Here is a 56605-nt window from a genome sequence, read left to right on the forward strand (position 1 = left end):
ATCACCGTCACAGTATATGTCCGGATTTCGCAACAGTGAAAGTTAATTTGCTATCTATTTCATCTAAAACCAATCAAATAAGATGACCTCAACATGAAACGAGCCGCATGAGTTGGTTCTCTAACACGGAATAAGATGATGAATAAGCGTTCAATTACTCTACTGATCACCGCACTAGCGGCATCGAACTATGTGTCGGCTGCGGACTTAACGATTACCCACTACAACCCCGGTGAAAATGCGATCTTTCCTGCAAGCTCTGTGCTTGTTTCTGGTGAAAAAGAGCTGATGTTGTTTGACGCACAATTTAGCGTCAAAGACGGAAAAAAGTTGGTGGAACAGATTAAAAAGAGTGGCAAAGAGCTGTCGATGATTTACATCAGCAGCGGTGACCCCGACTATTATTTTGGCTTAGAGCCTATTGTTGCTGCATTCCCTGATGTCAAAGTGGTAGCGAGTGAAGCGGTTGTTAAACATATCGAACGAACAAAAGACGCGAAACTGGCGTACTGGGGACCTATTTTGGAAGAGGGGGCACCATCAAAAATTGTTGTGCCTACTGTACTCAATGACACCACTCTGACGCTTGAAGGTAAGCGCATTGAAGTAAAAGAAATCAATACTCATGATGCTTACCTTTGGGTGCCTGCGAAGAAAACTGTATTTGGTGGTGTATCGGTTTACAGTGGTGTTCATGTTTGGATGGCGGACACTCAGTCGAAACAAGAGCGTGCTCAATGGTCTCAATCGTTGGAGCGCATGAAAGCACTGAAACCAAAGACCGTGATTCCGGGACACTACCTTGGTGATATGCCGAAAGGTGTGGAAGGTGTTCAATTCACCATGAACTATATCGCAGACATTGAGCAGACGTTAGAAAAATCGGGCACGCCATCATCAAGCGAGATTTCGGCAGCGATGAAGGCTAAGTACCCACAATTTGCTGCAACAGAAGGCGATCTTGAACTGGGTGCGAAAGTGCTAAGTGGTGAAATGGAGTGGCATTAATCTAAGCCTGTTATTCGCCATACTACCCAAAAACAGCCCCTCATTGTGAGGGGCTGTTTTTTATTATTTTGCTGCTTGCGGACGTGGCTTACGACGTTGTCCTGATGGCTTGTTGCCTGACGGTTTACCGTTTGAAGGCTTTGCGCCAGCTGGTTTGCCGCTGTTAGGCTTGCGGTTACCTGATGGTTTGCCACCGTTACCGTTTTTATTTGCGCCCGGCTTGTTCGCTCCAGACTGGTTGCTATTCGGCTTGTTACCGCTTGGCTTGCCGTTTGAACGAGCTTGACCGTCACGATTGCCTTTTGGTTTACCAGCGCCGCCTTTACCTGCTTCACCTTTGCCGTTTTTGTTGTCGCTGTTGAAGCGACGCTTTGGTTTGTTGTTACCGCCGCTGTTTTTCTTCTCAGCGGTTTGACTGTTTTCACCTTCTGCTTTTGGCTTCTTAGGCTTTTTCGGTTTCTTAGGCTTGATTGGGCGAGTATCCAATTTAGATTCTGGAACCACATTGGTTGGTGCAAAGCCCGCTAGCTCTTTACGTGGAAGCAGTTGTTGAATCAAACGTTCGATGGCAAAAAGCTCTGATGCTTCAAGTGCGCACACTAGAGAAATCGCTTTACCAACTTCTCCAGCACGGCCTGTACGACCGATTCGGTGAACGTAATCTTCTGCCACTTTTGGTAGCTCGAAGTTAACCACTTGAGGAAGCTGAGGAATATCGATACCGCGTGCAGCGATGTCTGTTGCTACCAGCACACGAATCTCGCCAGATTTAAAATCAGCCAACGCTTTAGTACGAGCACCTTGGCTCTTGTTACCGTGGATCGCTGCCGCTGGTAGCTTTTCGTCCACTAAGAATTTCGCCAGGCGGTTTGCACCGTGTTTAGTGCGAGTGAAGACCAGTACTTGTTTCCAATCACCATCTTTGATCAGTTTTACCAGCATCGGCGCTTTCTTCTTCACGTCTGATGGGTAAATGCTTTGCTCTACAGTGCGTGCTGTCGAGTTTGCAGGGTTCACTGAAATCTCAATCGGGTTGTTCACAAGGCCTTTCGCAAGGTCACGAATCTCATTAGAGAATGTCGCAGAGAACAGTAGGTTTTGACGTTGCTTAGGCAGCAAATCAAGAATCTTACGAATGTCGCGGATAAAGCCCATATCCAGCATGCGGTCCGCTTCGTCCAATACGAGTACTTCTAGTTGGTCGAACTTCACCGCGTTTTGGCTGTAAAGATCCATCAAGCGGCCTGGGGTTGCAACCAATACGTCAGCACCTTTACGTAGACGCTGCATTTGTGGGTTGATCTTAACACCACCGAACACAACAGCACTGTTTAACGATAGGTGACGGCTGTACATGAACACGTTTTCTTGTACTTGAGCTGCAAGTTCACGCGTGGGTGTAAGAATAAGTGCACGAACATGATTACTACGAACGCGAGGGCCGTTTGACAAGCGTTCTAGGATTGGCAGCGTAAAGCCCGCTGTTTTACCCGTACCAGTCTGCGCTGCTGCCATGACGTCTTTCCCTTCCAGAATTGCAGGAATTGCTTGAGCCTGAATTGGCGAAGGGGTGTCGTAGCCTTTTTCCTGAATAGCTTTAAGGATTGGAGCAGATAGACCTAACGAGGTAAAACCCATATGTATGATTCTCAATTGTTGAGTTAGATAACAAGGCGTCGAATTTATGTGCGACGCGAAAAGTGCGCCATTCTGAGGCTTTTAGGCGTCGGCTTCAACTATTTCTGTTACCGATGAATACTTGATCCAGATCTCACTTCCGAATCGGTGACAGCGGCTGGGGATGACCTCTCTGTGTTTTTAAAATAGGTGGAGGTGGGACTTTATTGGGGCTGTTACTATATTTTTCTTTTGAATCATAAGCTTTGGTTGTTTTTCAATGTCTCAGTGAAAGTCAGAGACTTGGTAGTTCAGCTCACTTATCCAAAATTCATTGTCTAGGTGGGCTTGCATCATTCTTTTTTGTTGTCCGTTTTCTAGAGTAATAAGATAGAGTCCGGACGTGAGTCCTTCGACCATATAAAAGCCATCCTTCTCTATTTTACTTGAGAATTCCATATCGTTGGCAATGTGTTTGAAATGGAGATAGCTGTGGTCTTCAAGTGAGCCTTCGATTACTCCATCAATACCAAAAGAGGCGATCAAAACCACGGATATTTGTGTAACCCCCGCTTGGCGAGTATTGACTAGAATGGGATTGTGTTGCGTTGTTAAGTTGAGGTCGAGGGCGCTCTCATCAACATGGATAGAAAGGTTATCGTGGGCAGGAACTTGATGGAAAACAAACTCGCCGTTTTCATCACTCATCGCGAATTGGTCAAGCACACGCAAATTGACATTTGGGATCACGTTGCCTTGTTGATCGACGACGGTGCCGACGAGCTTGGCATAACTGTATTTGCTCCAATCTAATATTTCGGCAATGTTGTCGTCGAAATGGCTGCGAATCCCGGCCTCCGTAGTAAGCTCAATACCATAATGTTCGTGGTTGCCGAACAGTTTTATTTTGAAGCTTGAGTTTACGCGTGCTTCTAACGTTGCGGATAATTCAACATCGTTATTGGTATAACTGGCAGACAGGTTCGACATCACTTCTTCAAAATACTGCCCATAGTTAATCCAGCAATCGGTACAAATATTTCGCAACGAAGCTTCAGTTTGTTCAAGAGAACCGGATTTATCCCATGCCCCTTTTACACGCCATGAGGTATCAGAAAAGCCATTCTTGGCGAGCTCAATAGTATGTAAAAAGTCGTCGATATCTTCTATCTGGTCGCGTGTGTAATTGGATTCAACGCGGAGAAAAAGGTTACGTGCAACTTTTGCACTGAGTTGAGGTGAGATTTGGTACTTATCATCTTCACGTCTTAAATCAAGGTAGGCGTTATAGTAAGGGCCTGAAAAGCTGTATTTTAAAGCGTCATACAACTCGGAATTCCGCGTGAAATTCACCGTCTTGTTGAGCTCTAAGCTTAACGATTGTGTGCGACCAAACTGCATATCCAACTCAATAGGAAAACGTTGTAATTCAGGAATCCAACCCACATGCATTGCAAGCCAGTGGCGTGGGAGATAGCGTGTTTGGAAAGCCAAGAGCGTGTCGTGGTCTGCAATTAACGCGGTGCTGCCAAAAGTGAGGTAATCATCAATGCCATATTCCAAAATACCTGCGCCAACTTTTGCCTTTTCAAAGTCGGCGATGAGATCTATCCCCCATTGCCCTTTTGGAAGGAAGCCACCATCCAAACCTGCGATAATTACTTCCTCTTGCTGCCAAACACCTTTGGCCAAGTAATAACGGAAAGTGAGAGTATCGCCCGGTGCAATGTTACTTTCTTCTATCACAAAGCGACCAAAATCATCAGAGCGGTATGAGCTTTGATAAACCCCGTTGACTAAAAGATCGATGTTGATGTTTGGCTGGGTTGTCCTTTCCAATTGAAGGTTGCCAAATTTTGGCACCGTTTTGTGGTTGGAGTAGTGAAAGCCATTTTCGAGAATCACAGGATTCGAGTAGAGACCACCATCCAATAACACATGTCCAAGTTCAACTCGGTTGTGGTTGTCTGGTTGAGCGATTGTGATGTTGTAGTATGCCACTGGATGATCTTCTCGTGAATCTACAGACATTTGGCCAATCCAATTTTCTGTACTCAATAGAGAATCGGAGAGCAGGTGTCCTCCCTCCTTGTTATCGCTCTCATATGACGCGGTTGCGGAAAGGCGAGTGGAAAAGCCCAACGTTGATAGCGGTCTGACTGAGGGTTGTCGAGTCAACTGTTCGAGTCGTTTGGCTCTATCTCGAGAATCACGTTTGAGTTTTTGAATTTCCTCCTCTAATTCAGAGGGGGATTTATAGCCCTTGTCGATGATGAGTTGGTAGTCTTCGATATACCAACGAGCTTTAACGGGTAAGCAGTCATTAAGGCTACGCCAATGGATAAGCCATTCCTCTTCATAAAAAAGGATCTGGATAGGCTGTTGCGTTGAATTTGATCGGTAACATACGTGACGGCTTAGGTCGATAATGAAAGCGGGGGTTTCTCGTGCCAGGTCTTGAGGTAGGTGTATTTCACAACGCTTATGAACACAGTTTCCGTGCATTTCCAATAAGTAAGCAATACTGCTCTCGATAGGCAGGTAGGGCTGTTCCTCGTCATCCATCATAACACGATAAAAACTGTCCCCCACATTACCCAAACGAACCTCGATGTGAGCAGGATACAAGGCTAACTGCGATGGTTCGTTGGCGAATAACGGAAAAGATAGGGCGAAGATCATTGACAAGCACAGCCCAATGTAACGTAGTCTCATTCTCGTTAGATTGGGCTTAGTACGCGAATCGATGTAAGGGAGGTTACAAGGTGCATTCGTGTAGTGATTGTTCGTCTTGTGTGATAAGAATCTTACTCTTGGCCGGAAGTCGTTTCACGAGCTCAGATTGTCGAAGCAATACCAGCCTCTCTTGATGATTATCGGTGTTGAGCATCGCATTAAATTGATATCTGCCTTTGTTTTGGATGCGTAACTCACCTTGTTTACATTGGATGGATACGTCTTGTTGAACCTCGCCGCGTTGTGCGTAAACCGGGATGTAGCTGTTTACTCGGAAGTCGAGAGCAAAAGAGGGCCCAGAGCTTTGAGCGTCTGCGGTTTGGCTTTGAACCAAAGTGATAGGAGAGAACCACAAGTAAGCTCTATATTCGCCGTTGTCTTTATCTGCTGGTAAAGCGCTAAACCTCAAGCGAATCGTACGTCGTTGGTTTGGCTTTAACTCCCGAATTATCGGCGGAGATACTTTGATCCACTTTGTAATATCTTCCGTTTGCGCGATGTCTTTATCGGTGCGGGTGACACCTCTCGAAGTGATAGGGCGATAAACTGGCTTAATTTCAAGCCTAATGGGTTTGTCTGAGTTGTTTTCTACGATGATCTTCTCTGTCACTGATCGATCCGCATTCAGCACCAAACGGGTGGGAGCAATCAACAATTGCGCATAGCTAGGGAATGAGACAAATATTGTCGTGAGTAATAGAACTAGGTGCTTCATCGATAATTAACCTCAAAAGGAATGGTGCCAGAGTAGCTGCCTGCTGGAAATTTTGCGCCTATCCGAATTTTTGCGCCGATACACAACAATTTGCTTCTTCCGTTGCTGTTTATTTTTGCGCGCCCGCGTTTAGATAAACCACACCCATAAAAAATTCGACGAACCTTAATTTTTCGAGATGATTTGTCATGATTAAGGTATTGGTTGTTAGGTACGGTGACGGTAATTTTTCGCCCCGGGTCACCGTCTACATAAAAACGGACAACGTAAAGTTGACTGTGGGTTGGGTTGGAAACTGCATTTTGACCTCGTCCAGATAAATATATTCCTGGGAAAGTGATATCCATATTTTCTGGGACGATCGTCAATGCCAAGCAACTTTGATGAGTTAATAAAAATAACCATAAATAAAAAGCGACTTTTAATGGCATGATATTCTTATTTTGATAATGGCGGCATTAAAATATTGCCGCCATTTCATTAAACAATACTATTGATTACTGGTAAGTAACATCAACTGGAACGCTAGCAGAGTACGTACCTGCGACAAGCGTTGCTGTTGATACTTGTGCGGTGCCCCCAATTTTAAGTTCAGCAGTTCCACCTGTTAGTGTCAACGCAGGAGAGAAGTCGAAGGTTGCTGCAACGTTGTTTGCGCCATTTACAAGGTTAGTACCAGAGATAGCAACATCAACCACTTCGCCAGCGCCGCCGTCGATAGTGAATGTTGCAGCGCCCGCATCACCTTGGGCAATGACAACATCTGTTGTACGGTCTGATGTGATAATACCGAAATCAAGATTAGACGTTCTGGTCATAGTGATCGCTTGTTTTACTTCTAACGTTGCGTCGAAAGTATCGCTAACGGCAAAAGCATTCATTGATGAAAAGGTGATAGCAGATAGCGCAGTAACTTTTACAAATGTATTCATTTCTTTACCTGTTGTGTTTTGGTTTGAGTAAAACATTCTTATATATGAGACAAATAACTAGGGGTTGGTACATTTGTCAGTTGAATAAAATACACAGAAAGCATAGCTTGTAAAAATATTTCTATAATTAGATAGTTTATATATAAATAAGTTGAATATTATTCAATATAAGTATTATCAAGCTTTAATGAAGAGGATGTTAATGTAGGCTTTAATAATTAAGGTGTAGTGATTGAGACATAATTAAATTTAATCTCTGTTATAACATTAAATACTTATACCCAAGTAACCTCAAGATGCTAGGTTCAGCGAGAGTGGCTTGGTTTGTAGACGCGGCGGCGATTTAAAGGTCTAGTGGACCTAAATCAAGAATCGGCAACAAAGTATACAAACCAAGACAACTTGCCCTTCGGGAGCGTGTCATTGACCCGACTTCTGTGTCAAACAACTTGGAAAGAGCTGGCTATTACGCTGCGTTGTTTTCCTTGATCTCGAATCAATGACAGCGCTCTGAATCCTGCATCTTGAAGTCACTTGGGTATATAATATAGTGCTGGTGGTAAATAAGGCTCAACCCTTATGGTCGACATAAGCAAAAGCACTATTTGAGATGCAGTGTCGGAGAGACTTTCCCACGCTCTGTGATTAGCTCTCAAAAGAGATGAGAGCTTATTATGAGAGTCTAGTCTTGCTTGGCGCGATCTAAAAAAGTTTGAGTGATGAGCTGGAACAAGGCATCCACACTCGGTCTTTGTTCAATATGGTTAAATAGGGGGGTGTGAACATCACCGCGAATATGATCGGCATGGCCACACAATTGATTGCACAGTTTTACCGGTTCAACGATCTTTTCTACGTCCGCATCAATAAGAATGCAGGCCTGAGAGAGCACCACTTGCCCGCCGCCTTTCTTCAGTAAGACTCGTTGAGCGGTTCCCACCACTTTTTGTCCATTGATGTTTAGGTTGTAGTCCCCGTCACAATAGGAGTTGGGTGTTGCGTGCACATCAACCTTCACTCCGAGTTGTTCAAAGAACACCCCTAGGACAGAACATAAGTCGAGATACGCTTTTTTGATGTCGTATGGCTGACCTTCTGGCCAATGATAAATGTGGGATAGATTAATGATTCCAGGAACTTGAGGTACGGGCGCGCCGCCAGTTTTTCTAGAGAATAGCTTCCAGTTAGTCTCTTCAAGACCTTGTTCAAGCTCGTCTGAAATAGGCCACTTCTTGCCTGCAGGAAGGACGAGCGTTGGGCTTTTCACTTGCCACAACAATAAGACTTGAGAGAGTTGATCCGTCTGCACGAGTTTGATCAGTTCATCTTCTTTACTGAAAACATCTGCGACTTCAGTGCATTGATAGCGGATCAGTTTATTTTTGGAAGCCAAATTCAGTCCCTCTTTTCATCTACCCTTCAGTTTTACTCCAATTCCTTCACAAAATCCAATCACAACTCTGTTTTTGTTTGAAAGTAAATGTTCATTAAAAACATTAAGTTAAAACCTTCATGCGCAAATATCGAGTCAGGTTTATAATTTGTTTTTAATGCAAATGTTGCGTATGCAATGATTGTTATGTAATCTTTGTTTTGTACCGCTACTCACATCAAATCAAAAAAGAGAATATTGCTATGAAAAAGTCACTCAGCCTAGCTCATCGACTCAGCTCTATCAGTGCCTATCTGCTCATCTTGAGCTTTTTTATTAGCACCGTGTTGGTTGAATTATTTGGTGATCACCAAGCTATCTTGTTCGTCAAAACCTATATTTCTTTTGCGATTTGGGCAGTCGTACCATTAATGGTAATCACTGGAATTACTGGTGCTAAGATGGCATCGAATGTGAAAAAAGGGCCTTTAGCTGCGAAGAAAAAACGCATGCCTTTTGTTGCCTTGAATGGTCTGCTGATTTTGGTTCCTGCTGCAATTTACTTAAAGTACTTAGTGGGAATGGGTCAGTTTGATACCATGTTCTACATTATTCAGGGGATTGAGTTGCTTGCTGGCTTCATCAATCTTACCTTGATGATGCTGAATATTCGTGATGCTCGCGCATTAAAGGCATCAAGAAAATCAATGCTTGTGTAGAGCATAAAAAATTTTTGTTGTTCATTGCTTAAACGATAAATAGAATCCGCAGTCTATTTAATTCTAAGGCGATGAAATTATGAAAAAGTTAATGACTGGTGCAGCATTAGCAACGTTATTAACTGGTTGTGTGACGTTCCCAACACAAGAATCAGAGCAAGTAAAAGTGATTTGGGATGATGTAAATGCAATCGAAAACTGCCAACACCTTGGTACAGTAATGGGCTCAGAAGGTCACTTCTACGATTACTGGCTCCATGCAGACAAAGACATGGTTTGGGGCACATTAAACCAAATGCGCATAAAAGCAGTGGAATTGGGTGCAGACACGCTTTACTTGTATCAACCTCTGGGTTTCTCAAGCTCGGTCACTATGTTCGCTAACGCGTATCAATGCCAAAACTAAGCTTGGAACAAACGAATAAAAAGCAGACTGTCGACAGTCTGCTTTTTTGCTTTATGCCCCCCAATTTTAAAGGGGGCTGCAAGGAACGACAGGACAGGCCGTTCTTGAATTTTAGTTCAAGCTTGCGGTCGCCATAGCAACGGAATCGGTAAACGATACACTGAATGCGTCATCGGTATTGAGCACTTTGGCAGGAAATTCCAAGCTTAGCTGAGTTTGAGGCGCCACTTCAGATTCCACACTGGTAATGAACTTCCGAGTTTCTCCAGGAGAAATCGTCAGGTCGCTGTTTCCCTCTGGACCAAGTTCAGCAATACCAATGGTTGCTAGGCCGTTACCTTCACCATCTACCAAACTCAACAGTGATTCGGATTTGTAAATCAACTCGCCTTTATCGGTTTGGTACGCTCTGAAGGTGTTAAAGCTTGGCTGTAAATCGCCTTCTGTTGCTAAGTTAGTCACAGAGAAAGTGACATTCGAGCCGTCAAATTTTTCGACTTTGACTAAGACATTCGCGTCTTGGTAACGAGCGGCTGCCGCAGCGGTTGCCAGCTCTTTCTGTCTTTGTTTCTCTCGTTCAACTTCAGCGATACGCGCTTCTTCCTCTGCAATACGTGTTTCTGCCATCGCGTAAGACTTATCTACCATCGCCAGTAGGGCAGGGATAGAGTAAGCAGACAAGCCCTCTAAGTGATCGAAGTCGATCTTCGCATGAGTGGTCATGTTATTGGTCGAGAACTGACAGTGACCATCAATTAAGCTCACGAATGCGACTTCATATGTACCTTGTAACTTGCTTACTTCAACGCCGGCCTTCTCTATGTTGGCACGCACTTGTTTGATTTCTGCCAGCGACTGCTTAGGTAATGGGCCGTTTGGTGATACGTCGTTAGCCACAGAGACTAATGCTTCGGTCACGAATGGATTGTTTTTCTCTGGAACGACGGTAGTTACAAGGTTAGCTTGAGTAATATCTTCCCCAAGTAACACCGTCATTTTTTGCGATGCAGCGGTCTTATTACCGGCGAGAACGTCGCTACAGTTCGGTGAGTTGCTTGCATTTGCAGATGTTGCAGCAACGAGTGATAGCATGGCGGACAAGCCAGTGATGACGAGTCCTTTCGATGGTCGATTGTTCATCCTGATAACCCCTCTGGAATATGATGCGCTCAGCTAACGTTTGTTGCCCAACTTAGTTGGGATAGCGACATTCAGAATGGTTGTAGTCGCGTCCTCGCCACGTTCATCTTCACAAGACTGTTTAGTTGGCTTTTTCTGCCCAACTCTAAATCGCGATAAGCCGTCACGATCAAAAGTGTTTGAATTCGTCGATGATGCTACAAGGTCGATGTCTTTTTTCTGAAAGATAGACGTAACTTTTCCAAGCTTCAAATCCGTGATCGAGATCTATTTTTTGCGATGGTGCGAGGATCAAGAGAAAACAGACACTTAACGTAGAGAGTTGATTTTGAGAGAAAAAAATAAATTTTTTGGGGAACTTTTTGAAACGCTACCTTTGAGACTTAATTCGCATCTCAAAGGCAGGTGTTTGGAAATCAAGGCGTAATTTTGACTACAGTGCGTTTAATACGCCCGCCAAACGGGTCACGGCAACTGTCAATTCTTCTGGTGTAGCGTTTGTAAAGTTTAAGCGCAGCGCTGCTTTTACTGCTGAGCCCTCTGGGTAGAATACAGGACTTGGTACAACGGCAATGCCGTTAGCCAACAATGATTTGGCCAGTTCAAACGTATCGCATTCTGGGATCTCTACCCATACGAACATACCACCATCAACAGGCTTAAGGACGCAGCTTGATGGAAGCTGTTTTTCTAGCTCTGCATACATCACATCGTAGCGAGACTTGTACAATTCACAGATGGTGGTGATGTGGGTGGCAAAGTTGTCATGTTGAAGCAAGCCGTGCAGTAGGGCTTGCATCGGTACGCTTGAGTGCAAATCGGCACCTTGTTTGATTTTAATCAGCGGTTCTAGGTAGCTAGTTTTACCCGTAACCACGCCGATACGAAGACCTGGCGATGCAATCTTAGAGAATGAACGCAGTACGATAGAGTTCTGTGGACAGAAATCAGACACCAAAGGCAAAGCTTCACCAGAGAAACGCAGCTCGCGGTACGGTGCATCTTCGATGAAAGCCACGTTGTATTGAATACAAAGCTCTGCAACCTTTTGACGCGTTTCTAGTGCCCAGCATACGCCCGTTGGGTTATGGAAATCTGGCACCGCATAGAACATCTTCGGCTTTTGCTCAGCGAAGCACTGTTCTAGCTCTTCAAGGTTTGGACCGAACTCTGTTTGAGAAACAGTCACGATGTTTGCTTGAACCAAGCCAAACACCTGCATCGCACCAAGGTAGCTTGGGGCTTCCATTACGACTTTGTCACCCGGGTTCACATAAGCGCGTGCAATCAAATCCAAACCTTGCTGAGAGCCAGTGGTGATCATCGCTGTGTGTGTTTCAGGAAGCTTGAAGTAACCGTTTAGGAAGCTAAGTAGAGGTCCATAACCTGCGGTTGAGCCGTATTGGAACACCTCTGGCATGTTGGCCAAGTTTTCAAGCGTCGGCTTCATTAAGTCGATTGGGAAGGTCTTCTCATCTGGCAAACCGCCAGCAAGCGAGATGACGTTTTTATCGCTAGCGGCAGCGAGGATCTCTCGAATGTACGATGACTTTACTTGTTGTAGTGACTGTGCGATTTCCATGTGTTGTGTTTCTCGTATTTCTCATTGTTATGCGAGAAATAGTACATGGGAATTGCTTACTTTAGTGTGTCCATTTATGCTGTTAAACATGTCCATTTATGCTATTTAAGCCAAAAGACAGAATATGAGCCAACAACAAGTTTCCAGAATCAATGACGTACTGTTCTACATTCACCAAGACATTAGCAGAGAATTATCCGCTAAAGAGTTGGCTGATGTAGCAGCGTATTCTGAGCAGCATTTCCACCGTATTTTTAAAGAGGTTGTAGGGGAGTCGATTCATCAATACATTCGTCGTACGCGAATGGAATACGCAGCCAATCAACTGATGTTTGATACCAAATCCTCCGTGTTAGAGATTGCCAATAAGTGCGGTTTCAGTTCCGTGTCTTCGTTTAGTCGGGCCTTTAAAGCTACGTTTGCCTTGTCGCCAGGAGTATGGCGAAAACACGATTTACAGATCGCAGAGAAGCCTTATTTAAAAGATCCCGAAGTCGCTGCGGGTTATCATCGCGTCGCCAAGCGTGCTTTACCAGATCCTAAAGTTGTCGAAGTGCCCCAACGCTTTGCGGCTTATGTTCGTCACGAGGGTTATAACCGTTCGATTCGCAATGCTTGGCTGGTGTTAAAAGCGTGGGCCAACTCTGAGAACCGAGACTTCTCTACGCAATATGGTTTGCATCATTCCAACCCGGCTTGGGTTGAGTTGGACAAATGTCGTTACGTGGCGTGCATGGCCATTGATAAACCGCTTAAGTATCGCGGAGTGGTGAACCAGATGACCATTCCGGGTGGCTTACATGCGGTATTTCGCTTAACAGGCGTGTACGGTGAGTTATTACCGCAAATCAGTATGGTGCTAGAGAAATGGTTGCCAAACTCGGGCTTTAAGCAACGCTCGACTCCTGCGTATGTGCATTATCATCAAAACCACTTTTTAAATCATGAAGAAGCGTTTGAATTAGATTTCTACTTGCCTATCAGTTTCTTCTAACAATTTCTTTTAAAAAGCTTTGCTTCACGTTCAATGCTTTACTATTGTGTCAGATGAAAATGCTCGGCATTGACGTCGGACTTTATAGAATGAGTTGAAAATGAAATGAATATAGAACATCTCAAGCTTTTCGTTCGTTTGGCATCAACGCACAACATCAGCATGGCAGGACAAGAGCTTGGATTATCGCCAGCCGTTGCCAGCGCCCACATCAATAAGTTGGAAGAAGGGCTAGGCGTTCGCCTTGTGCACCGAACCACACGTAAGGTCTCATTAACGGAAGAAGGTCAGGCATTTTTGCCACACGCAGAAGAAGTGCTTGCAACGGTAGAAGCGGCACGAGGTGCGGTCGGAGTAGGTCATAGCGCACCAACCGGCACGCTTAGAGTTACAGCGCCAGCGTCGTTTGGGCGTTTGCATCTTGTGCCTGCACTCAAAGGCTTTATGGCGGCTTACCCCGAGCTAACGGTGGATTTTCGTTTTTCTGATTCCATCATTGATATGGTTGAAGGTGGGTTCGATGTCGCGATTCGTCTTGCAGAGTTGAAAGACTCAACGCTGGTGGCACGCAAATTAGCTCCGGATCGCCGTATCATTGTTGCTTCACCAGAGTATTTAGAAAAGCACGGTACGCCGAAAACACCGCAAGAACTTGCTGAGCACGAATGCGTGACGCTAATGGGGCTAGACAATTGGGTGTTTGAAACCCCAGATGGTCATTATGCGATGCGCGCTTCGGGCAGCTTTAGAACCGATAACGGCGATGCGATGCGTGATGCTTGTATCGATGGACTTGGTGTGTCGATCAACTCGATTTGGAGTGTCTACAAACAGCTTCAAGCCGGTGAGTTGCTTGAAATCTTGGAAGACTACCCATTGGTGATGAACGCCAGCATTTGGGCGGTTTACCCTAGCTCACGTTTGATCGCACCTAAGGTTCGTGCCTTTATTGATTACTTTGCCGAGCATTACGGGCAGCCACCTTACTGGGAAACCGAACTGGCTACCCATCAGAAATAAACAAAAACGCTTTCCAATCGGAAAGCGTTTTTTATTGTGTTTATCTAGCGGGAAAGAGAACGACTACCAAGAAAAAGTCTGGATGACGTTGTCTTTTGCCATTGGGTTAGATGCAATCGCGTGATTGATGTTTCTCAGAAAATCCTCGCGTGAATCCAACAACCAACCTTTCTGTGGAACGATGTTGTTACCATGGTCGCCCCAGTAGAAGGTATCAATGTTCAAGTTTTCGAGTAGGTATTTCTCTTCCTCAAGCACTTGAAGTTGAGTTGGCATAATGAACTCACCATTCTTCACTTCTTGTTCCATCACCGTTCCTGGTTGAATCGCAAGTGCCATAGGCGCAATTTGCTCAGGATTGATTTGGTTCAAGATGTCTGTTGTCGCAATAATGTGTTCTTTTGAACGTTCGCGTCCACCTAGGCCAAAGATGAAAGACAGCAACACTTCAATGCCAGCTTCTTTTGCCATTGCCATGCCTTCGATCGCTTGCTCTGGTGACATGCGTTTTTTAATGCGCTCAAGAACAACGCGATCGCCAGATTCAAGGCCAGAATAGGCCATATCTAAACCTGCATCTTTCAGCTCTTTCAATTCAGCAATGGTTTTACGGCGGAAATCGTTCAATCCACTGTAAAGAGATATCTTTTTGCATTCAGGAAACGTTGAACGCAGTTTGTCGAAGATCTTAAGCAAGTAATCCGTACGTGCCGCCATAACGTTACCATCAATCAAGAAGATCGATTCTACATGTGGGTAGATCAGACGCGCTTCTTCAATGTCTTTAAACACGTCTTCAATAGGGCGTACCTTAAAGCGTTTGTCATCAAACATGCTGCAAAACGTGCAGGTGTTGATGCTACAACCCAATGTGGTTTGGATTAAGATGCTGCGGTATTCCGGCCATGGTCGGTAAACTTTGCCCTCATAGTTCATAGTTGGATCTCCAGTTAAAAGCGGGATGATTCGATGTCATCACTCGCGAAAGATAATGGGAACGAACGCGTTTGAGTCTGGCGTTTTTCCCGATGGCTGAAGATTAACAAGAGAAGGCTTTGTTGATAATTGGCCTTTATATCAAATGAGTTTTTAGATTTTGTTGAAAATGAACAATGATGGCAGTTTTAGAAGCACAGAGACGGAAGCGTGAGAAACAGAAACGCCAGAAATCAGTAAACAGAAACCAGTACGTAAAAACAACAACACCCAGCTGAAGCTAGGTGTTTAACAGGAATCAACTGTGTGAATTAAGCGAGTTTAGCAATCACTGCTTCAATCGCGTCTACCACTTGTTGTGATTTGGTGTCATTCAACGCATCACGATGAGGAGCGGCAAAAGCTTCAATGTCGTTGTCGAAGTACGAACCGTGCGCTTGAGCAAATTCATCCGATAGTGCGGCACGAATTAGAATGTCTGCGCCCAAACTGATGTCATTACCCGCGATACCGTAAGCGTCTTTCACCATTTTGCTGCCAAGGAATGATTTTGGATTGACGGAAACCACCATCGGACCGACATTTTTCAACTGCAATCCCATAACGCGTGACCACATGGTTAGTGCCAGTTTGCTTTGAGCGTAAGCTTCCCCGTCTGACAGTGGTTTTTCGCCCATCAAGGCTTCGATGCTCACTGGTGCTTGTGCCGCAGAAGATAGGTTTACGACACGACCTGTGTTGCCAAGTAGTGGGAGCAACTCTTTTGTCAGCATGTATGGTGCAATGGTGTTAACGGCAAAGCGCACATCAAGGCCTTCTTGAGTTCTTGAGTTAGGTGTCGCGAATACGCCTGCGTTATTGATGAGCACATCCAGTTTGCCAAAGCGCTCTGCCACTTCTGCAACCATCTGTTTAACGGCTTTGACTGAAGACAGATCAGTAACGATGCTTTCCACTTTGCCAGCGTTCATCTCACTCAAGCTTTGCTCTACGTTTTGTAGCTTAGCCTCGTTGCGGCCATGAACAATCACGTGGTGACCATCTGCCACTAGCATCTTTGCTGTTTCTAAACCAATGCCGTCTGTAGCTCCAGTAATCAGGATGATTTTTTGCATAATTGAGATTCCTCATGAAGTCGTTATGCAACAATCATAAAGTGAACAGAGTGATTAAACTATCGAGGTAAAGAGGGAAACACTTTATACGCAAAATTGAAAATCAATTTGTTATCTTTTTGTGGGCGATACGACGAATTAACCGCCCACGAAATGCTATGGTTATTTTAAGCGTTGCTTAAGATTTGAGCAGCTTGATTAACTAAAATACACTCAGCCCAAGAGGTCTTTATGTTAGGCGAAAATCACTCATTAACTCATGAATTCCCAGAACATTTGGATACCATCAATCAGCTGACAGCAAGTGACGCCTCGTTTGCTGAAAACGCTAAAAGCTACAACTCTCTCGATAAAGAAATCCGCGAACTAGAATTGCGAGGAAACCCACTCGACGACCATGAAATGAACACACTTAAACATAATCGTGCGGAGCTAAAAGACTGGCTTTACACAAAAATTATGAGCGCATAATTAAGACTGTGACTCCATGGATGGCGGCTCGAATTTCGAGCCGTTTTTTATGCCGTTTTTATACTGGTTCTAAACGCTACTCGACAGGTAAGTGCCCTGTCTTTACCCAGATGATCGTCTCTTGATCAACAAAAGGAAAATGCTCGCTCATGTGTGGGTTGCGTAACCACGTATGCTGGGGGTAGTGACCTAATTCATCATTAAACTCACCAGACAGAACAAAGATCTCTTCCCCTCCAAAATGGCGATGAGGTTGAAACTTTTCACCTTTAGGCCATTTGACCAATGCCACATGCTCGTGTTCAAAGTTGTGCAATGGCATTACCTCTAATCCACCAATACCCGGTAACCACTCGGTTTGGTTGGTATTGATGCGTACCGTTTCCAGATCGTTAGGATCAAATTGATTAAGTTTCACTAAGATCACGCAACCATCTTTGCTGAATGGGGCATGTTGGCTTCCCGGAGGGTTTCGTAGGTAAGTCCCCGCTGGGTAATCGCCATGTTCGTCAGAAAACACCCCTTCGAGCACCAGTATCTCTTCTCCATATGGGTGAGGGTGGGGCGAAAACTGTGAATTTGGCTCATAACGCACCACGCTGGTGGTGTGCCCAGATTCTTTGGCTTCTCGTTCTAGTGGCTTTCGCCAAACGCCTAATGCTGGGCTGGCAATCCAATCTTGTTGTGCGGTGTTAATCACCAACCGTTGTGAAAAATCCATGTTTAACATTGCTTGTTACCGGTGTCAGTCATGTTTGGAATAAATATATACCCAAGTAACTTCAAGATGCAGGATTCAGAGCGTTGTCACTGATTCAAGTTCAAGGAAAACAACGCAGCGTAATAGCAAGCTCTTTCCAAGTTGTTTGACGATGAAATTGCGTCAGTGACACGCTCCCAAAGGGCGAGTTGCCTTGGCTTGTATGCTTCGTTAACAATTTTTTATTTAGAGCCACTAGATCTTCAAATTGTTGCCTCGCCTTCAAACCAAGTCATTCTCGCTGAACCTAGCACTTTGAGGTTACTTGGGTATACACAGTTTCAAACTACACGTGTCTTGTCTGTTTGGCGGCTCTGATTTTTATCGTTTTAGCTCGCTGAACAAACATGAGGTAAGGCGGAGAGATGTGATGAGCAAACTGGATGTGTGATGGTTAATGATCATTAACCTTATGATTATTATTGATAATATTCACACAAAATGATTTTACAAATTGTTACATGCTTCGCTTTTTTTAATTCTTGTTATGTTATAACATCCGCGAAATATTTGATGGTGTTATAACATAACAAAATAAGGAAAAACGTTGTGAATAAAAAATTGGTCTCTTTAGCGGTTGGTAGTTTGTTTGTTTCCCCAGTTTTCGCCGATACGCTTTCGAACCCTCAGATTGGCGTGGTACTAGACGGTTACTATCAAGATGGCCAGCGTCATAACTCAGAGCGTGAAGAAGGTTTTGGCCTGGGTCATACTGAGCTGAACATGTCTGCAAACATTGATGATAAATTCCACGGTGCACTAACGGCGGTTCTAGAAAGCCACGGTGATGAAACCGAGCTGATGCTTGAAGAGGCGTTTATCGAGACACTAGCACTACCATACGGCTTAAATGTACGTGCAGGTCGCTTCCTATCTGACTTTGGTTACCTGAACAACCAACACATGCATACAGACAGCTTTGTTGAGCGTCCAATTGCTTACCGTACTTTCCTTGGCTCGCATTACTACGATGACGGTGTGCGTGCAAACATTGTTCTTCCAACTGACCTATATGTGAAGTTAGGTGTAGAAGCATTAAGCGGCAGCAAGATGTCTTCTGTTGAAGATGGTTCTGAAGTTGGCGTTTACACCACAACACTTAAGCTTGGCAGCGATTTCTCAGAGTCTTCAAGCTGGCAGTTTGGCCTGAGCTACCTACGTAACGAAAACGGTAAGGTAACAGAGTTCGAAGATCATGATCACGGCCATGCAGGCGAGCACGATCATGACCACAGCCACGCAGCTGCGGTAACGGGTGAAAACTTATACGGTGCAGACTTTGTATGGAAGTGGGCGCCAGATGGTAACTACAAGTACAGCAACTTCACGCTATCTGCGGAATACATGTTGCTAGACGGTGTGGCAGACAGCAAATACAAGAACGATGCTGAATCGCCAGACAATCTAAGCGCATACTACGTATCGGGTGTTTACCGCTTTAACCCAAGCTGGTCAGCGGGACTTCGTTACGGTGAAGCTGAAAGCTACGATGGCCATGCGCACGGCGACCACATGCACTTCACAGCACTGAATGATAAAGAAATGGATGCGATGATCGCATGGGATTCTTCTCACTTCGGAACTATCCGTGCGCAATACACTCGCATTGATAACCAAGACAGCGAGACAGACAACGTATTCACTCTGCAATACGTGATGACATTTGGAGCGCACGGTGCACATGCGTTCTAAGCTGACATTAAATAAATGCAGTTTAGCGATGATGGCGGCGGGGGCTGCCATCATCTCTTCACCTGCTTTGGCTCTTAACATCTTTGTTTGTGAGCCAGAATGGAAAGCTCTTCTCGAAAGTCACGCCCCAGACGCGACCATCTATTCTGCGACCACCGCCAAGCAAGATCCTCATTACGTACAAGCTCGCCCTTCTTTGATTGCAAAGATGCGCCAAGCCGACATGGCCATGTGTTCTGGCGCGGAGTTAGAAGTAGGGTGGTTACCTATGCTGCAAGTTCGCAGTAGCAATGGTGCGGTACAAAACGGTTCACAAAGCATGATCTACGCGACCGATTTCGTACGTATGTTAGACACTCATGATCATGTCGACCGCAGCATGGGGGACATTCATGCGCACGGAAACCCACATGTGCAGTTTGCGGCTAATGACATTATTCCCTTGTCGCATGTGGTGACGAAACGGTTACAAATGCTTGACCCAGACAACGCGCAAACCTATCAATTTAACGGCATGAAGTTCCGTGCCCATTGGCGTAAAAAGCTCAATGAGTGGAATGAGAAAGCTGCACCATTGAAAGGCAAGCAAGTTGTGGGGTATCACGCAACCTATCGCTACTTGTACGACTGGTTAGGCATGGAGCAAATTGCTGACTTAGAGCCTAAACCGGGCATCTCACCAACCACATCACATCTGCAATCTTTGACTAAACTGAACACGAACTCTTTTGAGGCGATCGTTTACTCATCGCATCAAGACAAACGCCCTGCGAATTGGTTACAACAACATACCAACAAGCCTCTGATTCAACTGCCGCTGACGGTTTCTGATGGCGAAAGATTGGATGAAATGTACGACCAAGTTATCGATGATTTGTTGGATGTGCTCGTGCAACCTGTTCCGGTGAAGATCTAAATCATGGCAGATTATGCATGGCTATTACCCGCGGTGCTGTGTGGCTTGATCGCTCTGGTTGGTAACGTGGTACTTGGACAGCAAGTGCTAAAGCGTCAGATTATCTTCATTGATTTGGCGGTGGCACAAGTTGCTGCCTTGGGGGCTGCACTGAGTCACTATTGGTTGAACCAATACGATCTCTTCTCTGGTTCTTTCTTTGGTGAGATGGTTGGCCCTTGGGTGATGTCGTTATTGCTTTGCGGTCTGATCGCCTTAATGGAAAAGCGCTACCAACAGCATTTAGAGCCCATGATTGGCAGCTTGTTTGTGGTGTCGGCGTCACTGGCGATATTACTGGTGAGCAAAGACCCGCACGGTGCCGATTTTATCCAAGGGATTCTCAACGGGCAGTTGTTGTGGTCGACATGGGATGATGTTTGGCCTTTGGCATTAATCACCGCAGCGATGTTGTTATTGGTGTGGCTCAAGCCAGAATTCATGCAGGGCAGTGGCTTCTATCTCATCTTCGCGATATTAATGCCGATTACGGTCAAGTTAACGGGCATCTATTTAGAATTTGCCTTGCTGGTGATTCCGGCCTTGTGTGCCGCAGCACTGAAAGGTACAAGATTCTTCCTTGCGAGCATCAGCATTGGCATCGTGGGGATATTGTCGGGCATCGCGGCGTCAGCGTATTATGACTTACCAAGTGGGGCGAGTATCGTGATCACCTTGTTCATTGCAGGTATGTTGTTCAATCTTTTGCTTCAGCCTTGGCTGCAAAAAGCGCAAACCGTTCATGAAGAAACAGCATGAAAACAGGCTGAGGAACCTGCTCGAACGTTGACCTAGTACTTTGGCTTAATGATAAAAAGGCTCCGCGTGAACGGAGCCTTTTGTTTAGCACTGCTTTTTCTTATTAGTAACCTTGCTAGTTATTAACTGATTACTTAGTTACTTATCTCCTACTATATTAGCAAGATTTGAACAGAGGGAGAGTCTGAGGTTGGATTGAATCTGTCAAAGTGTTATCCAGCGCAGGGAATAATTGATTGATTCCCGTTTCAGACAGTCCTAACCACGCCATTAAGCTTGCATGAAGCTGATCGGAAGAGATGGTTGGAATCACACGCCCACGCGAGAGCAAGTAAGGGCTTGTCTCAGATAAGTCTGGATATTCACCCACGATCGCTTTTCCTGCTACACCGCCGCCCATCACCAATGCGTGGCTTGCCCAGCCGTGGTCCGTACCATCCGTACCGTTTGGAATCAAAGTACGGCCAAATTCTGAATGAGTGAACGTCGTTACCTGATCAAACAAGCCATTGTTTTCCAAAGCTAATTGGAACGCGGCCATCGCTTCTGCCAACTCTTGCAGCAAACCCGTTTGGCGGCTAATTTGAGCTGAGTGAGTATCGAACCCGCCTAACTTACAACTAAAGTACTGTGCAGGATGCTGAAACTGATCTTTATGCAGCAGCAGTTTAAATACCGCTTTTAGTTGATTACCGATGCGTGTTTCTGGGAAGACCTCAGTAATCTCGGCATTCAAAATGGCGCTGAACTCCTGATACATTCTGGTCGAGTCCACTGCAACACCAGCATAGTGAGACTGAAAAACGTTGCCGTAACTGCCCGTATTTTGCAGTTGATCAAACAGATCTCGCGAACGTTGGTCATTAAAAATATCGCTCGGCGGTTGAGAGCCGACCGAGTTAGATTGCGTCTCGATACAGTTGGTCCACACTTGCGTGCCGCCAATATCAAACATTGGTGACAGCTCATTTAGACTGCGCAGCATAGTGCCGAGCTCGGTGGAAGTCTTAGCACCAAAGCCCTCTTTCGACAGAGACTTGGTCGCATGAGACTGAACCATAGTGGATTGATGAGAGTGGCTGAACAAATGAGCAGGGCGAGTACTCTCTCCATAAATCACATTGTTTATGCGTTGTGTCAGTGGGCCTAGGTTCACAACAGGTACAAGGCTAGCATTATCCCAATAAGTCTTGAGCGCAGCCATGGCAGGGTTTAATGCTAGCTTGGCGTCATCATTGACCGCGTCTAAACGAATACAGCTCGTCTCATCCAAAGCCAAGTTGCCACGCAGTGCTCGATATTGGCTGTTCGCCGGTGCGGCAGTTGGGATCAGCATATTGTAGCCATCGTTACCGCCCGCAAGGTCGATACCCACTACGGCGCGATAACCGTTTTTGCACTGATTGAAAGAGTCTGCAAAGGCAGGAAAAGCAGCAAGGTTAAGTGCAGAAACCCCAACACCAGCGGAACCTGCTTGTAAAAAACGACGTCGTGTTAAGTTCATGATGATTACCCCTGTGTGATGAATTCTGGTGAAAGCAGTGCGTTCATAACGAGATTCTTAATCTCTTTGCGCCATTTAGATTGGCGACTTGGGCACTGGGCGAGGTAATCGAGATAGCATTGACGAGCTTGCTCACTCATTTGATAAGCAAACAAATGCTCGTTTAGGTAATCCACTACGCCTTCGTCATCAAAAGCAAGGTATCGGGTGAACAGCACTTCATCCATGTACCAATCTTTGACCTCTTCCTCGAAACGAGCGACAAGCTCACGGAACTGAATCCCATATTTGTAGATGTCATGCCATTGGTACACATTGAATTCTGGTGCCACCAGACCATTAAAATCAGGGTGGTTTGGCGCATCATCAGGTTGGTAATAATAAAACACAGAAGGTGCCGACAGTGGCAACGTTCGGTTATACCAATTGAACTGTTTTGGCCACATCAATACGCCGTCGCGTCGCTTCACTTGTAGCGCGCGCATCGCATGGGTAAACACAGAAAGCGGGTCACGCAATTTACCCACCGTGCTGCCAGAGCGAAGCGCGTCTTTATCCGTCAGAATCGCGATTATTAAGGTTTGCATGTCGCCATCAGAACGTTTGAAAGCACGGCGCACACGGCGAATATAACCCGCTCTTGGGTTGCTGGTCACAAGTTTGTTGATGAAGAACTTAGTCACAAATGTATAGAGCGTGTTTTGGCTCATCAAGAGCTCAATCACCGCTTCTAGTTCTTCTTCTGCGGACAGGCCTGCGGCAAACTTCTTACCTAATATGCGCTTTTCACCCATATCATGCTCGCCGCGCGGCAACATTGGCTGGCTGTACTTATCGTCACCGCGAATATCGATGAACTTCCAACCGGTAAAGACACGCGCCAGTTCTTCGATATCCTCTTGCGTATAAGATGGCACTTCGTTACCTTCGGCATCCAAACGCACTTCACCGTTGTTACGCAGTTTAACTGGGCCAAGCGTGAACAGTTGCAACAGTTCACGTGCGTAGTTTTCATCTGGGGCAGTGAGCTCGTTAGAAACGTTATTCACAAAAGTCAGGTACTCACCCATGATTGGCGATTTCGACACGAAGCGAATCACATCGCGGAAGTTTCCGAAGGCATTGTCGAGCAACCCGTCGAAGTAACTACACATGTAGCGACGCTTAGAAGCTGCTTTAAACGCCGGATCTTTCACGCTGACTACAAAGAGTTGAGACAGGGTATAAGCAATACGCTGACGCAAGATATCATCGCCTTCGACGGTCATGCGTGTCCAGCTGCTGGCGTAATACAAGCCTTGCCCTAAGTCTGGTACGTTGAGCTCATCTTGCTCAAAATGCTTCAGCCAAGAAGACGGTGTAATAAGTGTTTGTTGAGCGACCCAGTTTTCAATGCTTCCTGATTGAACAAGGTCATTAATGTCACGTTGGGATGGCCCGAACGTGCACTGTTGCAGCGTTCTTGCTGCATCTATGTAAGCCTGATTCATTTTATCTCCTGTAGGTTTTATTATCTTTCTCAGGTAAGGCGTCCTTTGCTACGTCCATATTTAAAAGCACGCCGTATCTTTAAATCGTAATCGAGAATTTTGATAACAAGAATGTAATACCCACAGGTTTATTGTGACTTTGCTGCATAATCTAAGAATTAGTTTCATGAGCTCTAAATGAAAGGTGAGTTATTCAACAAGCAGCGCACTTGTTACACCTCAATATCGACAGACGGTGACGGAAGCCCGTTATTTTGCAAACCATCATCAAGTTGTCTTGATTACTTCACATCCGGCTCCCAGACTGTTCCTATAGTTTGAAGTAAATATGAAAGACCCTGCGTATGAGAAGCGCAGCTGTAACACGGCTAGGCATAAAAATAAAAAACGCTAGGGAAAAAGCGAATTTGTAATCTCAACATTTAAGGAAGACCAAGATGAAAGCGGAAAAAGTAGCAGTTGTTACTGGTGCGGCTCGTGGTATTGGCCAAGCGATTTGTGAGCAATTACTGGAGGATGGATTCCACGTCGTCGGGCTAGACATATCGCCTGTGGAATGGAGCCAGTCGGCGCAGCTAAGCAATTATCAAGTCAACTTGTGCGATGCAGCAGCTGTTAGCGAAGTGGTAGACAGTATCATAAAACAGCATGGAAGAATCGATGCGCTGGTTAACAACGCCGGTATCACGCGTGATGCCTTGTTGCCAGACATGCTAGAGCAAGATTGGGACAGCGTTATCGACGTAAACCTAAAAGCGGTGTTCTTGCTTACTCAACGCGTCGCGCCAGTGATGCTAGAGCAGGGCACAGGCAGCATTGTCAGCATCTCTTCTATCGTGGGTACGGATGGCAACATCGGCCAGAGTAATTACGGCGCAAGTAAAGGCGGCGTTATTTCTATGAGCAAAGGCTGGGCGAAAGAGCTATCAAGAAAGGGCGCGCAGATCCGCGTCAATTGCGTTGCACCGGGCTTTATCGCCACCGATATGACCAAGAACCTGCCAGAAAAAGTGATTCAAATGATGGAGAGCAAAACCCCGTTAGGTCGAATGGGCTCAGTGCAAGACATCGCCAATGGCGTCTCCTTCTTAACCTCCGACAAGAGCGCCTACATCACAGGCCAAGTACTCAAGATTGATGGTGGGTTAGTGCTTTAACCTTCAACACTCAGTCTCAAATAACAAACGCCCTTTACTTATGTGAAGGGCGTTTTTGTTGGGGGGAGTCAATTGAGTTACTGGCTAACAGTTGCCCCATTCCTTGTTAGTAACGTTCAACCTCACAAATCACAGTGAGATGGTTTGAACTACTCCTTCTAATCAGCATAGTGTCTATGAAAGTGGGGTCTTACCAACTTCGCCAACTAATTCGAATAGGCCGTCTTATCTCCATTTTTTAACCTACCGAAGAAACGTGTTCTCTGTTAGAGTCACCGTCAACTACGCTATTGAATAAAGACACCCACAGAACGCATGTAATTGATGGATTTTTATTCACCCTTAGAACTCATTTTAGGAATCCCTAGTGACTAACAACGAAATTTTACGTCGTATCCAACACGCGTTAAACCTTAAAAACGCACAGATAATGAAAGCTTTCGGGCAGGCCGAAGTTACTGTGGCTCACGATAAAGTGGCAAACTGGTTAAAAGATGAAAGCGACAAATCTAGCGTTAAGATGAAGGATCAAGAGTTAGCGGTATTCTTAAATGGCTTTATTAACCTCAAGCGAGGCAAAAAAGACGGCGAGCAACTTAAGCCAGAAGTAGCGTTGACCAACAACATGATTCTCATGAAGCTGCGCATTGCGCTAGACATGAAAGCAGAAGATGTGTTGGACGTATTAGAAGTGGTTGATATTAGTTTAAGTAAATACGAAATTGGTGCGTATTTCCGCAAGCCAAACAACAAAAACTACAAACAGTGTGAAGACCAACTGCTGTGCGACTTCTTAAATGGTGTGCAGTTTACCAATCGTCCCGATTCTGAAGAGTTTACTGGGTAATTTTTATCTCGAATCGAACGTGGTAATTGATTAAAAAAGCGAGAACTATTTCATTTGGTTACTCGCTTTTATCATGTTAAAGACCGATATTAGAGCTTCACAATCACGTCTACTCCTTGTCTTTCTTCAGTAGATACCTATCAAACCACGTTGAAATCTGGTCGGCTTTTAGAATCAAGACACACACCGCCCCCTATGACCCCACCAAGCTAAAACCTTAAGCCAGTGAGGGGCCTCTATTCTGGTCAAGCTATTCTAGACATCTTGTAGTGATTCACTCAAACTGGCCACGTATATAGAGTTTTTCCATACTTTTGGTTATGCGAGCAGGGTCACGACTGACGCCATTAGTAACACGGAATTGTCCAAAGCCTTCATAGACTGAATTTATACCTGTTGTGATCACCAAACACTGAAATCGATGATAAAAAGCCCTTCCTACTTCTAGAAAGGGCTTTTTTCTTTCGTTCTACCTATCTACCTAGGCTGCCATTAAACACAGGACTGGCCAAAGTGATGAACCTAAAGTTACTCAGTAGGCAATATGGTGACTGGGGTGAAAGATGCCACCGCGTTGCCACCTGCGCCAGGACGGTCAACATAAGGGGTCTTCTGTAGTAGCGTGTAGTACACGTCTACAAAGTCATCATCGTTAACCAAGATATTGTTTGGAATCAACTCAATGATTTTGCTGGTGATCTGAGGGATGATCACATATCCCTGTACTTCTGGATCAGGGATCATCTTCAGTACTTCTTCTGCGGTTTTGAGCAGCAGTTTTGCAAGCTCTTTATAGTTAGTGCCGTCATCGTGCTCCATCAGAATAATGTCTGCTGCGCCCCAGCGGTAACGAGGCCAAAAAATGATGGTTTGATTTGGGTAATAGGTTTGCTTGTCGTAATCCAGATAAGGCATTTCAACTAGGTCAATCTGCGGTTCTAAACGGCTGGCATCAACACCCGTCACGATCGCGTAGATTTCGGCTTTACCTGAGATCCAAGGTTCTCTATCCACCGCTAAACGAATCTTCGTAAGCTGAGTCGTGTTCAGCTCTTCCGGTTCTGATTCGGATATAGAGTGACGAGCCTTGCCGATTAGAGGTTGTTTTTGAGGGTTGTCGGCACTGTGTTTACCGTCGGCATTAATTTGAGTAGCCATGCCAAGCTGGTTCAGCTCTGCTTGCATTGCCATCAGGCCCGCTTTGAGCTCTTTGGCGCCATCACTGTCAATCACGAAGACAGGGACATCCGGCATTTGGTAGACGTCTAACTCATGAACTTGCCCGTACACGTCATACGCTTCGATGTATTGCCAATCGGCATCGTCACCAGATGGTTCGAATGCGAACAGCGGGCTCTTACCATCATTCCAAGCGTCAATCATGGTTTCATCAGCCATGCGGATTTCAAGAACGGAATCACTGAAGTTATTGATACCTTTCATCTTGCGATAGCTAAGATCGGCGTTTTGCATCTCGTTTGAGAAGGTCGAGTAGGGCTGAGCTGAATTCAGCTTGTCTATCGGCATCGATAAACTTTTTTCGGTGATCTGAGCTTTCAAAGAAGACTCAAGATCGGCGTAGCTGGCACTGATCTGCAAAGCTAACGATTGTTTTTGCTCAGCAACGTTGGTTGAGGTTAATGACGAGGTAGTTGTGTTGATGCTGTCTGCATAGGAATGGAAGCCAACCACCGTGGTAGCAAGCGCCATACTGATCGAGAATGATGGTCTCATAAAAAGTCCTTATTTTAATTTTTATCACTAATAGAGTATTTACCCTACAAGGATCAACCTATCAATTTCATGAATGTGTGGAAAATTTCGCTTGGACTTTTTGTTTCAGTGTGCAGCACAAGATCTCAATTTAATTAAATTTTATAAAATCTATTGAGTGCTAGCTTGATATTTCATAGTTTATAAATTGGTAAATAAGGAATTTGTGGCGTTATTAACTGCTGAATCTGTCTGTGTATCAGCTATTGGAATCGTTTTATGAAGCCGCTAGACAATAAGAACCATTGTGGTTTTTGATCACCGTTCGGTGCTCAAAGCCTTGCACGATAAGGTCCGCATCTTTCAATTCATCTTCTCTATGGCTAGTGAGTAGTGCGACCGTAAAGCATCCAGCTCTTTTCGTTGATAATACGCCTGAGGGGGAATGTTTGAACGCTAATTCAAGATGGGAGAACGGGCAGGGGATGGTACACACAGCTAAAAGCCAACAGTCATAGCTGTTGGCTTTTTTGAAGGGCTAGTGAATCAATTGATATAAGTTGGATACTCTCCGTTTTTAATTCTCGCCTCTATTTGATTTATTACTTGTGGCAATTCTGCAATAGTCTCAATAACGTAGTGCGCACCAGCGGCGTAAAGCACTTTTTCTGCGGCTTGTTTTCGTTGTTCGATTTCTGTTGCTGTCATTGCTTGGAACTCTTCTGGCGTCGCTCCGAACTCGTTACCTGATACAGATAGACCAACCGTCCACATGCCTGCGTTTAGTCCTTCGTGAATACCAGCGACGGCATCATCAACCTTCACGCAATTGCTGACGCGTGTTACGCCCAAATCAATAACGTTCTTTAGTGCCATCCATGGGCCTGGGCGAGAGCCTGCTGCAATTTCATCGCTCGCAACCACACAATCTGGCGCAGATATCATCGTGGAGCTGGGAAGCTAGTGCTCCCAACAAGGACTCCGAATACATTAGCGCAAACCAACTCCGTTATGACTTAATTGTAGTTGCAATAACGGGGCGGACCATACATTTTTGTGGGACAACAATATTGGGTTGTGGGTATGCGATTTCTTCATCAGAAGCGAGAAACATTCACTTTCCTGATATCGAATATTAGCGTTGTTACGATTGTGCGAATGATTCTCGCACATTTAGAGCAAGAGATTAAATTTTACCTTTCAAGTTGTTGAATTTATAGGGAATAAAATTTAATGAAGAAATGCATATCTATTATTTTTACTTGGTGTATAGTGTCGGCAGCTCAAACGGTGAGTTATTGATAATATATTTAGTTCAAGATCTTCTCAGTTTTTTCGATTAAGTTCGTCATATCTATCCTGCGATACCTTATTCTTTATTCCTTATTTAGTAGCTTTCTTTTTAACTTAATCAATGTATCGAGATATATTATGTCAAATAAAACAACTGGCTCAGTAAAATGGTTTAACGAATCTAAAGGTTTTGGATTTATCACTCCTGATAACGGCGGTTCTGACCTGTTTGTTCACTTCAAATCAATTGTTAGTGAAGGCTTCAAAACATTATCTGAAGGCCAAAAGGTTTCTTTTGTTGTTGAGCAAGGTAACAAAGGCCCTCAAGCGGGTAACGTTACGTTAGTGTAAGACATTTCTAAAAAGTCTCTTCTGTCGAGGAGACTTTTTTACTTTACGTTTAATAAAGATCCCGAAGGTTCGAAATACGAATAAAAATAAACGTTGGGATCGATAAGGTAAGAAGTAACATGAGAAAACCAGTAAGAAAATCAAGCAAGAAAACACAGAAAAACAACTTCGAAGAACGATTCGCTGCGATGGTAAAAGAATACCAAGAAGCGAAAGAAATTCTCGAGTCTATGACTGAAGGTTCATCAGAATATTCAGCACAGAAAAAAGCATGCGATAAACTTTTTGCAAATGCTGAACGATACATCAATAAAAAATAATGAATTGAAATGGCTTTATTCTAACCTGAATAAAATTAACTAAAATTATTTTGCTTAGAATCACTACATTTTTAAAAGCCTGAGCCTCAGTTTTCTGCAATCGTTGGTTCAATCTGTGTTGATCTCATTTAGAAAAATCATTGAATTACTGTTGCCCATTTATGTTCTGACTTGTGTAGTATCATTGTTGTTTTCATAGCCAATATGAACGCGGTGCGAAATTCAGTAAACCACCAAAAATAGGATGATATATGAGCAAGCTACCTAAACCGACACAAAAGCAGAAGCAATTTAGTATTAATCCGAAAGGGAAAGGGGTTAAGCGGATACCGGAAGAGTTGAAAACAATGGGTGTTCGCAAACGCATAGAAGAGATTGAGGAACAAAAAGAATGGGATAAGGAGTGGGGACTATGAGCTCAAGAAACCTCTCTGAACTTATCAATACGACACTCCTCTTACACTCCGAAAAGCTGAGTAACTTGGACCGAGACATGCTTACAGGTTTACGAGATCAACTTAATCGTGAGCAAGCTTTGTCAGACAAACAAGTTAAACTGTGTCAAAGGCTACTACGAAAAACGAATCAAACCTGTGTATTTATTCATGACGTTCCAAACGAATCATGATTGCTAGCCAACGTCAGTCTTCACTGCTATCTACCCAGCCATCATCAAGCGTCATTCGACTTAGCATCTGATCCATTAAATCTTTAATCTCAATTCGCATTGCGCCCTCTGGCGCATGATGCTCAGCTGAGCGCTTGGCGTTAGTTAGACTTTTCATGAAGATAGCTTCGCTATCCATCACGGCGTGTTTCGCGTTGAAGTAAGTGACCTGATAGGTCGGCATGGTACTATTCCTTTTGTGGGGACGTGGTGATGTGACGCTTTCAATATAGCATTGTTTCACGCTTAAACGTTCGAACTGACTTGGTTTCTTGCCAAAAGTTGACTAGGCAAACAACTGATTATCAAGGAGTATGGACGGAAAAGACCCGTCACACAATGGTTATTACCTCGCCCCATAAGCCTGCGCACGACGAGTATGTTTCATCGCTTCCCACTGTTTAAGCAACTTAACGTTCCATTTGCCATAATATTACGTGTGTCCCAGACATGTCGTGGTTGTTATCCCCAAAGCTTGTCTGTTGAAAAGCATCGTCTTTCTATGAGCTATCTTGTGCTTGTGGCGTTTCTAAGCTCAGAGGTGATCCATTCGGTGTTTTACACATCTTATTCGTACACAACTATCTTATTCAGCTCTGACTCCAATTCAGTCATCGGTAATACTAACTTTTCTTGCTAAAAAGGTAGAAAAGTTTATAGTATTATTAAGTTGAAATTGAGTATCATCATGCAATTACAGAAAAAAAAATCCAAAGTATCGCTAAACATTAAAATTTCATCAGACTTAGATTATCGTCTTAAACGAGCGAGAAAAGCAGCACGTGAACAGGGGTTGATGTTCAACGTATCTCAAGAAGTTGAAAAGTTTCTTGAGAAGGAAATAAAGAAAGTTGAGCGCCATCTATCAATAGATGAAGAGATTAAGGATAACTTAGAGGAGCTTGGTGGTCTAAATATGGATAAGCTTATGAAATCAATGGATTAATGAAAAGCACTTAAACTAGTACTAATTAGAATAGATAAGCTTGGAGATGATTATGGGAACGATAATTGGGTTACTGATTTTGGCTGTGATCGATGTGCAGCTAAAGCGTAATAGCGGATTGCATTTGCATCAATGGATCGCAAAAAAATACAGTGATTATCAAAAAAACAAAAAAACACCTTTATGACTTACCAATGCCACTGAATTGATTTGAGCCGTATTTCTATTAGAAAAATGCTCAAAAATAAAATCCAGACTGGTAGGTTTACAGAGGACATTTTTGTGGTCGAGTACTTACTATACTTGCTCTAATTTGTAGCAGTTCTAACTCAAAAATGTCCTAAAATGAGTTCCATCGAACATCGCTATTGAAGACAAAAATCGCCCTTAACGTTATCGTCAAGAGCTTGATTCACTCACCCCCAAACTACCTTTGACGCACGTAAGTCGTTTTCACTAACGTATCTAAAATAACCTCGCTTTTCGTCACTTTGAAGTTGAGTGGTCGTTCCAAATCACCAAACAAAGGTGCGCCGCCGCCAAGTAGGATAGGGAAGCGCGTGATCACCATTTCATCAATAAGATCTTCTTTTAGGAAGTTCTGAATCGTCACACCGCCGTCGATGTAAAGATCGTTAAAGCCTTTTGCATTTAGGTCAGCAAGCACATCTTTTAGCTCGCCTTTTACTAAAAAGACTTTGTCTTCGTAGCCTTGTGGCACTTCTGTCATGGTGTTGCTGAGTACGAACACCGGTTTGCTGTATGGCCAATCGCAATCAAAGCTCAGCACTGCATCCAAGGTATTGCGTCCCATCACCAAGCCATCAATGCGTTCCATCAGTGAGAAGAAGCCAGTATCAATATTGTCTGGGTTTGGTACTGAATGTAGCCATTCTAGTTTGCCCTGTTTATCTGCGATGTAACCGTCCAGACTGGTTGCAATAAATACGATATTTGCCATGAGTACCTCATTAAAATGTTGGTGCTTGAGCCAAGTTAAAGGTTAGGTTAAAATTAATTCTACAATGTAGAATAATGCTGAGTTTATCGGGAAGATCAAATGTCTGTCAACGAAAAGAAACGCGGAAGACCGGCCGCCAAGCAGTCGCAGCTAAGCGCAGAAGGCATCTTAGAATCGGCCAAGCTATTGATGAAAAAGGATGGAAAGGTACCAAGCATTCGCTCGTTAGCGACGCAATTAAATGTCGATCCTATGGCGATCTATCACTACTTCAAAAATAAGAATGCCTTGCTTGAAGCGTTAACCACATCGCTGGTGGAGGAAATTTATCAACCTCAAATGAATGAAGATTGGCAAGGTGAACTCAAAAGCTTGTCTGTTAGCTACATTGCACTGCTACGTGAGTACAACGGGTTGTTGCAAACCATGTTGAGCATGACATCCCATGGCCCAGCTCAAGTGTTTACCGAGCGTTATCGAATCATTGTTGAGCCTTTGGGTTTATCCCCGCAAGTGGAGAAAGACAGTTTGGACTTGCTGGCGGATTACCTACATGGGTTCGCGTTCTCAATCAGTTGTTGTCACGATGCAAGCTTGATTAAGACTGAGATGATGGATGGACCGCTGAAGCTGATTTGTTCCTCGTTGTTGGTATCTCGAACCTAGCTCACATTAACGTGTACTTTTTACTTATAGCGTGAAAGAAATTCCCATAACCAAAGGTTCTAACTAAAAGAGATTGAAGGACTTTTATTTGGCGAATTCGACCTAATATCTTGAATAGGCTTTATCGTATTTGGCGATGGGGACATTTGATTATGCTTGCTGGCGTGATTAGGACGTCAGTTTGAAGATGCATTCAAACACAATAAGGGATAACAATGACTAACGAATATACTCCACCAAAAGTTTGGACAAACGACAACGAAAACGGCGGCCAATGGGCAAGTATTAACCGTCCAGATTCTGGTGCAAGACATGAGCAGGCGCTTCCTGTTGGCGAGCACCCATTCCAGCTTTACTCAATGGGTACGCCAAATGGTCAGAAAGTCACGATCATGTTTGAAGAACTGTTAGCAGCTGGTGTAACGGAAGCAGAATACGACGCGTATTTGATCAAGATTGGTGATGGTGATCAGTTTGGCTCTGGCTTTGTGTCGGTGAACCCAAACTCGAAGATTCCTGCACTAGCGGATCATTCCGGTGATGAGCCAGTGAACGTATTCGAATCTGGTAACATCTTGTTCTATCTCGCGGAGAAGTTTGGTCACTTCCTACCACAAGAAGGTGCAAAGCGCGCTGAAGTCATGAACTGGTTGTTCTGGCTGCAAGGTTCTGCGCCATACTTGGGCGGTGGTTTTGGTCACTTTTACGCATACGCACCAGAGAAGTTCGAGTACCCAATTAACCGTTTCACGATGGAAACAAAACGTCAGCTAGATGTACTGGATAAGCGTCTTGCGAACAATGAATTCCTTGGTGGCGATGAGTACAGCATCGCTGATATCGCAACTTGGCCTTGGTACGGCAACCTTGTATTGGGTCGTGCTTACGATGCGGCTGAATTCCTAGATGTAGCAAGCTACAAAAACGTCGTGCGTTGGGCAAAAGCGATTGATGAACGTGACGCGGTAAAACGTGGTCGCATTGTTAACCGCGCATGGGGTGAAGAGTGGGAGCAAGTGGCAGAGCGTCACAGCGCATCAGACATTGATGCGGCGCTGGCGAAGAAGCCTGAATAATTGCCCTTTCTGAATGAGTAAAAAGGAATGCTTCGGCATTCCTTTTTTGTTTCGTCGAGAGGCGTACGCAAAGTAATAAGTGATCTCCTTGAAATAAAGCTGCGTAACAAAGGATGTCATAGGACTAAGTCCGTTCCAGTGGTGAGTTAGAATCCCTTGACCAATAACTCATTGCTTTATTCGCCCCAACACCTTTGCGTTTGGGGCTTTTTTATGTGTAAGAACGGAACTTATTGATTCGCAATACAATACGGTGACGAGCATAAAAAACGAGCGCCAAATGGACGCTCGTTTCTCATATTGATGATATAAAGCTTTTGCTAAGCAACAGAAGGTTTCTGCATTGCGTTTTGATACGCCGGTAATTCTGATCTTAAGCCTTTAATCAAGCTCACACACATGACCAATAAGACTAAGGTGAATGGTAAACCCGTTGCGACAACGCCAGATTGCAGTGCTTGCAGTGCCTCTTTACCACCAATCCAAAGCATGACGGCAGCGATAGAGCCTTCAATACATGCCCAGAAAATACGCTGTGGTACTGGTGCATCAATTTTGCCGCCAGCGGTGATGCTATCGATAACCAGCGAGCCAGAGTCTGATGACGTAATAAAGAACACCAAAATCAGAACGATAGACAGAATTGAAATGACTGAACTAAATGGCATGGCGTCATACACATGGAACAACGTCAGTGAGATATCGGTTAAGCCATTTGCGCCTAATTCACCGACTTTATTGACGACTTGGTCGAGTGCGATACCACCGAATACGGCCATCCAAACTAAGGTTACTGTGGTTGGAATCACGATAACCGCGAAGATAAACTCTCGAACGGTACGTCCTTTAGATACACGTGCGATAAACATGCCCACGAATGGTGACCAAGATACCCACCACGCCCAATAGAAAACAGTCCAACCGTGCATCCATTCAGTGTCTTCACGACCTACAGGGTTGCTGAGTGCAAAGATATTCTGTGCGTAAGCGACAGTGGTATCCCAAATGGATGTTGTCGCGATATCGAAGCTAATGAACATCACGAACGCCAGCAGTGCAAAAGCCACCGCCATGTTGATGTTACTCAGTAGTTTGACACCTCCATCGATACCTCGGATCACAGAAAGTACTGCGATAAAAGTAACGAATGCGATAACAATCATTTGCGTACCAATGCCACCTTCTAAACCAAATACATGGTTAATGCCACTGGTTGCTTGTTGTGCACCTAAACCGAGAGACGTCGCTAGACCAAATAGAGTGGAGAGTACCGCTAGAATATCGATAACGTGACCTAACCAACCCCAAGCGCGGTCCCCAAAGATTGGATAAAACGCTGAGCGCAAAGAAAGTGGTAAACCTTTATTAAAAGCGAAGAAGGCCAGTGAGAGTGCAACAATGGCGTAGATCGCCCAACCGTGGATGCCCCAGTGGAACATGGTTGCGGCCATCGCAAGTGATTTTGCTTCTTCGGTATAAGGCTCTACGTTGAGAGGAGTACCGAACCAATTGGTAAAGTAAGCGGTTGGTTCTGAAACACTCCAGAACAACAGCCCAATACCCATACCGGCAGCAAAAAGCATAGATAACCAAGAAATGGTTGAGTGTTCTGCAATGGCGTCTTTACCGCCGATTCTAATTTTTCCGAGGGGAGAAAAAAGAATCGCGATAGCGAATAAGATGAAGAAGTTTGCTGACCACATAAAGAATGAGTCGAAATCTGAAATGATGCCGTTCTTTAGGCCGTTTAGGGCATCACGAGCAGTCGCAGGGTCAACTATGAGAAGAGAAGCAAGACAAAGAAGAACAAGACCAGCACTAATTCCGAATACTGGGTTGTGGATATCGAATCCCCACTTTTGAACGTTGTCTTGGCCAACCTGATAGTCGGTGGTGTCGATACTATATTTTTTTAGTGCATTATCCATAAATACAACATGTACGCTTTTTAAAAGTGCTGTCCTTTTTCAAGAAAAACACCAAAACCGCCCTCCATTTATTTTGAGTTCAAATTAAAAAATGCGACGAGATAATAATGTTTTATGTAAAAATATGCAAATTTACGCTTTTTTTGTCCTTTTATGCGAGTTTTGACCGTGCATTTAGGGTTGAAAAGTTATGAGGTGTAATGTTTTGATGTGTAATCTTTTTGGGTCTTGAGCACAGAGAGTAAGGGCTAAAAGGACGGGGCTAAGATGGAAAGTTCAGCTCTTTGCTATTAGCGCTTTGGTATTTTGAATGGTGATAAATGTTAGTTGTCTCATATGCTTGACTAGCGTATTTATATGCCGGTTTTGTGTGCAATATTCTACGGACATCGCATTCTTTTCGACAAACATCGAGTAAACGTAACGAATCGTAACAGAGCTGCTGTAACTGAACAGCGTTTCAATATACTCCACTTAGTTTGTAAGCCACAGAAAGCTGCTATGAGAAAAAATACTTTAATCAATGCTACGTTAGCGACTGCTCTGACTGCAGTATCTACTTTTAGTTTTGCTGCACCTACCGTTGTTCCTAATGCTCCGGAGCTTAGCTCACGCGGTTACGTTTTAATGGATTACCACACCGGAACTGTATTGGTAGAAAGAGACGCAGATAAGCGTCTTAACCCCGCAAGTTTGACCAAACTGATGACCGCCTATGTTGCTGGTCAGGAGGTTAAATCAGGCAACATCAGTCTGGATGACGACGTGGTGATCAGCCGAAATGCATGGGCAAAAAACTTCCCAGACTCTTCAAAAATGTTCATTGAAGTGGGTACCTCTGTTTCTTTGTCTGATCTATATCGTGGTTTGATTGTTCAATCGGGTAACGATGCCAGTGTGGCTATCGCAGAACACGTTGCAGGCAGTGAAGCTGGGTTTGTTGGATTGATGAACAGTTGGGCGAATCAGCTTGGTTTATCAAACTCTGCATTTACCAACCCACACGGATTGGACAGTGATGGTTTGTATTCGACACCTCGTGATATTGCGACTCTCGGCCGTGCCATCATTCGTGATTTACCAGATATCTACCCGTTGTACAGCGAGACTTCGTTTACTTACAACGGCATTACCCAATACAACCGGAATGGCTTGCTACGCGATCGCAGCATGAGTGTGGATGGCATGAAAACCGGTTACACCAGTGGCGCAGGTTACAGCCTTGCGACGTCGGCAACTAATGGTGACATGCGTTTGGTCGCGGTTGTAATGGGCGCAAAAAGCCCAAGTGTACGTGAGTCAGAAAGCAAACAACTACTGAGTTATGGCTTCCGTTTCTTTGATACGGTTGTACCAACTGAAGCTGGTAAAGAAGTATCAACAGCGCGCGTTTGGATGGGCAATCAAGATGAATTGAAAGTCGGCGTCGATCGCGATATTTATCTAACGCTACCAAAAGGCGATGTAAATAAGCTGCAAGCGGAAGTTGAATACAACGGCGATTTAATTGCCCCGATTCAAAAAGATCAAGTGGTTGGCAAAGTTTTGTATAAGGTCGACGGTGACGTCGTGAAAGAAGCTGAGCTAGTGGCGTTAGAGCCCGTTGATGAAGGCAGTATCTTCAAACGTCTAATGGATTGGTTTAAGCGCTTGGTCGCGAGCTGGTTCTAAATCTCGATTACACGCAAATTGATTTACTAAGGCGGCCGAAATGGTCGCCTTTTTGTTTTGAGCACTCATTAAGAGAAACATTCAGAACAAAAAAACGGAGTTACGTGTGCGCAAGATTTTATCTTTGGCCTTGGCTTTTTCCCTTACTGGCTGTGTGCTGCCGCAGCATCAACCAGTCGATTCTGGGCAATGTGTTGGTGTTATGTCATCGCAAGATGCTTATGGATACCTCAACTCAAATCACTACACGATGCAGGTACTGGCACTCAAAAAAGAAAAGGATGTCAAAGAGTACATTCGCTATATCGATCCGAAACATCCGGTTTGGGTGAACTGGAAAAATAGCCGTGGTACACGATGGTATACCGTGACGGTTGGGGATTTCAAAACCAAGCAAGACGCTTATAACGCACTGTCTTCGTTGCCAAGCCGCGTTAAGCAATCTTCCCCGTTTGTGCTGACGTTTGGTGAAATGCAGCGCAAGCAAGAGACCAGTGTGGTGCGAATGCGTTAATACCTAGGCTTTGATTCGATTAGGGGGTTGCACACAATTCAGAGTCTTTCGATACATCGGTAAGGTTCTTTCTATTTTTCAGAACGCCACTTCTTCAATGTACGCGCAAGATCACTGATCTGACGTGCTTTTCACTTTACTTCAGATCGAGTATTTTCTAGTCTTCGCATCCCACTTTTTCGTTGGAGTCACCATGAAGCAAGAAATGTACACCACCTACGCAAAGCAATACGATTTAGCCGCGCAAGATAATCTGTACAACGCGCATTTTGAGCGTCCAAACACCCTTGAACTAGTCGGTGATGTGGCAGGCAAAAAGGTGCTGGATTTAGGTTGTGGTTCTGGTATTTACGCGCAGCTTCTTCTTGAGCTGGGCGCAAGCTCAGTAACCTGCATCGACGCTGCACAAGAGATGATAGATATCGTAAAAGAAAAGTTAGGTAGCTCGGTCACCGCTTACGCGCAAAACTTGGCGCTCGGTTTACCTGAAGAGACGGACGGACAGTACGATTTAGTCATTTGCCCGCTGATGGTTCATTACATTGAAGATCTTCGTCCCTTGTTTAACGATATTCAACGAGTACTAAAAGCCGGTGGTCAGTTTGTCTTCTCAACCCATCATCCATTTGCGGATTTCGAATGTTCGGCTTCTGGTAATTACTACGATAAAGAGCTGGTTGAAGATATGTGGAATACGGTAGGAGAACCGGTTCCTGTGGCATTCTACCGCCGCTCATTACAAGACATTACCGATGCGATTACGGGCAGTAACATGGCGATGCTGGCGATTTCAGAAGGTAAGGTGAATGAAAAGATTCGTGAAATCTCTCAGGAGTATTATCAACGTTTGGCGACGTTCCCGAACTTCATCTTCATTAAATGTGTAGCGCTGAGCTAGTAAAATCAGTGAGTTCAGATAGAAAAAACGGAAGCGCAGAGGCTTCCGTTTTGTGATCTTAGCGTTGAGCTTAAAGTGCAGCGAGAATGGTTTCTGCTTTGCTCGCTTCGAATGTTTTTGGCTCTTCAACATTCAGCGTTGTTACTACGCCATTTTCAATGATCATTGCGTAACGCTGTGAACGAACACCGCCAAAGCCGCCCGTGTCCATTTCTAGACCAATTGCTTTAGTGAAGCTTGCATCACCGTCACCCAACATGAGTAGCTCAGAAGCATTTTGCGCTTCGCCCCAAGCTTGCATGACAAAGGCATCGTTGACCGATACACAAGCAATAAGATCAACACCTTTCGCTTTCAGTTGGTCTGCTAATACAACGTAGCCAGGTAAGTGAGCTTCAGAGCATGTTGGCGTAAATGCACCTGGTACCGCAAACAACACGACTTTCTTGTTGGCAAACAGTTCGGTTACTTCGTGATTTACCATGCCATCCGCAGTCAGTTCGCTAAGCGTTGCGGCAGGTAGTACTTGGCCTTGTTGAATCATCATTTTCTTCCTTATTTGGGTAGCTTTATATAGCTCACTCAGTCTAGCGCCAAAAGTGTTTGCTAACCACAGACGAATTGTAGGGGCATCATGGGCTTCCTAAAAACAAACCGCCTCTGTGGGCGGTTTGTTTATTCTCTACATCGCGTTCAAGTAAGACTTATAAGAGTGAAGGCGAACCGTTGCTGCGCCAATTACATCAATGAAGCCAAACAGGCTGTGTGGTTTATTTGCGGCAATCCACGCTGAGCCAGTTGCACCGATTGGGATGGATTTGCCTTCTGGTTCGAAGATTTCCAAAATCACAGTACGACCATGGCTACTGGTGTTTGCTCCCACGTGCTGACGAACACTTTGCGGCCCTTGCAGAGGAGAGACAGAAGATTCTCCGGTACCCGCAGTAATACTGTGCACGCGCGCACGGAACACTTCACCAGGGTATGCGTCGACGTAAAACTCAGCAAACTGCCCCGCTTCAACGTAACGATAAGTTTGGTCAGGGATGCGCATTTCTAAAAACTTACGTGAGGTGTCGTATATGTGCATGTTACCCACACGGCTGCCGTCAGCGACGTTAACAACGGCTACTTGGCCATCATAAGGCGCTCGTACCGTTTTACGCTCTTGCTCAAAGACAGTCTTCTCAAGGTCAGCATGGAGTGATTTTAATGACGCTTTGGCGACGCGCAATTGTGATTCGTAGTATTCCAGATCGCGGCCTTTGAAGATTTCTGGTGAAGTTTCACCACGCACGATGTCACGCTTCAACTGAGCGATGGTCTCTTCTTGCTGCACAATCCCAGTCTTAATCTTCTCGACGTCGGCTTGCGAAGTGGTATCTACTAAGGTGTAAATCACATCGCCTTTCTTGACTCGTTGGTTGTGCTGCACATTGATGTGGTCGATTTGCTCACGAAATAGGGGAGACAACACGGAGTGTGGTGCTTTGACTGTGGATGAGTAAGTGAGATCAACCGGAGCCCACAAACGGGATAGAATCCCCAGCACCACAAGAATGAACGCGCCGCCAGAAATAATCCAAAACGCGCTTTTAAGTGTCCATTTGATCGCGCCAGTCGAGACCAAAATCCACATGATCAAAATGTACGGAATCATTACCTCTTTCATCGGTTATTCCTCCGTTGCTTTTGCTGGCGTTTGGGGTTGTGTTGACAGTCGGCTATTGCGAATAATGTTGCTAAGTGATTGACCAATGTGTTCCCAGTTAGCGAACGCAATGATAAGTGCCAATACCCACCATGCTTTATGGATGAATAAACCACATAAAGACAAAGCAAAAACCAATTGAATGTGAGAACTTTTCTTTTCTTCCGCTCGGTGCACTGCAACTTCATGGATCTGCCATAGCAAATAGATAACAAAAAGGACAAGGGCTATGGTGACAGAGAACAGATACCCGCTGAAGTATTCAGAGTTAAAGATCACCATCATGGTGTCGTTGGGCGTGTTGGTAAATAAACTCATATCAATGTCTTTTGAATTGATCGTACCTATAGGTGCAAGCAAATAAGCACCGCAAAGCATCAGAGCCATGAAGATCGAGAACTTTAATAGCACCATAAAAATCGCAAATATCACGCGACCTATGGCTTTTATGACGTTCATAGTTATACCTTTTGTCGATGTTTGGAGGGTAGAACGTTGAGCGAGTGATGGTTGTTTTATTTGTTTCATCACGTGCGCGAAATTGTATGAAAAAACGCCATAAGTTGAGTTATATGTGATATAAGTTATGGCTATATCACTGGGTAAATTGGCGAGAATACATAAATTATGAAGCACTCAGATTACAGCCTTATACCGACCTTCGTGGCGATTGTCGAAGAGAAAAGTTACACCAAGGCGGCGCAACGATTGGGCATTAGCCAATCAGCGGTCAGCCAAGCGGTAGTCAGGCTTCGTGAGATGTTTAACGACGCACTGTTTATACGTGAAAGCCACGGTGTGTCACCGACGGCGTATGCCCTGGATATTTACCCAACGCTCGCCAGTGCAGTTGAAAGTATTGCGTATATGTTGCCTGAACATTCTCGATTTGACCCTGCCCAATGTGATAAGCGTTTTGTGATCTCGTCTTTGAGTGTGTTCGGTTTTACCTTGTTACCAGAGTTGTCTGTAATGATTAGTCATACTGCGCCAAAAGCGATGACACGGATTGAGCCACTCTATAGCATGGACTTAACCAACCTTTTGCGAACTCAGCAATGTGATCTTGTGATTGAGGCACACACTAACTTGCATCCTCATTTACGTTCTCAAGTGTTGATGTCTGATAAGTTGACGGTAACGTGCCGGGCTGACCATCCACGCTTACTAGGCAATACCATTAGCGTGGATGAATATTTAGCAGAAAAGCACGTCACTTTATCTCAACTTGATCAACAAGGAGGGTATTTGACTGGACGTGGGATTAAAGACGAAAAGATATTAGCTCAGCGTTACGTTGCTTGGCAGAGCAGCAGTATTATAGAAATATTGCCGGTGATACAACGTTGCGACTATATCGCCCTTATGCCTCAAATATTGTTAGAACAGTACAAAGAGTTGTATCAATTGAAAGCGTTAGAGATCGACTTTCTAAAAGAGCCTATCGATGTTGCCATGTATTGGCATTCATCTCGTACCAACGATCCAAGTCATAAATGGTTGAGAGAACAATGTGCATTGGCAGCGAAGAAGCTTTCAATAAACTATTAAATTTCGACCGTTTTTCATACTAAACCACATAGCAGACTCTTTACTAACAAACTAGACTATATGCATATCCTCACATTTAACAAGGACATTTGTGTATATCGCGGGGTTTGCTTTCCGAAGTGTAAGAACCAAGTTTGTCGTGACGTATTCCGTAATGACGATTTGTTTCGTCCTGATTCTTTTCGCTGTGTTGTACTTTAAAGAGCGGCAACGGATCTTTAGTGTCGCCTTAGAAAACTCCATTCAACTTTCTAACCTCCATTCGGACGTCATCAGCCAAGAGTTGCAACGACATGTGGCGTCATTGCAAACCATTAGTGGTCACCAACGTGTTCAAGAAGGGGATATCGACTTTATTGTCGAAGAGCTTAAGTGGCTCAAAAGCATGTCTAAGAAGTCTGTGATCAATACGCTTTTCGTCGATGAGCATTGGAATCTGATTGATTACAAGGGTAGAGCCATAAAAATCGAGTGGCCGGAATTTGTTGGAGATGCTCGATGGAAGCACGGAGATTATCACATCACAACACCGCACGTTGGCTTACTGGTCAAAACGCCCGTTGTTGCCCTTGGTGTACCTGTGTATGACGAAGCGGATAACTGGAAAGGGATTGTTGGTGTTTCTATTTCCGTAGACTACCTTGCGCAGCGTTTGTCGAAAGTGAAGTTAGGCAACAGCAGCTATGCGTGGATCTCTGATAGCACCGGGACAGTGGTTTCTCATCCCGACAGCTCTCTGATTTTGCACGCCAATATTTTTGAAGGTGAACGAGTTGGTTTTGAAGGCTTTGCTGACATTGCGGTGCAAACCAATTGGGAGAATGTTGGACACGGCCACTACTACGACAGAAAGGTCAATGAAGCCAAGATCGTGACTTTCGCTAAAATCGATACTTTGCCCAATTGGACGCTCTTTGTGACCACGGAAGAGTCTGATATTTTCCTCGATATCAATGAGCTACTGGAAGATGTTGCGATTACTTCATCGGTGGTGATTGTTGTTTTTATGCCTATCGTGTTTTATCTCACCAATTCCATCACAAGGCCGATTTTGGATCTGACGTACGATGTCGAAAACGCAGTGAACAATCATTACACCGCGTTTTCTGGCTACGATTCGAAAGATGAAATAGGTCAGCTTTCCAATGCGTTTAAAAACACTTTTGATGAAATCCATCAGCACAATAGAAAGCTAGAGGAAGTGGTCGCACTCAGAACACAAGAGCTCAATACTGCGAACCAAGAGTTGGCGTACTCGGTCAATTTGCTCAATGCAAACAACCACAAGCTTACTTGGTTGGCCATGCATGATCCGCTCACCAACTTATTTAACCGTCGTGCACTGATCACCAAAGTCAACGATCAGCTTCAAAAGGCACAAGCGCACAGTTGGCCTGTCTCATTGATTTTGCTCGACCTTGACCACTTTAAAAAGGTTAACGACACATTTGGGCATGATGTTGGGGATGACGTACTAAAGCATATTGCTGATTTTCTTGCCCAAACCCCTTTAGAGGAAGGTATGTTGGCACGATGGGGCGGGGAGGAGTTTGTCATCGTCGCTTCCGAGGTATCTTTAGAAAAGGCACTGCAATGGGCACAAAACCGTTTAGAGGCGCTTAAGGATGAAGATTTCAGCCCTGTTTCGAAAGTGACGTTCAGTGCGGGCATTGCCACATTAGGGTTAGAAGAGAGTTTTGATGAACTGGTCGCCAGAGCAGACAAGGCGCTCTATGTTGCAAAAAATGCGGGGAGAAACTGTATTAAAACCGAACGAGATACATCGTGAGGTACGTAGTAAAGGTGTATTTCAAACAACAAAATAAGGGCTAGATAGCTAGCCCTGGTTTGTATTTATAATCAGTGATTCGCTAAATAATCAGCGACTTGAGCTCGGTATTTGGCTTTCAGCGCTTCGCTGATGAAGCTCGCATTAATCGCATTGATGGTGAACTGAGCTAGCTCTGGCTTCGTCATCGGGTGTGCATTGCTGACCGCCAAAAAGTTATCCGTCATGTAACCGCCAAAGTAAGCCGGATCATCCGAGTTAATGGTTACCGCGACACCTTTACGTAGCAAATCAACAATGTTGTGCTGCTCCATTTCATCAAACACGCAAAGCTTAATGTTCGACAACGGGCACACCGTGAGAGGCATTTTGCTTTCGATAAGCGCTTCGACCAACGATGCATCTTCAACGCAGCGAACACCATGGTCTACTCGACTGACACTTAGCATCTCTAGTGCGTCAACAATATTCTGCGCTGGACCTTCTTCGCCAGCATGAGCGACCGTCAGCAAGCCCGCTTCTTTTGCCTGTTGAAATGCACGCTTAAACTTCTCTGGCGGATGACCAAGTTCGGAAGAATCCAAGCCAACACCAATGATTTTATCTTTATGTTCTAAGATCGATTGCAGCGTTTCGATCGCGCTTTCTTCAGATAAGTGACGTAAGAAGCAAGCAATGATTTGTGAGGTGATACCGAGCTTTTCTTGTCCGTCTTGCATGGCGCGAAAAATACCATGAATGACAACATCAAATGCAATACCGCGGTCGGTGTGCGTTTGCGGGTCGAAAAAGATCTCAGTATGGATAACGTTGTCGGCTTTGCAGCGTTCTAAATATGCCCAAGTCAAATCGTAGAAGTCTTGCTCTGTACGCAGCGCATTTGCCCCTTGGTAATAGATATCGAGAAAAGATTGTAAATCTTCGAACTCGTAGGCTTTACGCAGTGCTTGAGGTGATTCGAATGGGATGTCGATTTGGTTGCGCTTTGCTAGCTCAAACAACAATTCTGGCTCTAGCGAACCTTCTATATGTAAATGTAACTCTACCTTTGGAAGACCTTGAATAAATGCGTTCATAATAAACTCCCACTTTTTCTTATGGTTGTTGTGGATGCAGTTACTCTAAGAATAGGTATAGATTGGAAAAAATCGAACGCTATTACAAAGAGTAAGATCCACAGTGATCTCAACTCTTCGTAATCAGCACTTTAAGGGAGCTGGTAGAGACCCCCAAACCATATCATTGGGGTTATACGAAGCAAACGGTTGCGATTATACGCAAAAAATCGGGGTTGGCTAGCGTTGTTAGAAAGCAGATGGGTGATAGTAAAATGGAGAAGAAGGTTAGTCTTTCGGGCGTTGTAGAGGTTATTTCATCGCGGGGTGTTTCGGTTCCAGCACACACCGAGCTGTGAATCGAGTATTCAGAGGCTAATTCTGAATGACACCTTGCGAGAAATTTGGTGTTTAATATCGGGTTTCTGTGCGTTGCTCATTGTGAACTGAGAAGGGGTGGCGATACCTTGCACATCGATATTTTTAATAGGTAAGAGTAATGAAAAGAGTATGGAGGGATTTCATTCATTCGTTTAAACATTAAAGATCAAACAATTTATCAAATTCTCTTTGCTCCATAATGTCCTCAATACGTCGGCGTGTTTGTTGTTTTACTGCAGCGGCGTTTTGTTCAGACTCTTTCTTTTCTTGTTCTATTTGTTTTTTACTTTTTCTGGCCATTTGAATACCTTCCTAGTTATTCGCATTACTAATTAATGCATCAAAATAGACTTATTTGATACTAAAACTTCCTAACTTTGAACCTGAGTCACACAGTATTTCACCTGAGTAGCTCTTCTCACAGTATTTAAAATCAATGAGATAACAAGTTGATTGAAGCTTTGGCAGTATATGGCGCCTTAAAATGTCACCGTTAAGTTGATGTATTTTGGCGTTCCAAGAAATGTCGGGTTGTTTTAAACGGAATTCAATTTCTAACATCTATTCTCCTGTTTCTTTGTGATTTTTTCTTTATTTGATAATTGATACCAGTGTCGTTGACGACCAGTTCTTCTAGACATAATTTTTCCTAATTTTAAGTAAGTGATATACCAACGATTACAATAGTGTTCTAACGATAGATACAGTGTGCTAGTGATGGATATCATGTCCGCAACCCATTTATTTTAGGCAGCAGAAAACCGAGCAAATTTTATTGAATATTGCTGAGTGTTAAGTGTGAGGAATTTTTGAAGGGGGAGGAGAGTTTGGTGCAGCAAGGAGATGCTGCACCAAGAAAAGCTATCTTATAGAGGAGTAACTTCAGTCGCTTGAGGACCTTTTTTACCATCTTCTACATTGAAGCTTACTTTCTGACCTTCAGTCAAAGTTTTGAAACCGTCAGCAACGATAGCGTTGAAGTGTACGAATACATCTTGGCCGCCGTTGTCTTGAGATAGGAAACCAAAACCTTTAGTTTCGTTAAACCATTTTACTGAACCAGTTACTTTAGACATAAAAACCTCTGAATTTAAACAATAATATACGAGTTTTAGTGGATCTTTTTTAAGCTATTGAATGTGCAATCAAGAGGAAGTTTTACGCAGGTGTCTGAATTGAGGGATTCAAGAATTTACTGAGAGGGAACTTAAACTAAATGTAGCATTAACAGCTCTCTTCTAAGAGCCAGCCGTCACTATACAGCGTGTTTGAAAAATAGCTACCATTATTTTGAATTTATTTTTGTTCGAAAAAATCGATGGAGTAGAACAACTTCATCCACTCATGATTTTCTCCCGCCCTTTCTACAATGGAACCATACCAATAAGGGAGGCAAGATTATGAGTACATTGAGAGAGATTCGTCAGGTTATTCGTTCACACGCAACCGCGGATGGTGATGGTGTAAAGATTCGTCGAGTTGCCGGATTCAACAACGCCAGCTTTTCTCCTTTCTTGATGGTGGATGAACTGAAGTCTGATCAGCAAGCGGATTATATTGGTGGCTTTCCTCCACATCCTCACCGTGGCATAGAAACGCTAACGTACATGATGAAGGGCCATTTCCAGCATCGCGACCATATGGACAATGTTGGTGAACTTCGTTCCGGTGGAGCCCAATGGATGGCCGCAGGGCGTGGCGTTATTCATAGTGAAATGCCAATCATGCAAGATGGCGCTTTGCATGGATTTCAGATTTGGATTAACCAGCCAGCGCGCAACAAAATGACGCCAGCGCAATACCATGACTTTCAACCTGAAACGATCACTGAGTATCACCAAGAAACACAAGGTTTGGTGAGAGTGTTGTCCGGCGATCTGAATATAAATGGTGAAGTGATTCGAGGTCCACTGGATAAAACGGGTGTGCCCGTTACGGTTGCTGATTGGCGTTCTGCCACCGGGGACTGTTTAAATATTATAACACCCTCGCATCACAACATGATGGTGTATGCCTACAAAGGCAATGTAAGTCTTGGTGACCGTGTTGTTAAGCAGGGGGAAATGGCCTTGCTGTCTCAAGGTGACACGGCTGAGTTGAACGCGAATGAGGCTAGCGGTGCGCTTATCTTCATCGGTGAGCCGATTGATGAATCAGTTGTACACTATGGTCCTTTTGTAATGAACAGCATCGAAGAAATCGAACAAGCGATTCAAGATTACAACGCAGGTTTATTTGAGACTTATTAAACCGTAAGGAAAACATGCTGTTTGGCCGCTCAGCAAGATGGAAAAAGCGCACAATGATTTGGAACTCCCTTATTGAGTTCAACTGCAAGCAAAGACGATATCCACTGCCATCGAATTTGCAACAGCCACGCCTAGTCGGTGTGGCTTTTTTATCTGTTTAGTTTTTGATTCGTGCTACCTAGTTCCTAATTTTGTTCCAGCGTTCAATGGCGTGTTGACCAAATTCAATGCCAAGCTCATAAGCTTTACGTAGTGGCTCTGGAGAGCGACTTAAGCGCTTAAGTTTAAAACCTTCCGGAGGGCAAACCTGGATGATCTCAACACCTGCTGGTGGATTCTCTATTAATTCCAAAGACTGGTTATAACGAACGTGGCGAGTGAGCATTGGCTCGACCAACGCAGGGTGATCTTTCAATAGACGCGCGGTGAGTTTTTCAAACTTTGGTTTGGATTTTCGATAACTTACAGGTCTGCTCCGTAAGACCATGATTTTGGTCGCCCCGCGCTTGATGGCTTCTGCGACAGGAATAGCGTCGGCGACCCCACCATCGACATATTTTATCCCTTTCAACGCGACACCGTTGCGATACAAAATAGGTAATGCGCTGCTTGCCTTCATTGTTTCCGCGAGCATATCAATTGTTGGGGTTAAGTACTCTGCTTGTCCGTTGTCTTGGCGAGTGACACCTAAAAAGAAAGGGCGAGCATCAGCAGACAGTACCGCTCTATCTATATCGAGTTCTTTGAGCGTGATGTCCCACATCCAATCTAAATCCATCATGTCTCCGCCACGCACAAGCTGCGTTGGAGAGATAAATTCATTACGTAGGCTGTAATCGAGATAAATTTTAAGGTTTCGCCCCGGCATATTTGCAAGGTAAGCCGCTAGATTGCTTGCTCCCGCAGATACCCCCCAAAAGCTATCAAAGGGTGAGAAGTTATTAGCCATGAAGTGATCGAGTATGCCGCAGGAAAATACGCCGCGCATTGCGCCGCCTTCTACGATGAGAGCGCGAGAGCCAACTTGTTCCATCCTTGCCATCCGTTTTGATTGTTATGATTTGGGATATCAGGCTTCTAGAGTAACGGATCTAATTCATATACCCAAATCGCCCTTAGGCCAAGCGTTGTTGGTTCGTGGACCTCTGCCTTATCTTGGATACTTCTGTGTTAGCTTGATGAACTTTTAATTTATGTTATAACATAACAATTATTATAAAATGTATTGGGTGGCATAAATGTTTTGTGAGGTGGGTAATGGGCGATATCGACGCGGTTATTAAGCATGTAGAGAAAATCTGTAAAGCTCGAGGCAAGCAACTGACATCAAAAAGGAAGCTCGTCTTAAAAGCACTGGTTCATTCTAACAAAGCGTTGTCAGCGTATGAGTTGATGGACTATTGCAAAACGCATTTTGATCAAAATATTCAGGCCATGTCGGTTTATCGTATTTTGGATTTCCTTGAAAGTGAACATTTGGCGCACAAGCTAAAGGTCTCTAATAAGTACATTGTCTGTTCTCATATCCTGTGCGACCACGAACATGGTATCCCTCAATTTCTGATTTGCTCTAAATGCGACAAAATCAGCGAGCAAACCATCGATCCTGCCATGATTACTGGCCTTCAATCGAATGCGCGACAAGAAGGTTTTACGGTTATCAGCCCTCAATTGGAAATCAGTTGTGTCTGCGACGATTGTGTCAAATAGAGGTGTGAGCTCACTCTACCTACCATGAGCGCACAAAACTCACTTTGTGCGTCATTCATTTTTTCATCCCTAACAAAAAGGAACCGGCGAAACGTCATGCCTGCAACGCTGATTAAGAATGCCCGTGTGGTAAATGAAGGAACGATTACAGAAACAGATTTGCGGATTGTCGATCAGCGAATTGAAACCATAGAAAAGGATATTATGGCTCGCCCAGATGATGCAGTTATTGATGCGAAAGGCTGTTATTTGATCCCAGGAATGATTGATGACCAAGTGCATTTTCGTGAGCCAGGCTTAACCCATAAAGGCTCGATAGCGACAGAATCTCGTGCAGCGGTCGCGGGCGGTATTACCAGTTACATGGAAATGCCGAACGTAAACCCAGCAACAACCACAATTGATGCATTAGAACGGAAGTTTGCAATTGCCGAGAGCAACTCACTTGCAAATTACTCGTTTTACCTCGGTGCGACAGAAGACAATCTGGACCAAATTAAGTTGCTCGACCCAAGTAAGCATTGTGGTGTAAAAGTCTTTATGGGTGCTTCAACAGGGGATTTATTAGTTGAAGCGCCGCAAGCTTTGGACGCGATTTTCCGTGATTCACCTGTGTTAATTGTCACCCATTGTGAAAGCGGCCCTAACATTGCTCAAAACAAGCAAAGGTTGCTGCAAAAAAAGTCGGAACTCACAATAGAAGATCACCCAGTGTTACGTGATGACGAAGCTTGCTATGCCTCCTCTTCTTACGCGGTTGAGTTAGCGAGAAAACACCATAGCCAACTGCATGTTTTACACATTACCACCGCAAAAGAACTTGCCTTGTTTGAGGCTGGCTCCATTCAAAATAAGAACATCACAGCAGAAGCTTGTGTTCACCATCTCTGGTTTAGCAATGAGGATTATGCGGAGCGTGGGAACCAAATTAAATGTAACCCAGCAGTGAAATACCCAAGCGATCGTGAAGCGCTTCTAAAGGCATTAAGCACAGGCCAGATTGATATTATCGCGACGGACCATGCTCCACACACTTGGGAAGAAAAGCAAGTCCCTTACGACCAAGCACCTGCTGGCTTACCTTTGGTACAGCACGCACTACTGACGCTGTTTGATCAAGTGAGTCGTGGCCACATGACGATGGAGCAAGTCGTAGAGAAAACCGCTCACAACCCTGCGATTCGTTATGGTGTTCAAAAGCGCGGTTTTATTCGCGAAGGCTACTTTGCTGATTTGGTTCTTGTTGATGCAGCAGTACCAACGCCGGTGACGAACGAGAACAGCTTGTACCACTGCGGTTGGTCGCCGTTTGCTGGGCATACGTTCTCATCACAAATCAAAACAACGTGGGTAAACGGCGGTGTGGTTTATGCCAACCAACGAGTGATTGAACCAAAGGAATATGGCATGCGACTGTCATTTGAACGTCGGTGCTAGGTTTATCTCTGGGCTGATTTTTGACCTTCATTTTTGAAAGCTTATTTGTACTCCCTGTTTTTTAAACCTGATTTGTAGAAGCTGTAATGCTTGAAGTTAGACGTTGTAGTTTGAGTGTTTAATAAGACGCTGAATAAAGAGAAATCAATATGTTAAGAAGAAATCCAACAGGTCACATGCCGGAAGTGTCGGAAAATGCATTCATCGATCCGACTGCTATTATCTGTGGCAAAGTGATCATTGAAGATAACGTTTTTATTGGTCCTTATGCGGTGATTCGGGCTGATGAAGTCAATGAACAAGGCGATATGGAAGCCATCGTGATTAAGCGTGATACCAATATTCAAGACGGTGTGGTTATTCACTCGAAAGCGGGCGCTGCCGTGACCATTGGCGAGCGTTCTTCTATTGCGCACCGTTCCATTATTCATGGGCCTTGTGAAGTGAGTGACGATGTTTTTATCGGCTTCAACTCGGTCGTCTTTAACGCCGTGATTGGCGCAGGTTGCGTGATTCGTCATAACTGTGTGGTGGATGGTCTAGACTTGCCAGAGCATTTCCATGTACCACCGATGACCAATATCGGCGCTGATTTTGACTTGAATAGCATCTCGAAAGTGCCACCAGAATATTCGGCGTTTTCGGAGTCTGTTGTATCTGCCAACCATGAGTTGGTTCAAGGTTATAGGAGAATCGCCAATGAGCTCTGATAATCAACCTATTTTAGGGGTTCCAACCAACATTATTACTGGTTTTCTCGGAGTGGGAAAAACTTCGGCGATTCTGAATTTAATGGCGAATAAGCCAGCGAATGAACGCTGGGCGGTATTGGTGAATGAGTTTGGCGAAATCGGTGTGGATGGCAGCTTGGTTCAAGGCCAGCACAGTGGGCAGCAACAAGTTTTCATCCGTGAAGTCCCAGGTGGTTGCATGTGCTGCGCTGCCGGTTTGCCAATGCAAATCGCGCTAAACCAACTGCTTAATGAAGCGAAGCCAGACCGCCTGCTGATTGAGCCAACTGGGCTTGGTCATCCAAAAGAAGTATTGCAAGTACTGTCGACGCAGCATTACCGAACCATATTATCATTGCAAAAGAACATTACGTTGGTGGATGCGCGTAAGCTTTCTGATGTTCGTTACACCGACCATGAGACCTTTAACCAACAAATTGCCATTGCCGATACCGTGGTGGGTAACAAACTCGATCTGTATCAAGAGGGCGATTCGGAAAAACTAAAGGCGTATGTTGAAAATGTTGGTCGTCCGAACACGAAGGTGATTTTTGCGCAGCATGGTGTGATTCCATTTGCCGAGTTCGAAGGGAATACGACTAATCATGAGAATCCTCCGCATCATCACCATCATCATGCGAATGAAAAGCCATTGGTTTCTGAGATGCCCATGCCAGAGAGTGGCTTGCTGAAAGCGATGAATGAAGGTGAAGGCTTTCAAAGCGTTGGTTGGCGATTCTCTCCTGAGAAAGTGTTTGATCGCCAGCAGCTCATCGTATTATTGGTTGATCTACAAGTAGAACGTATGAAAGCGGTCTTCATCACCAATAGCGGCATTTTTGGTTACAACCTTACTCCTGATGGTTTAACGGAAGTAGAACTGGATGACTGTGCAGAAAGCCGAATCGAATTGATTGCCGATAGGATAGATGAGCAATTTGAAGACAAGCTTCTCGCCTGCGAAACGCGATAGAATCAAATAACTTGGGCGTTAAACCTGATAGGGTTCAACGCTCCTCTTTGTTTTTCCTCTCTTCTTCCTTTTTCTCTTTTTCTGACGATCTATCCTGACTTTTCAAAAATGCCTTTCTCTGCAATTCATGTGGCTCATCGGGCAATGTGCTTTCAACATCATTTATTTTCCGCATTGACATTGTTTGATTGTCAAACTAAATTGAAATCAAATAATTTGATAATCAAACTAAAATTGGAAGGTAAGTGTCGCAATGGCTGTATCGCAACATTCACATGATTTCGTTTCTCACAACCAAAAGGGTGAAAAACGCACGCTCTACGTATTGATTCTAACCGTGACCACTATGGTGGTGGAGATTGCTGCCGGAACCATGTTTGGTTCAATGGCATTGCTGGCAGATGGTTGGCACATGGGCACACACGCAGCGGCATTTTGTATTACTCTCTTTGCTTACCGCTACGCGAAACAAAATGCGCACAATGACCGCTTCTCATTTGGTACGGGTAAAGTCAGTGTACTTGGCGGTTTTACCAGTGCGATTGCTTTGGGGATTGTGGCATTGATGATGATGGTCGAATCGATTCATCGTCTCTTTAATCCAGAGAGTATCCAATTTAACGAGGCGATTATGGTCGCGGTGATTGGTTTAGTGGTGAACCTTGCAAGCATGCTACTTTTGCAAGATCACCATCATCATGGGCATGACCATCACGATCACCACGGACACGATCACGAACATCATCACGACCACAACTTAACCGCTGCGTATTTCCACGTGCTAGCGGATACATTGACGTCTTTGTTGGCGATTGTGGCGCTGATTGTCGGGAAGTTTTACGGCTGGGTGTGGTTAGATGCCATGATGGGCATTGTTGGTGCTGTTGTGATTGGTAAATGGACGTTAGGCTTGATGAAGCAAACCGCGCCAGTACTTTTGGATGAGAGTATCGATAAGAACTATCGTAAAGAGATAAGAAAGTCTTTAGATCCGTATGCGGAGGTTGTCGACTTACATATCTGGAAAGTCAGTGGCCATCATTATTCTGCGGCGATTGCATTGAAGAACAAGAGTGATAAAACACTGGATGAATTTAAGCAAATACTGGCTAAGTTTGATAAGATTCATCATCTTACTTTGGAAGTTCAAACGACTGAGTGATGCACGAATTAGAAAAGCTGAATCAAACGCTTACCGAGTTTTATGACAAAATGTCTTCTTGGGAGCAATCTGTAGTGAAAGGCACTGGTTATTCACTGGCTCAAATCCACACGATTGAAGTGTTGGGTGGGCATGGTGCACTGCGTATGAAAGAACTGGCGGAGAAGCTAGGGATTACGACCGGTACATTGACGGTTCAAATTGAAAAACTAGTGAAGGCGGAGTTGATTGAACGTTGTCCTCATCCAGAAGACCGCCGTGCTATTGTCGTGAAGTTAACACCGAGTGGCGAAGAAATTCACCACCACCACAATCAGCTGCATCTAGATTTGGTTCAGGACTTAACGCGTAATATCGACCCCGAGCATCAAGCCATTCTGTTTGCGTGCTTGCAGAAAATGAACAGAGAGTTTTGATTAGGCTTTTCGTTTCCTAACACAAACCCTGAACACCAAATTACAAAAAGTAGAGCACCGAAGTGCTCTACTTTTTTATAAGCTCGATAGAATTTGTTCGATTGGCAGTTGTGTAAATGCGTACGTCACGCCAACACAGAATGCAGAACCGGTAATACCGATTCCAACAGTTGTTGCGAGTAAGAGAAGCGTAATTTTAGGCATTAGAGGCTAAACTCCTTTTTGAAGGTAGGGTACATCACCCCATTTGCTTCTTGATAAGTTTTAAAACCATAACCGAATGCTAGTGCTGCCATAACAATGGCAAATGCTGCAATATTTCTTCCTTTCATCCCTAAACTCTCAACTGTTGGAGGCAAAGTGACAACCACTCTGCCCATTGCGTTTCTATCGTTTATTGATCTTGGATGCTCAATTATTGGTTAAAGCACACGAACAGAACCCACGCTGTTGCCAGCACAAGTAGTGGTGTGAATACTTTTTGAATTGATGCACCATCGGTCAAATCGTAAATCACGATCGACTCTTTATAGAATGCGCGTTTGAATGAACTAAAGCTGATTTCATTTTTTACATCAGATTGCTCGTAGCGTTGACGCGCAGAGTCTGCCATTTGAGATTCAAGATCTTGCATCTCATATTCTTTGTTAAAAAATGCATCCCACGCCGAAATGCGAGCAATAGCTTTTGGTGAGCGATTGCCCTTTAGTTTTTCTAGACGCTTAGCGTATGCAGCTTGATATTTATCCACGATAAATTCCTACATGAATAGACTGTTATGCAGAACACAGCTTGAGATGTTCTGCTCAGTGGTTGTAAAAGCAAAAAATGGGAAATTAAAGGTGTACTTTCACATATCAAGATTGGGATTAATCGGTATGCAGCATCTGATTATTAAAGAGCGAAAGGAATGTCATCCCTTGTGTTGCGGATAATATGGGCTGCTCTTGGATGCGACAAACAAAAATAATTAGTGAGAACCACAAGCAATTTTTGTTGCGGACTTTTCCATTCTGAGCATCGCGGAGCATTTAATATGGATAAATGCTAAGTCTACCAAGGGCTTGAGATGCGTTTCTTCGTGGGAGTTTTTTAAGCACTTGTGGTGAAGAAAGTTAATAACTGCTAATTATAAATACATCAAAAAGCGATATTATTTTTCTCGTTGGAGTAGTTATATAAGATTGGGAATTTTGATTTTCTCATGCAATCCGCCGCAGTCTTTACTCCTTCTTTCACTCAATCCGTGGTATTTCCCCCCTCCATGGATGATATCCGGATTGAGTGTCTTTTTTGGAAAAAGATAAGAAAAGAGTTATGGAACAACAGCAGTTTAGAACCTTGAAGCGCCACCTAGATAACTTAACGTTATCGCAATTAAATGAAATTGATAGGCTGATTAAAAATGCAAATAGGCAGCAAGGAGCGGTAGAACTTAGCGAAGAAGAGCGCCAATTTATCCATGGTTTGTTTACCAAAGAAACATCAACGCCTTCTTATTCATAGTACGACACCACAAGCGGTTTATTCGTTAGTGTTGCTGCCATTTTTTGCTTGTACAATCAGGCTCGCGAGTTGTGCAAAACCAAACCCACCGTATTCAGAAGTAAGATATTTCGGCTGATGCGTTAAGCTATCTAATAACGGGCGAATATTCTTTACACCGAAAGTCACGGGTAACCATTCAAACATCCCTTCATCATTTAATGAATCTCCTACGTACGTCACTCGATTCAAATTGGGTAACGTCCCCTGATTAAATTGCTTAATGTAGGCTTCGCTGCTGCTTCGTTTGCTGTGGCTTCCTATCCAAGCATTGATATGAATGGAGCTTAGGGTCGCGTTGACTGGGTTAGATTCTACGTTAAGATGCAAAATACGATTGAGGATCTCCATCGTAATTGAAGCTGCGACAGGGGAACGATCTTGGGCAATGTTAACCGCTACATCGCAGAACCGAAAGCTCTGATCTTGGCTTAACTCAACTTCAGAATACTCCGTCAAAATGCCCTTTATAGTTTCTTGCAATGTGCGTTGTTCTTTTCGCATCACTTCCGCTGGGCGCGCAAAGGTAGTTCTGAATCCTGCGGCGTCTTTTCTCATCCAAAAAGCGCCGTTTTCACCTATGATCCCATGCAGCGGCCACATCTTTGCCATTTGGTCACACCAACCAGCACATGCGCCTGTTACAGCGACCACTTTTACACCCACGCGCTCTAGCTCTGCGAGCGCAATTAAAGTGTCTGGCGGCAGCTTTCCTTGCCAAGTTAATGTGTCGTCTACGTCGGTCAACAACCATTCAATGTTTCTCAGATACTCTGTATTGAGCTCTGATAGTGGATTAGGCATTCACCACTCCTCGTTGTGTCTGTTTGTCATCTATCGTACTTTTAACTGGTGTTGATAACGCCGCTTTGAGTGAGCAATCAATGCGCTTTTCGGTATTGGCATTAAATAAGTGAAGGTGCTTGGGCTTGATATCTAAACCGAGTTTGTCCCCGATTTGAAT

The 56605-nt window shown here is 44.3% G+C and carries 62 protein-coding genes, 1 pseudogene and 1 riboswitch (1 of these 64 running past the window's edge); of the genes and pseudogenes, 30 read left to right on the forward strand and 33 right to left on the reverse strand.

Going from position 1 to position 56605, the window contains the following annotated elements; all coding sequences use genetic code 11:
- Positions 1-138: 138 nt before the first annotated feature.
- Positions 139-1008 carry a Vmh family MBL fold metallo-hydrolase gene (locus tag ATB76_RS13110; protein ID WP_061035415.1) on the forward strand — a complete coding sequence of 290 codons (870 nt, stop codon included), beginning with the start codon at positions 139-141 and terminating at the stop codon, positions 1006-1008.
- A 63-nt stretch (positions 1009-1071) separates the two neighbouring features.
- Here ATB76_RS13110 and ATB76_RS13115 read toward each other — a convergent pair whose 3' ends face one another.
- The 6 genes from ATB76_RS13115 to ATB76_RS13135 form a co-directional block, all read right to left on the reverse strand.
- Positions 1072-2646 (reverse strand): DEAD/DEAH box helicase, encoded by a 1575-nt coding sequence (locus ATB76_RS13115; protein ID WP_042602141.1) that lies wholly within the window; start codon positions 2644-2646, stop codon positions 1072-1074.
- 264 nt (positions 2647-2910) lie between these two features.
- A complete protein-coding gene (locus ATB76_RS13120) occupies positions 2911-5307 on the reverse strand; it encodes a carboxypeptidase-like regulatory domain-containing protein (protein ID WP_240538039.1) in 2397 nt (798 codons plus the stop codon).
- A 76-nt stretch (positions 5308-5383) separates the two neighbouring features.
- Complete coding sequence (locus ATB76_RS13125; protein WP_061035416.1) at positions 5384-6076, reverse strand: fimbria/pilus periplasmic chaperone; 693 nt, start codon at positions 6074-6076, stop codon at positions 5384-5386.
- Complete coding sequence (locus ATB76_RS27235) at positions 6073-6507, reverse strand: DUF4402 domain-containing protein (protein ID WP_081094909.1); 435 nt, start codon at positions 6505-6507, stop codon at positions 6073-6075. Before ATB76_RS27235 ends, ATB76_RS13125 begins: the two co-directional genes overlap by 4 nt.
- 66 nt (positions 6508-6573) lie before the next feature.
- Entirely contained in the window at positions 6574-7008 is a 435-nt protein-coding gene (locus tag ATB76_RS13130) for a DUF4402 domain-containing protein (RefSeq protein WP_038865086.1), read from the reverse strand.
- A gap of 682 nt (positions 7009-7690) precedes the next feature.
- Positions 7691-8401, reverse strand: a complete 711-nt coding sequence (locus ATB76_RS13135; RefSeq protein WP_061035417.1) for a hypothetical protein — start codon at positions 8399-8401, stop codon at positions 7691-7693.
- Between the two features lie 242 nt (positions 8402-8643).
- On the opposite strand from ATB76_RS13135, the gene ATB76_RS13140 reads away from it, so the two are divergent.
- Both ATB76_RS13140 and ATB76_RS13145 read left to right on the forward strand, forming a co-directional pair.
- On the forward strand, positions 8644-9099 hold the full coding sequence (locus tag ATB76_RS13140; RefSeq protein ID WP_061035418.1) for a hypothetical protein: 456 nt from the start codon (positions 8644-8646) through the stop codon (positions 9097-9099).
- Positions 9100-9178: 79 nt separating this feature from the next.
- A complete protein-coding gene (locus ATB76_RS13145; RefSeq protein ID WP_038865090.1) occupies positions 9179-9505 on the forward strand; it encodes a DUF4156 domain-containing protein in 327 nt (108 codons plus the stop codon).
- Between the two features lie 111 nt (positions 9506-9616).
- Here ATB76_RS13145 and ATB76_RS13150 read toward each other — a convergent pair whose 3' ends face one another.
- The 3 genes from ATB76_RS13150 to ATB76_RS13160 all read right to left on the reverse strand — a co-directional run bounded on the left by ATB76_RS13150 (position 9617) and on the right by ATB76_RS13160 (position 12227).
- Positions 9617-10645, reverse strand: coding sequence for a hypothetical protein (locus tag ATB76_RS13150; RefSeq protein WP_042602148.1), 1029 nt, complete (start codon positions 10643-10645; stop codon positions 9617-9619).
- Between the two features lie 33 nt (positions 10646-10678).
- Complete coding sequence (locus ATB76_RS28175; RefSeq protein WP_039974807.1) at positions 10679-10897, reverse strand: hypothetical protein; 219 nt, start codon at positions 10895-10897, stop codon at positions 10679-10681.
- Between the two features lie 181 nt (positions 10898-11078).
- Positions 11079-12227 carry a PLP-dependent aminotransferase family protein gene (locus tag ATB76_RS13160; RefSeq protein WP_061035419.1) on the reverse strand — a complete coding sequence of 383 codons (1149 nt, stop codon included), beginning with the start codon at positions 12225-12227 and terminating at the stop codon, positions 11079-11081.
- Positions 12228-12351: 124 nt separating this feature from the next.
- Between ATB76_RS13160 and ATB76_RS13165 the strand changes: the two genes are divergently transcribed.
- Positions 12352-13221 carry a helix-turn-helix domain-containing protein gene (locus ATB76_RS13165; RefSeq protein WP_042602151.1) on the forward strand — a complete coding sequence of 290 codons (870 nt, stop codon included), beginning with the start codon at positions 12352-12354 and terminating at the stop codon, positions 13219-13221.
- A 105-nt stretch (positions 13222-13326) separates the two neighbouring features.
- Entirely contained in the window at positions 13327-14241 is a 915-nt protein-coding gene (locus ATB76_RS13170) for a LysR family transcriptional regulator (protein WP_061035420.1), read from the forward strand.
- Between the two features lie 63 nt (positions 14242-14304).
- On the opposite strand, the gene ATB76_RS13175 is transcribed toward ATB76_RS13170, so the two are convergent.
- Positions 14305-15177 (reverse strand): radical SAM protein, encoded by an 873-nt coding sequence (locus tag ATB76_RS13175; protein WP_038882409.1) that lies wholly within the window; start codon positions 15175-15177, stop codon positions 14305-14307.
- Positions 15178-15488: 311 nt separating this feature from the next.
- On the reverse strand, positions 15489-16292 hold the full coding sequence (locus ATB76_RS13180) for an SDR family NAD(P)-dependent oxidoreductase (RefSeq protein ID WP_061035421.1): 804 nt from the start codon (positions 16290-16292) through the stop codon (positions 15489-15491).
- A 231-nt stretch (positions 16293-16523) separates the two neighbouring features.
- Between ATB76_RS13180 and ATB76_RS13185 the strand changes: the two genes are divergently transcribed.
- Positions 16524-16763: a YdcH family protein gene (locus ATB76_RS13185; RefSeq protein ID WP_038865100.1), complete on the forward strand. Its 240-nt coding sequence runs from the start codon at positions 16524-16526 to the stop codon at positions 16761-16763.
- A gap of 76 nt (positions 16764-16839) precedes the next feature.
- Here the strand turns inward: ATB76_RS13185 and ATB76_RS13190 are convergent, their stop codons facing one another.
- Positions 16840-17493 (reverse strand): cupin domain-containing protein, encoded by a 654-nt coding sequence (locus ATB76_RS13190; RefSeq protein ID WP_038865102.1) that lies wholly within the window; start codon positions 17491-17493, stop codon positions 16840-16842.
- Between the two features lie 579 nt (positions 17494-18072).
- Between ATB76_RS13190 and ATB76_RS13195 the strand changes: the two genes are divergently transcribed.
- The 3 genes from ATB76_RS13195 to ATB76_RS13205 are packed head-to-tail and all read left to right on the forward strand — an operon-like array spanning position 18073 to position 20929.
- Positions 18073-19215: a hypothetical protein gene (locus tag ATB76_RS13195; RefSeq protein ID WP_061035422.1), complete on the forward strand. Its 1143-nt coding sequence runs from the start codon at positions 18073-18075 to the stop codon at positions 19213-19215.
- A complete protein-coding gene (locus ATB76_RS13200; protein ID WP_061035423.1) occupies positions 19205-20131 on the forward strand; it encodes a zinc ABC transporter substrate-binding protein in 927 nt (308 codons plus the stop codon). Before ATB76_RS13195 ends, ATB76_RS13200 begins: the two co-directional genes overlap by 11 nt.
- 3 nt (positions 20132-20134) lie before the next feature.
- On the forward strand, positions 20135-20929 hold the full coding sequence (locus tag ATB76_RS13205; protein WP_061035424.1) for a metal ABC transporter permease: 795 nt from the start codon (positions 20135-20137) through the stop codon (positions 20927-20929).
- Between the two features lie 157 nt (positions 20930-21086).
- Here the strand turns inward: ATB76_RS13205 and ATB76_RS13210 are convergent, their stop codons facing one another.
- A complete protein-coding gene (locus tag ATB76_RS13210) occupies positions 21087-22433 on the reverse strand; it encodes a DUF1501 domain-containing protein (RefSeq protein WP_061035425.1) in 1347 nt (448 codons plus the stop codon).
- 5 nt (positions 22434-22438) lie between these two features.
- The gene (locus ATB76_RS13215; protein WP_061035426.1) at positions 22439-23923 is read right to left on the reverse strand and encodes a DUF1800 family protein; all 1485 of its coding nucleotides are present in this window, start codon (positions 23921-23923) and stop codon (positions 22439-22441) included.
- A gap of 437 nt (positions 23924-24360) precedes the next feature.
- Here ATB76_RS13215 and ATB76_RS13220 point away from each other — a divergent pair, with 437 nt between their 5' ends.
- Complete coding sequence (locus tag ATB76_RS13220) at positions 24361-25080, forward strand: beta-ketoacyl-ACP reductase (protein ID WP_061035427.1); 720 nt, start codon at positions 24361-24363, stop codon at positions 25078-25080.
- A gap of 367 nt (positions 25081-25447) precedes the next feature.
- Positions 25448-25927: a DUF1456 family protein gene (locus ATB76_RS13225; protein WP_061035428.1), complete on the forward strand. Its 480-nt coding sequence runs from the start codon at positions 25448-25450 to the stop codon at positions 25925-25927.
- Between the two features lie 528 nt (positions 25928-26455).
- Here ATB76_RS13225 and ATB76_RS13230 read toward each other — a convergent pair.
- The 3 genes and pseudogenes from ATB76_RS13230 to ATB76_RS13235 form a co-directional block, all read right to left on the reverse strand.
- Positions 26456-27661: a DUF3103 domain-containing protein gene (locus ATB76_RS13230; RefSeq protein ID WP_061035429.1), complete on the reverse strand. Its 1206-nt coding sequence runs from the start codon at positions 27659-27661 to the stop codon at positions 26456-26458.
- Between the two features lie 256 nt (positions 27662-27917).
- Positions 27918-28100 (reverse strand): annotated as a pseudogene (locus tag ATB76_RS28650) (haloacid dehalogenase); the annotation flags it as partial.
- 86 nt (positions 28101-28186) lie between these two features.
- Positions 28187-28585: an HAD-IA family hydrolase gene (locus ATB76_RS13235; protein WP_081094910.1), complete on the reverse strand. Its 399-nt coding sequence runs from the start codon at positions 28583-28585 to the stop codon at positions 28187-28189.
- A 486-nt stretch (positions 28586-29071) separates the two neighbouring features.
- Here ATB76_RS13235 and ATB76_RS13240 point away from each other — a divergent pair, with 486 nt between their 5' ends.
- The 3 genes from ATB76_RS13240 to ATB76_RS28455 all read left to right on the forward strand — a co-directional run bounded on the left by ATB76_RS13240 (position 29072) and on the right by ATB76_RS28455 (position 30020).
- On the forward strand, positions 29072-29284 hold the full coding sequence (locus ATB76_RS13240) for a cold-shock protein (RefSeq protein ID WP_038865127.1): 213 nt from the start codon (positions 29072-29074) through the stop codon (positions 29282-29284).
- A 119-nt stretch (positions 29285-29403) separates the two neighbouring features.
- Complete coding sequence (locus ATB76_RS13245) at positions 29404-29604, forward strand: hypothetical protein (RefSeq protein ID WP_061035430.1); 201 nt, start codon at positions 29404-29406, stop codon at positions 29602-29604.
- A gap of 251 nt (positions 29605-29855) precedes the next feature.
- Entirely contained in the window at positions 29856-30020 is a 165-nt protein-coding gene (locus ATB76_RS28455; protein ID WP_164492023.1) for a hypothetical protein, read from the forward strand.
- 225 nt (positions 30021-30245) lie between these two features.
- Here the strand turns inward: ATB76_RS28455 and ATB76_RS13255 are convergent, their stop codons facing one another.
- Positions 30246-30455, reverse strand: a complete 210-nt coding sequence (locus ATB76_RS13255; RefSeq protein ID WP_038882392.1) for a hypothetical protein — start codon at positions 30453-30455, stop codon at positions 30246-30248.
- Positions 30456-30959: 504 nt separating this feature from the next.
- On the opposite strand from ATB76_RS13255, the gene ATB76_RS13260 reads away from it, so the two are divergent.
- Positions 30960-31217 (forward strand): hypothetical protein, encoded by a 258-nt coding sequence (locus tag ATB76_RS13260; RefSeq protein ID WP_038865133.1) that lies wholly within the window; start codon positions 30960-30962, stop codon positions 31215-31217.
- A 427-nt stretch (positions 31218-31644) separates the two neighbouring features.
- On the opposite strand, the gene ATB76_RS13265 is transcribed toward ATB76_RS13260, so the two are convergent.
- A complete protein-coding gene (locus ATB76_RS13265; RefSeq protein ID WP_061035431.1) occupies positions 31645-32178 on the reverse strand; it encodes a dihydrofolate reductase family protein in 534 nt (177 codons plus the stop codon).
- A gap of 99 nt (positions 32179-32277) precedes the next feature.
- On the opposite strand from ATB76_RS13265, the gene ATB76_RS13270 reads away from it, so the two are divergent.
- Complete coding sequence (locus ATB76_RS13270; RefSeq protein ID WP_038865136.1) at positions 32278-32844, forward strand: TetR/AcrR family transcriptional regulator; 567 nt, start codon at positions 32278-32280, stop codon at positions 32842-32844.
- A 215-nt stretch (positions 32845-33059) separates the two neighbouring features.
- The gene (yghU, locus tag ATB76_RS13275; protein ID WP_061035432.1) at positions 33060-33920 is read left to right on the forward strand and encodes a glutathione-dependent disulfide-bond oxidoreductase; all 861 of its coding nucleotides are present in this window, start codon (positions 33060-33062) and stop codon (positions 33918-33920) included.
- Between the two features lie 320 nt (positions 33921-34240).
- On the opposite strand, the gene ATB76_RS13280 is transcribed toward yghU, so the two are convergent.
- Positions 34241-35848, reverse strand: coding sequence for a BCCT family transporter (locus ATB76_RS13280; protein WP_038865139.1), 1608 nt, complete (start codon positions 35846-35848; stop codon positions 34241-34243).
- Positions 35849-36349: 501 nt separating this feature from the next.
- On the opposite strand from ATB76_RS13280, the gene ATB76_RS13285 reads away from it, so the two are divergent.
- The 3 genes from ATB76_RS13285 (at position 36350) to ATB76_RS13295 (ending at position 38931) form a co-directional block, all read left to right on the forward strand.
- The gene (locus tag ATB76_RS13285; protein WP_042602584.1) at positions 36350-37519 is read left to right on the forward strand and encodes a D-alanyl-D-alanine carboxypeptidase family protein; all 1170 of its coding nucleotides are present in this window, start codon (positions 36350-36352) and stop codon (positions 37517-37519) included.
- Between the two features lie 106 nt (positions 37520-37625).
- Complete coding sequence (locus ATB76_RS13290) at positions 37626-38033, forward strand: SPOR domain-containing protein (RefSeq protein WP_061035433.1); 408 nt, start codon at positions 37626-37628, stop codon at positions 38031-38033.
- A 193-nt stretch (positions 38034-38226) separates the two neighbouring features.
- Positions 38227-38931 carry a class I SAM-dependent methyltransferase gene (locus ATB76_RS13295; protein WP_061035434.1) on the forward strand — a complete coding sequence of 235 codons (705 nt, stop codon included), beginning with the start codon at positions 38227-38229 and terminating at the stop codon, positions 38929-38931.
- 70 nt (positions 38932-39001) lie between these two features.
- On the opposite strand, the gene ATB76_RS13300 is transcribed toward ATB76_RS13295, so the two are convergent.
- From ATB76_RS13300 to ATB76_RS13310, 3 genes are all read right to left on the reverse strand, one after another.
- Complete coding sequence (locus tag ATB76_RS13300; RefSeq protein ID WP_038865142.1) at positions 39002-39475, reverse strand: peroxiredoxin; 474 nt, start codon at positions 39473-39475, stop codon at positions 39002-39004.
- A gap of 138 nt (positions 39476-39613) precedes the next feature.
- A complete protein-coding gene (locus ATB76_RS13305) occupies positions 39614-40603 on the reverse strand; it encodes an efflux RND transporter periplasmic adaptor subunit (protein WP_061035435.1) in 990 nt (329 codons plus the stop codon).
- A gap of 3 nt (positions 40604-40606) precedes the next feature.
- A complete protein-coding gene (locus tag ATB76_RS13310; protein WP_038876783.1) occupies positions 40607-41101 on the reverse strand; it encodes a hypothetical protein in 495 nt (164 codons plus the stop codon).
- 168 nt (positions 41102-41269) lie between these two features.
- Here ATB76_RS13310 and ATB76_RS13315 point away from each other — a divergent pair, with 168 nt between their 5' ends.
- Together ATB76_RS13315 and ATB76_RS13320 are read left to right on the forward strand one after the other, a co-directional pair.
- Positions 41270-42193: a LysR family transcriptional regulator gene (locus tag ATB76_RS13315; protein ID WP_061035436.1), complete on the forward strand. Its 924-nt coding sequence runs from the start codon at positions 41270-41272 to the stop codon at positions 42191-42193.
- A 154-nt stretch (positions 42194-42347) separates the two neighbouring features.
- Positions 42348-43982, forward strand: a complete 1635-nt coding sequence (locus ATB76_RS13320) for a diguanylate cyclase (protein ID WP_061035437.1) — start codon at positions 42348-42350, stop codon at positions 43980-43982.
- Between the two features lie 71 nt (positions 43983-44053).
- Here the strand turns inward: ATB76_RS13320 and ATB76_RS13325 are convergent, their stop codons facing one another.
- The 4 genes from ATB76_RS13325 to ATB76_RS13340 form a co-directional block, all read right to left on the reverse strand.
- Positions 44054-45058 carry an adenosine deaminase gene (locus tag ATB76_RS13325; protein WP_038865149.1) on the reverse strand — a complete coding sequence of 335 codons (1005 nt, stop codon included), beginning with the start codon at positions 45056-45058 and terminating at the stop codon, positions 44054-44056.
- A gap of 100 nt (positions 45059-45158) precedes the next feature.
- A riboswitch (purine riboswitch) is annotated at positions 45159-45258 on the reverse strand.
- Positions 45259-45577: 319 nt separating this feature from the next.
- The gene (locus ATB76_RS13330; RefSeq protein ID WP_038865151.1) at positions 45578-45718 is read right to left on the reverse strand and encodes a hypothetical protein; all 141 of its coding nucleotides are present in this window, start codon (positions 45716-45718) and stop codon (positions 45578-45580) included.
- A gap of 51 nt (positions 45719-45769) precedes the next feature.
- The gene (locus tag ATB76_RS28655; RefSeq protein WP_038865152.1) at positions 45770-45979 is read right to left on the reverse strand and encodes a hypothetical protein; all 210 of its coding nucleotides are present in this window, start codon (positions 45977-45979) and stop codon (positions 45770-45772) included.
- Positions 45980-46284: 305 nt separating this feature from the next.
- Positions 46285-46494, reverse strand: a complete 210-nt coding sequence (locus tag ATB76_RS13340; RefSeq protein ID WP_038865154.1) for a cold-shock protein — start codon at positions 46492-46494, stop codon at positions 46285-46287.
- 324 nt (positions 46495-46818) lie between these two features.
- Between ATB76_RS13340 and ATB76_RS13345 the strand changes: the two genes are divergently transcribed.
- Positions 46819-47667: a pirin family protein gene (locus tag ATB76_RS13345; protein ID WP_061035438.1), complete on the forward strand. Its 849-nt coding sequence runs from the start codon at positions 46819-46821 to the stop codon at positions 47665-47667.
- 178 nt (positions 47668-47845) lie between these two features.
- Here the strand turns inward: ATB76_RS13345 and ATB76_RS13350 are convergent, their stop codons facing one another.
- Positions 47846-48700: a patatin family protein gene (locus tag ATB76_RS13350; RefSeq protein WP_061035439.1), complete on the reverse strand. Its 855-nt coding sequence runs from the start codon at positions 48698-48700 to the stop codon at positions 47846-47848.
- 224 nt (positions 48701-48924) lie between these two features.
- On the opposite strand from ATB76_RS13350, the gene ATB76_RS13355 reads away from it, so the two are divergent.
- From ATB76_RS13355 to ATB76_RS13380, 6 genes are all read left to right on the forward strand, one after another.
- A complete protein-coding gene (locus ATB76_RS13355; RefSeq protein ID WP_038865157.1) occupies positions 48925-49377 on the forward strand; it encodes a transcriptional repressor in 453 nt (150 codons plus the stop codon).
- 96 nt (positions 49378-49473) lie between these two features.
- Positions 49474-50814 carry a dihydroorotase gene (locus tag ATB76_RS13360; RefSeq protein ID WP_061035440.1) on the forward strand — a complete coding sequence of 447 codons (1341 nt, stop codon included), beginning with the start codon at positions 49474-49476 and terminating at the stop codon, positions 50812-50814.
- A gap of 149 nt (positions 50815-50963) precedes the next feature.
- Entirely contained in the window at positions 50964-51524 is a 561-nt protein-coding gene (locus ATB76_RS13365; protein WP_042606275.1) for a carbonate dehydratase, read from the forward strand.
- Positions 51514-52518 (forward strand): GTP-binding protein, encoded by a 1005-nt coding sequence (locus tag ATB76_RS13370; RefSeq protein ID WP_061035441.1) that lies wholly within the window; start codon positions 51514-51516, stop codon positions 52516-52518. The genes ATB76_RS13365 and ATB76_RS13370 overlap by 11 nt, the downstream gene beginning before the upstream one ends.
- A 253-nt stretch (positions 52519-52771) precedes the next feature.
- The gene (gene dmeF / locus ATB76_RS13375; protein ID WP_039974834.1) at positions 52772-53680 is read left to right on the forward strand and encodes a CDF family Co(II)/Ni(II) efflux transporter DmeF; all 909 of its coding nucleotides are present in this window, start codon (positions 52772-52774) and stop codon (positions 53678-53680) included.
- Positions 53680-54096 (forward strand): MarR family transcriptional regulator, encoded by a 417-nt coding sequence (locus ATB76_RS13380; RefSeq protein WP_061035442.1) that lies wholly within the window; start codon positions 53680-53682, stop codon positions 54094-54096. The genes dmeF and ATB76_RS13380 overlap by 1 nt, the downstream gene beginning before the upstream one ends.
- 75 nt (positions 54097-54171) lie before the next feature.
- On the opposite strand, the gene ATB76_RS28805 is transcribed toward ATB76_RS13380, so the two are convergent.
- The 3 genes from ATB76_RS28805 to ATB76_RS13385 are packed head-to-tail and all read right to left on the reverse strand — an operon-like array spanning position 54172 to position 54847.
- The gene (locus tag ATB76_RS28805) at positions 54172-54300 is read right to left on the reverse strand and encodes a hypothetical protein (RefSeq protein WP_038865164.1); all 129 of its coding nucleotides are present in this window, start codon (positions 54298-54300) and stop codon (positions 54172-54174) included.
- Complete coding sequence (locus ATB76_RS28180) at positions 54300-54476, reverse strand: hypothetical protein (protein WP_155396650.1); 177 nt, start codon at positions 54474-54476, stop codon at positions 54300-54302. Before ATB76_RS28180 ends, ATB76_RS28805 begins: the two co-directional genes overlap by 1 nt.
- 35 nt (positions 54477-54511) lie before the next feature.
- Entirely contained in the window at positions 54512-54847 is a 336-nt protein-coding gene (locus ATB76_RS13385) for a hypothetical protein (RefSeq protein WP_038865166.1), read from the reverse strand.
- Positions 54848-55389: 542 nt separating this feature from the next.
- On the opposite strand from ATB76_RS13385, the gene ATB76_RS13390 reads away from it, so the two are divergent.
- Positions 55390-55602, forward strand: a complete 213-nt coding sequence (locus tag ATB76_RS13390; RefSeq protein ID WP_227740514.1) for a hypothetical protein — start codon at positions 55390-55392, stop codon at positions 55600-55602.
- Positions 55603-55620: 18 nt separating this feature from the next.
- On the opposite strand, the gene ATB76_RS13395 is transcribed toward ATB76_RS13390, so the two are convergent.
- On the reverse strand, positions 55621-56445 hold the full coding sequence (locus tag ATB76_RS13395) for an HAD-IIB family hydrolase (protein WP_038865169.1): 825 nt from the start codon (positions 56443-56445) through the stop codon (positions 55621-55623).
- Positions 56438-56605 carry the final stretch of a sn-glycerol-3-phosphate import ATP-binding protein UgpC gene (locus ATB76_RS13400; RefSeq protein WP_061035443.1) on the reverse strand. Its footprint extends 978 nt past the window's final position, so only the last 168 of its 1146 coding nucleotides appear in the window; the start codon falls outside the window, past its right edge — the gene reads right to left on this strand; its stop codon occupies positions 56438-56440. Before ATB76_RS13400 ends, ATB76_RS13395 begins: the two co-directional genes overlap by 8 nt.

This window comes from Vibrio sp. MOR3 (assembly GCF_001557775.1).
Classification (GTDB): domain Bacteria; phylum Pseudomonadota; class Gammaproteobacteria; order Enterobacterales; family Vibrionaceae; genus Vibrio; species Vibrio jasicida.

Coding starts and splice junctions, on each gene's coding strand:
- ATB76_RS13110 (WP_061035415.1), top strand. CDS start 139: ATGAATAAGCGTTCAATTACTCTACTGATCACCGCACTAGCGGCATCG.
- ATB76_RS13115 (WP_042602141.1), bottom strand. CDS start 2,646: ATGGGTTTTACCTCGTTAGGTCTATCTGCTCCAATCCTTAAAGCTATT.
- ATB76_RS13120 (WP_240538039.1), bottom strand. CDS start 5,307: ATGATCTTCGCCCTATCTTTTCCGTTATTCGCCAACGAACCATCGCAG.
- ATB76_RS13125 (WP_061035416.1), bottom strand. CDS start 6,076: ATGAAGCACCTAGTTCTATTACTCACGACAATATTTGTCTCATTCCCT.
- ATB76_RS27235 (WP_081094909.1), bottom strand. CDS start 6,507: ATGCCATTAAAAGTCGCTTTTTATTTATGGTTATTTTTATTAACTCAT.
- ATB76_RS13130 (WP_038865086.1), bottom strand. CDS start 7,008: ATGAATACATTTGTAAAAGTTACTGCGCTATCTGCTATCACCTTTTCA.
- ATB76_RS13140 (WP_061035418.1), top strand. CDS start 8,644: ATGAAAAAGTCACTCAGCCTAGCTCATCGACTCAGCTCTATCAGTGCC.
- ATB76_RS13145 (WP_038865090.1), top strand. CDS start 9,179: ATGAAAAAGTTAATGACTGGTGCAGCATTAGCAACGTTATTAACTGGT.
- ATB76_RS13150 (WP_042602148.1), bottom strand. CDS start 10,645: ATGAACAATCGACCATCGAAAGGACTCGTCATCACTGGCTTGTCCGCC.
- ATB76_RS13160 (WP_061035419.1), bottom strand. CDS start 12,227: ATGGAAATCGCACAGTCACTACAACAAGTAAAGTCATCGTACATTCGA.
- ATB76_RS13165 (WP_042602151.1), top strand. CDS start 12,352: ATGAGCCAACAACAAGTTTCCAGAATCAATGACGTACTGTTCTACATT.
- ATB76_RS13170 (WP_061035420.1), top strand. CDS start 13,327: ATGAATATAGAACATCTCAAGCTTTTCGTTCGTTTGGCATCAACGCAC.
- ATB76_RS13175 (WP_038882409.1), bottom strand. CDS start 15,177: ATGAACTATGAGGGCAAAGTTTACCGACCATGGCCGGAATACCGCAGC.
- ATB76_RS13180 (WP_061035421.1), bottom strand. CDS start 16,292: ATGCAAAAAATCATCCTGATTACTGGAGCTACAGACGGCATTGGTTTA.
- ATB76_RS13185 (WP_038865100.1), top strand. CDS start 16,524: ATGTTAGGCGAAAATCACTCATTAACTCATGAATTCCCAGAACATTTG.
- ATB76_RS13190 (WP_038865102.1), bottom strand. CDS start 17,493: ATGTTAAACATGGATTTTTCACAACGGTTGGTGATTAACACCGCACAA.
- ATB76_RS13200 (WP_061035423.1), top strand. CDS start 19,205: ATGCGTTCTAAGCTGACATTAAATAAATGCAGTTTAGCGATGATGGCG.
- ATB76_RS13205 (WP_061035424.1), top strand. CDS start 20,135: ATGGCAGATTATGCATGGCTATTACCCGCGGTGCTGTGTGGCTTGATC.
- ATB76_RS13210 (WP_061035425.1), bottom strand. CDS start 22,433: ATGAACTTAACACGACGTCGTTTTTTACAAGCAGGTTCCGCTGGTGTT.
- ATB76_RS13215 (WP_061035426.1), bottom strand. CDS start 23,923: ATGAATCAGGCTTACATAGATGCAGCAAGAACGCTGCAACAGTGCACG.
- ATB76_RS13220 (WP_061035427.1), top strand. CDS start 24,361: ATGAAAGCGGAAAAAGTAGCAGTTGTTACTGGTGCGGCTCGTGGTATT.
- ATB76_RS13230 (WP_061035429.1), bottom strand. CDS start 27,661: ATGAGACCATCATTCTCGATCAGTATGGCGCTTGCTACCACGGTGGTT.
- ATB76_RS13235 (WP_081094910.1), bottom strand. CDS start 28,585: ATGATATCTGCGCCAGATTGTGTGGTTGCGAGCGATGAAATTGCAGCA.
- ATB76_RS13240 (WP_038865127.1), top strand. CDS start 29,072: ATGTCAAATAAAACAACTGGCTCAGTAAAATGGTTTAACGAATCTAAA.
- ATB76_RS13245 (WP_061035430.1), top strand. CDS start 29,404: ATGAGAAAACCAGTAAGAAAATCAAGCAAGAAAACACAGAAAAACAAC.
- ATB76_RS28455 (WP_164492023.1), top strand. CDS start 29,856: ATGAGCAAGCTACCTAAACCGACACAAAAGCAGAAGCAATTTAGTATT.
- ATB76_RS13255 (WP_038882392.1), bottom strand. CDS start 30,455: ATGCCGACCTATCAGGTCACTTACTTCAACGCGAAACACGCCGTGATG.
- ATB76_RS13260 (WP_038865133.1), top strand. CDS start 30,960: ATGCAATTACAGAAAAAAAAATCCAAAGTATCGCTAAACATTAAAATT.
- ATB76_RS13265 (WP_061035431.1), bottom strand. CDS start 32,178: ATGGCAAATATCGTATTTATTGCAACCAGTCTGGACGGTTACATCGCA.
- ATB76_RS13270 (WP_038865136.1), top strand. CDS start 32,278: ATGTCTGTCAACGAAAAGAAACGCGGAAGACCGGCCGCCAAGCAGTCG.
- yghU (WP_061035432.1), top strand. CDS start 33,060: ATGACTAACGAATATACTCCACCAAAAGTTTGGACAAACGACAACGAA.
- ATB76_RS13280 (WP_038865139.1), bottom strand. CDS start 35,848: ATGGATAATGCACTAAAAAAATATAGTATCGACACCACCGACTATCAG.
- ATB76_RS13285 (WP_042602584.1), top strand. CDS start 36,350: ATGAGAAAAAATACTTTAATCAATGCTACGTTAGCGACTGCTCTGACT.
- ATB76_RS13295 (WP_061035434.1), top strand. CDS start 38,227: ATGAAGCAAGAAATGTACACCACCTACGCAAAGCAATACGATTTAGCC.
- ATB76_RS13300 (WP_038865142.1), bottom strand. CDS start 39,475: ATGATTCAACAAGGCCAAGTACTACCTGCCGCAACGCTTAGCGAACTG.
- ATB76_RS13305 (WP_061035435.1), bottom strand. CDS start 40,603: ATGAAAGAGGTAATGATTCCGTACATTTTGATCATGTGGATTTTGGTC.
- ATB76_RS13310 (WP_038876783.1), bottom strand. CDS start 41,101: ATGAACGTCATAAAAGCCATAGGTCGCGTGATATTTGCGATTTTTATG.
- ATB76_RS13315 (WP_061035436.1), top strand. CDS start 41,270: ATGAAGCACTCAGATTACAGCCTTATACCGACCTTCGTGGCGATTGTC.
- ATB76_RS13320 (WP_061035437.1), top strand. CDS start 42,348: ATGACGATTTGTTTCGTCCTGATTCTTTTCGCTGTGTTGTACTTTAAA.
- ATB76_RS13325 (WP_038865149.1), bottom strand. CDS start 45,058: ATGAACGCATTTATTCAAGGTCTTCCAAAGGTAGAGTTACATTTACAT.
- ATB76_RS13330 (WP_038865151.1), bottom strand. CDS start 45,718: ATGGCCAGAAAAAGTAAAAAACAAATAGAACAAGAAAAGAAAGAGTCT.
- ATB76_RS28655 (WP_038865152.1), bottom strand. CDS start 45,979: ATGTTAGAAATTGAATTCCGTTTAAAACAACCCGACATTTCTTGGAAC.
- ATB76_RS13340 (WP_038865154.1), bottom strand. CDS start 46,494: ATGTCTAAAGTAACTGGTTCAGTAAAATGGTTTAACGAAACTAAAGGT.
- ATB76_RS13345 (WP_061035438.1), top strand. CDS start 46,819: ATGAGTACATTGAGAGAGATTCGTCAGGTTATTCGTTCACACGCAACC.
- ATB76_RS13350 (WP_061035439.1), bottom strand. CDS start 48,700: ATGGAACAAGTTGGCTCTCGCGCTCTCATCGTAGAAGGCGGCGCAATG.
- ATB76_RS13355 (WP_038865157.1), top strand. CDS start 48,925: ATGGGCGATATCGACGCGGTTATTAAGCATGTAGAGAAAATCTGTAAA.
- ATB76_RS13360 (WP_061035440.1), top strand. CDS start 49,474: ATGCCTGCAACGCTGATTAAGAATGCCCGTGTGGTAAATGAAGGAACG.
- ATB76_RS13365 (WP_042606275.1), top strand. CDS start 50,964: ATGTTAAGAAGAAATCCAACAGGTCACATGCCGGAAGTGTCGGAAAAT.
- ATB76_RS13370 (WP_061035441.1), top strand. CDS start 51,514: ATGAGCTCTGATAATCAACCTATTTTAGGGGTTCCAACCAACATTATT.
- dmeF (WP_039974834.1), top strand. CDS start 52,772: ATGGCTGTATCGCAACATTCACATGATTTCGTTTCTCACAACCAAAAG.
- ATB76_RS13380 (WP_061035442.1), top strand. CDS start 53,680: ATGCACGAATTAGAAAAGCTGAATCAAACGCTTACCGAGTTTTATGAC.
- ATB76_RS28805 (WP_038865164.1), bottom strand. CDS start 54,300: ATGCCTAAAATTACGCTTCTCTTACTCGCAACAACTGTTGGAATCGGT.
- ATB76_RS28180 (WP_155396650.1), bottom strand. CDS start 54,476: ATGGGCAGAGTGGTTGTCACTTTGCCTCCAACAGTTGAGAGTTTAGGG.
- ATB76_RS13395 (WP_038865169.1), bottom strand. CDS start 56,445: ATGCCTAATCCACTATCAGAGCTCAATACAGAGTATCTGAGAAACATT.